The organism is Veillonella sp. ZSJB6 (assembly GCF_051549505.1).
Lineage (GTDB): Bacteria > Bacillota > Negativicutes > Veillonellales > Veillonellaceae > Veillonella.
In genome coordinates this window covers 345066-402736 of the sequence record NZ_JBPUGE010000002.1, presented here as the reverse complement: position 1 = coordinate 402736, position 57671 = coordinate 345066, and the positions used below count along the sequence as shown (strand labels likewise).

Annotated in this window: 47 protein-coding genes and 1 tRNA gene (2 of these 48 cut by a window edge); 40 read left to right on the top strand and 8 right to left on the bottom strand. The window is 41.0% G+C overall.

From position 1 onward, the window contains the following. Window positions 1-83: the start of a MalY/PatB family protein gene (locus ACSV5T_RS04495; protein WP_438320379.1), read on the bottom strand. 1111 nt of this gene lie to the left of the window's left edge; the window shows 83 of its 1194 coding nt (coding positions 1-83); it begins with the start codon at window positions 81-83; the stop codon falls past the left edge of the window. Window positions 84-536: 453 nt separating this feature from the next. Here ACSV5T_RS04495 and ACSV5T_RS04490 point away from each other — a divergent pair, with 453 nt between their 5' ends. Continuing rightward, window positions 537-1889, top strand: a complete 1353-nt coding sequence (locus ACSV5T_RS04490; RefSeq protein WP_295868039.1) for an NAD(P)-dependent oxidoreductase — start codon at window positions 537-539, stop codon at window positions 1887-1889. 351 nt (window positions 1890-2240) lie between these two features. Continuing rightward, on the top strand, window positions 2241-2516 hold the full coding sequence (locus ACSV5T_RS04485) for a helix-turn-helix domain-containing protein (protein WP_105089889.1): 276 nt from the start codon (window positions 2241-2243) through the stop codon (window positions 2514-2516). On the opposite strand, the gene ACSV5T_RS04480 is transcribed toward ACSV5T_RS04485, so the two are convergent. Next, window positions 2494-3171, bottom strand: coding sequence for a lactate utilization protein (locus ACSV5T_RS04480; protein WP_295868045.1), 678 nt, complete (start codon window positions 3169-3171; stop codon window positions 2494-2496). The two genes, ACSV5T_RS04485 and ACSV5T_RS04480, sit on opposite strands and share 23 nt — an antisense overlap. 277 nt (window positions 3172-3448) lie before the next feature. Here ACSV5T_RS04480 and pta point away from each other — a divergent pair, with 277 nt between their 5' ends. The 7 genes from pta to ACSV5T_RS04445 all read left to right on the top strand — a co-directional run bounded on the left by pta (window position 3449) and on the right by ACSV5T_RS04445 (window position 10127). Further along, on the top strand, window positions 3449-4447 hold the full coding sequence (gene pta / locus ACSV5T_RS04475) for a phosphate acetyltransferase (RefSeq protein ID WP_438320378.1): 999 nt from the start codon (window positions 3449-3451) through the stop codon (window positions 4445-4447). 206 nt (window positions 4448-4653) lie between these two features. Then, on the top strand, window positions 4654-5448 hold the full coding sequence (locus tag ACSV5T_RS04470; protein WP_295868050.1) for a hypothetical protein: 795 nt from the start codon (window positions 4654-4656) through the stop codon (window positions 5446-5448). 32 nt (window positions 5449-5480) lie between these two features. Beyond that, a complete protein-coding gene (locus ACSV5T_RS04465; RefSeq protein WP_438320377.1) occupies window positions 5481-6023 on the top strand; it encodes a glutathione peroxidase in 543 nt (180 codons plus the stop codon). A 261-nt stretch (window positions 6024-6284) separates the two neighbouring features. Continuing rightward, entirely contained in the window at window positions 6285-6641 is a 357-nt protein-coding gene (locus ACSV5T_RS04460) for a winged helix-turn-helix transcriptional regulator (RefSeq protein ID WP_295232501.1), read from the top strand. A 134-nt stretch (window positions 6642-6775) separates the two neighbouring features. Beyond that, entirely contained in the window at window positions 6776-7477 is a 702-nt protein-coding gene (locus ACSV5T_RS04455) for an MBL fold metallo-hydrolase (RefSeq protein WP_438320376.1), read from the top strand. Between the two features lie 104 nt (window positions 7478-7581). Next, window positions 7582-8817, top strand: coding sequence for a DUF445 family protein (locus ACSV5T_RS04450; protein ID WP_438320375.1), 1236 nt, complete (start codon window positions 7582-7584; stop codon window positions 8815-8817). Beyond that, window positions 8814-10127, top strand: a complete 1314-nt coding sequence (locus ACSV5T_RS04445) for a DUF445 domain-containing protein (RefSeq protein ID WP_438320374.1) — start codon at window positions 8814-8816, stop codon at window positions 10125-10127. Before ACSV5T_RS04450 ends, ACSV5T_RS04445 begins: the two co-directional genes overlap by 4 nt. A gap of 66 nt (window positions 10128-10193) precedes the next feature. Here ACSV5T_RS04445 and ACSV5T_RS04440 read toward each other — a convergent pair whose 3' ends face one another. Next, complete coding sequence (locus tag ACSV5T_RS04440; protein WP_438320373.1) at window positions 10194-11609, bottom strand: ATP-binding protein; 1416 nt, start codon at window positions 11607-11609, stop codon at window positions 10194-10196. Beyond that, window positions 11587-12261, bottom strand: a complete 675-nt coding sequence (locus ACSV5T_RS04435; protein ID WP_005385087.1) for a response regulator transcription factor — start codon at window positions 12259-12261, stop codon at window positions 11587-11589. Before ACSV5T_RS04435 ends, ACSV5T_RS04440 begins: the two co-directional genes overlap by 23 nt. An 885-nt stretch (window positions 12262-13146) precedes the next feature. Between ACSV5T_RS04435 and ACSV5T_RS04430 the strand changes: the two genes are divergently transcribed. The 25 genes from ACSV5T_RS04430 to ACSV5T_RS04310 all read left to right on the top strand — a co-directional run bounded on the left by ACSV5T_RS04430 (window position 13147) and on the right by ACSV5T_RS04310 (window position 43281). Continuing rightward, a complete protein-coding gene (locus ACSV5T_RS04430; RefSeq protein WP_438320372.1) occupies window positions 13147-14865 on the top strand; it encodes an FAD-binding protein in 1719 nt (572 codons plus the stop codon). A gap of 1 nt (window position 14866) precedes the next feature. Beyond that, entirely contained in the window at window positions 14867-15829 is a 963-nt protein-coding gene (locus ACSV5T_RS04425; protein ID WP_005385096.1) for a succinate dehydrogenase/fumarate reductase iron-sulfur subunit, read from the top strand. Further along, window positions 15829-16704, top strand: coding sequence for a CoB--CoM heterodisulfide reductase iron-sulfur subunit B family protein (locus ACSV5T_RS04420; RefSeq protein WP_005385098.1), 876 nt, complete (start codon window positions 15829-15831; stop codon window positions 16702-16704). Before ACSV5T_RS04425 ends, ACSV5T_RS04420 begins: the two co-directional genes overlap by 1 nt. 368 nt (window positions 16705-17072) lie before the next feature. Beyond that, window positions 17073-17819 (top strand): hypothetical protein, encoded by a 747-nt coding sequence (locus ACSV5T_RS04415; protein WP_227721527.1) that lies wholly within the window; start codon window positions 17073-17075, stop codon window positions 17817-17819. A 337-nt stretch (window positions 17820-18156) separates the two neighbouring features. Then, window positions 18157-18363 (top strand): DUF1659 domain-containing protein, encoded by a 207-nt coding sequence (locus ACSV5T_RS04410; RefSeq protein ID WP_009352393.1) that lies wholly within the window; start codon window positions 18157-18159, stop codon window positions 18361-18363. A gap of 235 nt (window positions 18364-18598) precedes the next feature. Beyond that, window positions 18599-18820: a DUF2922 domain-containing protein gene (locus tag ACSV5T_RS04405; RefSeq protein WP_009352278.1), complete on the top strand. Its 222-nt coding sequence runs from the start codon at window positions 18599-18601 to the stop codon at window positions 18818-18820. Between the two features lie 161 nt (window positions 18821-18981). Further along, window positions 18982-19569 (top strand): DedA family protein, encoded by a 588-nt coding sequence (locus tag ACSV5T_RS04400; protein WP_295868435.1) that lies wholly within the window; start codon window positions 18982-18984, stop codon window positions 19567-19569. Window positions 19570-19579: 10 nt separating this feature from the next. After that, window positions 19580-21211, top strand: coding sequence for an ArnT family glycosyltransferase (locus ACSV5T_RS04395; RefSeq protein WP_438320371.1), 1632 nt, complete (start codon window positions 19580-19582; stop codon window positions 21209-21211). 446 nt (window positions 21212-21657) lie between these two features. Further along, window positions 21658-22611 carry an ABC transporter substrate-binding protein gene (locus ACSV5T_RS04390; protein WP_438320370.1) on the top strand — a complete coding sequence of 318 codons (954 nt, stop codon included), beginning with the start codon at window positions 21658-21660 and terminating at the stop codon, window positions 22609-22611. Between the two features lie 10 nt (window positions 22612-22621). Then, window positions 22622-23374: an ABC transporter permease gene (locus ACSV5T_RS04385; RefSeq protein WP_325192539.1), complete on the top strand. Its 753-nt coding sequence runs from the start codon at window positions 22622-22624 to the stop codon at window positions 23372-23374. A gap of 11 nt (window positions 23375-23385) precedes the next feature. After that, window positions 23386-24159, top strand: coding sequence for an ABC transporter ATP-binding protein (locus tag ACSV5T_RS04380; RefSeq protein ID WP_105089874.1), 774 nt, complete (start codon window positions 23386-23388; stop codon window positions 24157-24159). 464 nt (window positions 24160-24623) lie between these two features. After that, window positions 24624-25415: a uracil-DNA glycosylase gene (locus tag ACSV5T_RS04375; RefSeq protein WP_438320369.1), complete on the top strand. Its 792-nt coding sequence runs from the start codon at window positions 24624-24626 to the stop codon at window positions 25413-25415. A 55-nt stretch (window positions 25416-25470) separates the two neighbouring features. Further along, a complete protein-coding gene (locus ACSV5T_RS04370; protein ID WP_438320368.1) occupies window positions 25471-26550 on the top strand; it encodes a DUF805 domain-containing protein in 1080 nt (359 codons plus the stop codon). Window positions 26551-26902: 352 nt separating this feature from the next. Next, on the top strand, window positions 26903-29077 hold the full coding sequence (locus tag ACSV5T_RS04365; protein ID WP_438320367.1) for a ribonuclease J: 2175 nt from the start codon (window positions 26903-26905) through the stop codon (window positions 29075-29077). A gap of 196 nt (window positions 29078-29273) precedes the next feature. Further along, the gene (locus tag ACSV5T_RS04360) at window positions 29274-30233 is read left to right on the top strand and encodes a DUF2232 domain-containing protein (protein ID WP_295782298.1); all 960 of its coding nucleotides are present in this window, start codon (window positions 29274-29276) and stop codon (window positions 30231-30233) included. A 16-nt stretch (window positions 30234-30249) separates the two neighbouring features. Next, on the top strand, window positions 30250-32277 hold the full coding sequence (locus tag ACSV5T_RS04355; RefSeq protein WP_438320366.1) for a DHH family phosphoesterase: 2028 nt from the start codon (window positions 30250-30252) through the stop codon (window positions 32275-32277). Continuing rightward, window positions 32274-32720 carry a 50S ribosomal protein L9 gene (rplI, locus tag ACSV5T_RS04350; RefSeq protein WP_105089868.1) on the top strand — a complete coding sequence of 149 codons (447 nt, stop codon included), beginning with the start codon at window positions 32274-32276 and terminating at the stop codon, window positions 32718-32720. The genes ACSV5T_RS04355 and rplI overlap by 4 nt, the downstream gene beginning before the upstream one ends. A gap of 69 nt (window positions 32721-32789) precedes the next feature. After that, window positions 32790-34148, top strand: a complete 1359-nt coding sequence (dnaB, locus tag ACSV5T_RS04345; protein ID WP_438320385.1) for a replicative DNA helicase — start codon at window positions 32790-32792, stop codon at window positions 34146-34148. Window positions 34149-34581: 433 nt separating this feature from the next. Next, complete coding sequence (locus ACSV5T_RS04340) at window positions 34582-35865, top strand: DinB/UmuC family translesion DNA polymerase (RefSeq protein WP_438320365.1); 1284 nt, start codon at window positions 34582-34584, stop codon at window positions 35863-35865. Between the two features lie 4 nt (window positions 35866-35869). Further along, window positions 35870-36202 carry a YolD-like family protein gene (locus ACSV5T_RS04335; RefSeq protein ID WP_039969300.1) on the top strand — a complete coding sequence of 111 codons (333 nt, stop codon included), beginning with the start codon at window positions 35870-35872 and terminating at the stop codon, window positions 36200-36202. Between the two features lie 280 nt (window positions 36203-36482). Continuing rightward, on the top strand, window positions 36483-38015 hold the full coding sequence (locus tag ACSV5T_RS04330) for an ABC transporter permease/substrate-binding protein (protein WP_438320364.1): 1533 nt from the start codon (window positions 36483-36485) through the stop codon (window positions 38013-38015). Between the two features lie 270 nt (window positions 38016-38285). Further along, window positions 38286-40418 carry a heavy metal translocating P-type ATPase gene (locus tag ACSV5T_RS04325; RefSeq protein ID WP_438320363.1) on the top strand — a complete coding sequence of 711 codons (2133 nt, stop codon included), beginning with the start codon at window positions 38286-38288 and terminating at the stop codon, window positions 40416-40418. A gap of 302 nt (window positions 40419-40720) precedes the next feature. Continuing rightward, on the top strand, window positions 40721-41674 hold the full coding sequence (locus ACSV5T_RS04320) for a magnesium transporter CorA family protein (RefSeq protein WP_295991500.1): 954 nt from the start codon (window positions 40721-40723) through the stop codon (window positions 41672-41674). Between the two features lie 161 nt (window positions 41675-41835). After that, window positions 41836-41924 (top strand) — tRNA-Ser (locus tag ACSV5T_RS04315). Between the two features lie 133 nt (window positions 41925-42057). Continuing rightward, entirely contained in the window at window positions 42058-43281 is a 1224-nt protein-coding gene (locus ACSV5T_RS04310) for an MFS transporter (protein WP_438320362.1), read from the top strand. A 138-nt stretch (window positions 43282-43419) separates the two neighbouring features. On the opposite strand, the gene ACSV5T_RS04305 is transcribed toward ACSV5T_RS04310, so the two are convergent. Continuing rightward, complete coding sequence (locus ACSV5T_RS04305) at window positions 43420-44217, bottom strand: hypothetical protein (protein WP_438320361.1); 798 nt, start codon at window positions 44215-44217, stop codon at window positions 43420-43422. Window positions 44218-44360: 143 nt separating this feature from the next. Here ACSV5T_RS04305 and ACSV5T_RS04300 point away from each other — a divergent pair, with 143 nt between their 5' ends. Beyond that, window positions 44361-44912 carry an SGNH/GDSL hydrolase family protein gene (locus ACSV5T_RS04300; RefSeq protein ID WP_316110083.1) on the top strand — a complete coding sequence of 184 codons (552 nt, stop codon included), beginning with the start codon at window positions 44361-44363 and terminating at the stop codon, window positions 44910-44912. 151 nt (window positions 44913-45063) lie between these two features. On the opposite strand, the gene ACSV5T_RS04295 is transcribed toward ACSV5T_RS04300, so the two are convergent. Further along, on the bottom strand, window positions 45064-46041 hold the full coding sequence (locus ACSV5T_RS04295) for a hypothetical protein (protein WP_105093665.1): 978 nt from the start codon (window positions 46039-46041) through the stop codon (window positions 45064-45066). A gap of 333 nt (window positions 46042-46374) precedes the next feature. Here ACSV5T_RS04295 and ACSV5T_RS04290 point away from each other — a divergent pair, with 333 nt between their 5' ends. Continuing rightward, the gene (locus ACSV5T_RS04290; protein WP_438320360.1) at window positions 46375-49851 is read left to right on the top strand and encodes a PD-(D/E)XK nuclease family protein; all 3477 of its coding nucleotides are present in this window, start codon (window positions 46375-46377) and stop codon (window positions 49849-49851) included. Then, window positions 49841-53731 carry a helicase-exonuclease AddAB subunit AddA gene (gene addA, locus ACSV5T_RS04285; RefSeq protein ID WP_438320359.1) on the top strand — a complete coding sequence of 1297 codons (3891 nt, stop codon included), beginning with the start codon at window positions 49841-49843 and terminating at the stop codon, window positions 53729-53731. Before ACSV5T_RS04290 ends, addA begins: the two co-directional genes overlap by 11 nt. A 167-nt stretch (window positions 53732-53898) precedes the next feature. On the opposite strand, the gene ACSV5T_RS04280 is transcribed toward addA, so the two are convergent. Continuing rightward, entirely contained in the window at window positions 53899-54840 is a 942-nt protein-coding gene (locus ACSV5T_RS04280; RefSeq protein WP_156719570.1) for a diacylglycerol/lipid kinase family protein, read from the bottom strand. Between the two features lie 216 nt (window positions 54841-55056). On the opposite strand from ACSV5T_RS04280, the gene ACSV5T_RS04275 reads away from it, so the two are divergent. Beyond that, window positions 55057-55764 (top strand): GntR family transcriptional regulator, encoded by a 708-nt coding sequence (locus tag ACSV5T_RS04275; protein WP_119209183.1) that lies wholly within the window; start codon window positions 55057-55059, stop codon window positions 55762-55764. Window positions 55765-55849: 85 nt separating this feature from the next. Here ACSV5T_RS04275 and ACSV5T_RS04270 read toward each other — a convergent pair whose 3' ends face one another. After that, a complete protein-coding gene (locus ACSV5T_RS04270; RefSeq protein ID WP_438320358.1) occupies window positions 55850-56239 on the bottom strand; it encodes a helix-turn-helix domain-containing protein in 390 nt (129 codons plus the stop codon). A 152-nt stretch (window positions 56240-56391) separates the two neighbouring features. On the opposite strand from ACSV5T_RS04270, the gene crcB reads away from it, so the two are divergent. Further along, window positions 56392-56772 carry a fluoride efflux transporter CrcB gene (gene crcB, locus ACSV5T_RS04265; RefSeq protein ID WP_295782247.1) on the top strand — a complete coding sequence of 127 codons (381 nt, stop codon included), beginning with the start codon at window positions 56392-56394 and terminating at the stop codon, window positions 56770-56772. A 177-nt stretch (window positions 56773-56949) separates the two neighbouring features. Then, on the top strand, window positions 56950-57671 hold the 5' portion of the coding sequence (locus ACSV5T_RS04260; RefSeq protein WP_213467318.1) for a molybdopterin-binding protein. It continues 259 nt past the right edge of the window; only the first 722 of its 981 coding nucleotides appear in the window; the start codon lies at window positions 56950-56952; its stop codon lies off the right edge, out of view.

Below are 57671 nucleotides of genomic sequence, written 5' to 3'. Positions count from 1 at the left end.
TTTAAATGCTCGCCATCCCATTTGCGGGAATGAGAACCGCGGCGATCGATATAGTATGTTTTAGTAAAGTCTACTGTGTTCATAGTGAACCTCTTACATTCTGCTAGATTCATAAGAAATCTTGTGTAATTATATATATCAGTTCGGTGTCATCAACATCTATGAGTGTATGTTAATGTGGTGCAAATCAATTATTCTGTCTATTATCAGTATACATGCATGGATATATATGTAAATATACACTTAAGAATTGCTGTTACCTTACCATTCGTTTCTATGCAATCCTTGCATGAATAGGGGCTATATTCGTATACAAAAGGTGCTTTATTTGCTTGACTGTTGGGACTTTCACAATTTAGAATATACTATAGAATAGTGTGTGTCTGACCAGTGACCACACGTCTATCGAATGGTTACAAAAGATAAATCTTAGCAGCATGTGGCGACATCCCTATGTGAGAGGGCTCATCGGATTGTTCAGGTACATGCAACGCTGTATAAGTATAGTACTGGATCCTTGTTAGGAGGCATGTGCCATGAGTAACGAATTAAAACCACTACATTTTGATGCGGATTATACAATGGAGGAAGCGCTCGCTGAGGCGAAACGTTGTTTAAATTGTCCAAAACCATTGTGCCGTATGGGTTGCCCTATTGAAAACGAAATTCCTCGTTTCATCCAAGCTATCGCGAACGGTAACTTCGGCTTAGCCAACGATATCTTGGCAGAACGTACAAACTTGCCATCCATCTGTGGCCGCGTATGTCCGCGCGAAAACCAATGCGAAGGTAACTGTATCATGAACAAGGCGAAAAAACCGCCTATTAACATCGGTAAATTGGAACGTTTTGCTGCAGATTTTGAAAGCATCAATGAACTTCGCAAACCTAAGAAAATTAAACAAGATCTTGGTAAGGTTGCCGTTGTAGGTTCTGGCCCTGCGGGCTTGTCTGTAGCTGGCGATATCGCTAAGCTTGGTTATGATGTAACTGTATTTGAAGGTCAATCTGAACCAGGTGGCGTACTTTTATTTGGTATTCCTGAATTCCGTTTGTCTAAATCCGTTGTACGTCGTGAAATCGCACGTCTTGAAGGTTTAGGCGTTAAATTCGTATGTAACACATTTATCGGTCAAGATAAAACATTGGACGAACTCTTCGCTGAAGGTTTTGACTCCATCTTTATCGGTACTGGTACACATATTCCTCAAGAAGTACGCATGGAAAACGATGAAGTGCATGGCGTATTCCAAGCTATGTACTTATTGACTAATGTACAGCTTGTAGAAAATGGCGAGCTTGATGAAGCTCAAATTCCTGTTAAAAAAGGGGACCGCGTAATTATCATTGGTGGTGGTAACGTAGCGATGGATGCGGCTCGTACATGCGTACGCTTAGGTTGTGAATCTGTTACTGTAGCATACCGTCGTAGCCAAGAACAAATGCCAGCATTGTTGTCTGAATACGAAGAAGCTCGTGCTGAAGGCGTTCAATTCCAATGGTTCGCTTCTCCAGTAGGCGTAGAAGGTAAAGACAAGGTAGAAGGCTTCAAATATGAAGTGATGGCTCTTAACGAAGATGGCGCAGGCATCCACGGTACTGGTAAGTTCCAAGTTATGCCTGTAGATAAAATCATCATCGCTGCTGGTCATAAACCAAATGCTCGTCTTATCGGCGAAGGTAATAACCTAAAAGTAGACGAAAAAGGCTACATCATTACATCTGAAGATCCATATGGCATGACTAACCGTGATGGCGTGTTCGCTGGCGGTGACGTTGTACATAAACCGGCTACTGTAGTATTGGCGATGCGCGAAGCTAAAAAAGCTGTGGATGGCATGGTTAAATACATGGAAATCAAAAAAGCTCAAGAAAGTGCTAACCAATAATCCTATAGCGGATAATGATATAAGCTAGTAACATTACTATTCAAGTGTATTCATAATGAATGGATAATGTATAGAAACTATACAAATCTAGATATTATCTATGCTGATTGGTGTAATATAGTACATGTTTAGTACTAATTATCTCTATATATACAAAAATTACACGAATTGTTGAAAACATACAGAACATAATATGTATAGAAAAAAGCCTTACTAGAACTAATTGATACATTAGTTTTTAGTAAGGCTTTTGTGTTATTACTTTTCAACTGCTACTAGTCAGTCAACCTACGATATGGGTATAGTAAAGGCATAACCATGTGTTGAGTGTGAAAGTAGATAGAGGTTGCTATGAATCCTATTCTATGTTGTCGTGATATACAGGTTCGACAAGAGGTTCACAAACTAGGCGTATTAATTTTACTATGGCGTAGACAATTGGGCATGACGCAGTATCAGTTGGCTGATAAGTCTGGTTTAGCCCAATCTTATATTAGTGATCTTGAAAGTGGTGCTATCGATCCGCGATGGTCCACTATTTATAGAGTTGTATCTGGATTAGGGCAGATGAGCGTACAAGATTTTCTAAATGGGCCACAAACCATTAGAACCCTAAGGATTCATTGATGATAATGATCTCCATAGTTTGCATGTTGCGCATCTTTTTGTAGTAAATTGTTAAAGCATTACAAATACGATCCGGAGAACCACAGTCATAACATTTTTCTTCTAATTTGGCACAAGGATTGAGGGAGCTTTTCTTATTCTTCTTGCTGTTTAGCGGTGCTGCTACATTTCGTGCTCGATAAATAGCAGATGCTAAGTCAGGGGTAATCTTGTTAGTGCCAAGCACAAAGAACACCTCTTGGGAACCAAATAGAGACGCTGCCACACGATTGCCTGTGCCGTCGATATTGACCATCTCCCCTGTTTGGGATAATGCATTTACAGAGGTGAGAAATACATCGCGGCCCATGGTGCGTAATGCAGTGTCCCGGAAGCTTTCACCAGGGAGAGGACGTTGAATATCTGTTATGTCGTCGTTGACCTTGGATAAAGCATCATGAACCTTGAGCTCTAATAAGGTGCGGGAATCGCCGATAGCCACTCGTTTATTTTGAATGCGAGATTGTAAATAATTAACAGCCTCAGTGCCTGTTTCAAAATAATGAACTACGAAATTATTGTGCTCTAAAGCTTTAATCGTTTTCTCTATATCTATGGGAGCATCATTGATTTGGGGATTGATAACTGCGTTGATTGTCGTTTCTGTATTGGCCATGAGTCCTCCAAAAGTAGTTGTCTTAATTAGAACGTTAAAATTTGTGTCCTTACTGTTATTAAGCGGTTCATTACTATAATTGTAACGTTTTACATGGGGAGTATTCAACTCGCTGTTAATTGTAACGTTATGAGATTAACTTTTACCATTATCAAAATGATAGTATAAAAATTAGAATAATAGGCTTAGAAAATAAATTTTACTTTTACCTATAGGTTGAATTTGCTATAATAATAGTATTGATATGGCATAAGCCAATGTTAAGGAGGCAAAAATCGTGGATTTAATTCAAAAGTTAAAAGACCAAGTAAAACCATTAGGTAAAAAAATTGTGTTGCCAGAATACAAAGATGAACGCGTATTGAAAGCAACTGAAATCATTTTGAAAGAAGGTTTCGTAACACCTGTACTTGTTGGTAACCCTGCAGAAATCGCTGAAGCTGCTAAAGCTGTTGGCGTATCCATCGAAGGTGCTGAAATTATCGATTCAGCTAACTATAATCGTTACCAAGAAATGGTTGATACATTCGTAGAATTGCGCGCTAAAAAAGGCATGACTCCTGAAAAAGCTGACGCAACTATGAAAGGTGACTGCTTATTCTTCGGCGCTATGCTCGTTCGTCTTGGCGCAGTAGATGGCATGGTTGCTGGTTCCGGTTGCCCAACTGCAAACGTATTGCGCGCTGCACTACAAGTTGTAGGTACTAAACCAGGTCTTAAAACTGTATCTTCTTCCATGTTCATGTTCACAAGCAAAAAAGAATATGGTGACGACGGTATGCTCGTATTCTCCGACTGCGGCGTATTGCCTAACCCAACTAGCGAACAATTGGCTGATATCGCAGAATCCACTGTAGAAAAAGCTCGCAAAGTTGTTGGCATGGCTGACCCTCGCGTATCCATGTTGTCCTTCTCCACAAAAGGTTCTGCTTCCACTCCAGAAGTAGACAAAGTGGTTGAAGCTGTTAACATCTTGAAAGAACGCAACGTTGACTTCAAATTCGACGGCGAATTGCAATTGGACGCTTCCATCGTTCCTTCCGTAGCAGAAAAGAAAGCTCCTGGCTCCAACGTAGCTGGTAAAGCTAATATCTTGATCTTCCCTGATCTTCAAGCTGCTAACATTGGTTACAAATTGGTACAACGCTTCTCCGGCGCTGATGCTCTTGGCCCATTGATTCAAGGCTTGGCTAAACCAGTTCATGACCTTTCTCGTGGTTGCTCTGCTCAAGACGTTGTAGACGTTGCAGCTATCGCTGCTGTTGAAAGCATCTAATTTTAACTACAACTTCATTTGAAACATTTCAATGAAATAGAAAAAGCTGATTCTTCGGAATCAGCTTTTTTGTTTGTATAAATCTATATAGAAGGTGTATGATTAGGTTAAATAAAGTTGATTAATGTACTTAATCAATGTATTACGTAAATGCACTTGATACATACAAGTATCATTGTGTTTGGAGTCGTGAAAAGGAGAGGGCTATGATTTCTGTATTCGACAAAAATCCTGTTGTTTTTGAAAGTAATGATCGTACGTTAACAATTAGTTACAATGGTGTACTCTGTAAAGATGCAAATGGTACTGTTACGACTGATATTGATTTTGATGACGTAAATGAGCTATATCTTACAAGATATTTAAATTCAAATAGTAACTATTCGATTATATTTAGAGACCATAATTGGAAAAACATAGAAGGTCAAGATTTAGACACTGACCGTAAAGGTTCTAATGCTGGTCATAATATTCGTGAAACAAAAGCAATCATTGCTGCCTTTGCTCGCCATAAATTGACAGCAGACTTCCCTGCAAATTTAGATACCCTTCAATTGCCACTTGATTACTCCTACATAGGAAAACGAGAAATTACCATTAAAAATGGTGTTATCTCAAATGGTAAGGTAGATATCCCTATTAATGAAATTCGCCGCGTAGTATGTGCCTCTAATGGTACGATTAGCAAATTGTTAGTCTATAAGGAAGAAAAACCTAGCTCCTTCTTCAAAAAGATTTTCGACAAATGTGATATGAAAATCACGTTGAATGCCATTACCTTGCCATTATTAGAAGCCATCGTAACGCGCAATACAGGTCATGGTATCGATTTCAGTCGTGGTAATGGCTTTGATCAAAAGGATTCCAACTATATTATCATTCGTTACCTTGACTCTGGATTCTTCCTAGAAAAAGACGGTACAGCACCTACAGAATGGCAAAAAACTGCGGCTGAGACTACAGCTAAATTTAATTACGATATAAAAACATTATTAATATAATATTAGTTTTATTGTGAAAGTTAGGAGTTACTATGTCTGTATATCAATTTTCTCTGCCTAATACGTCTGGTGAATTGCAATCGCTACAAAATTTTGAAGGCAAAGTTCTTATTGTTGTTAATACGGCAAGTAAGTGTGGATTTACTCACCAATATGAGGGGTTAGAGGCTCTTTATAAGAAATACAACGAACAAGGTTTAGAAATTATTGCGGTCCCTTCCAACCAGTTTGGCGAGGAAGAGCCTGGTTCTAATACCGAAATTCAATCCTTTTGCAAGGTAAATTATGGGGTTACTTTTACTGTGATGGGTAAATCTGATGTGCGTAATGAAAGTGCCTTGGATTTATTCAAATATATGATTAAAGAGCAACCATTTAAAGGGTTCCCGCCTAGTGATAAGACAGAAATGCTTACAGACTATCTCAATGGCATTGATCCTAACTATCTAAAGGACGATGAGGTAAAGTGGAACTTTACTAAGTTTGTTATAGATCGTAAAGGTAATGTGGTAGGGCGCTTTGAGCCTGTTGTAAAACCGATGGAAATGGAATCTTTTATTAAAACATTATTATGATTTTGGCAGACGACTAAATTTTAGGGAATAAGTGACATTGATTTATAATATCTCTTGCTTCTTAAAAGTGTTCGTTTAGTAGCGTACTTAGTATGGTAAAGAAAAGAACCGCTAGTTTTGTAACTAGCGGTTCTTTTGTGTATATAGTAATATTAGCGAACATAAATATTTGTACCCTAAAAAAAGATACCATAAAATGCTTGAAATAGTAAAAATATGTGATAACATTTGAATTATATTAGAGCGAAAAGGAGAATCACCATGGCAGAGCAACTCGTAAATGTTCATGATTTAGTGGGCCGCTGTCCCTATGCAACGAGCCAAAAGTTATTAGCCGGCAAATGGTCTTTATTGATCATGCACGAATTATCTGAAGGTCCTGTGCGCTTCCGTGAGTTAGAGCGCCGCTTATATCCAATTACGCAAGCCACTCTTACGAGAGCTCTGCGACAAATGGAGGATGACGGTTTAGTTCATCGTGAAGTATATGGTACTATTCCACCTAAGGTAGAATATAGCCTTACCGAAGTGGGGGCAGAGTTTAAAGCGGTTCTCGCATCTCTTGAAAAATGGGGGAACCAATATATCGACTATATGAAAGCCGCTGGCCGCATTTAAGAAGCGACAGCGGCATTTCTGCCCTTATATATGATATAAATAGCCATTTGTTTGTGCCATGTATTAAGAAAAATATGGTATAATAAACAATACGAATGATATAAATTCTCAATAAATGAGAGGTATTGATAATAATGTTGAATGTTACTTTTTTAGCGCATAGCGGCTTTCTTGTAGACGACGGTAAGCGTTGCTATGTGTTTGATTATTATAAAGATCCTAATAATATTGTTTGGCAATTAGCAAAGCGTGGTCGTGAGCTTTGGTTCTTTGTAAGCCATGTTCATGCAGATCATTTTAATCCATCCATTACAGAGTTTGATGGCCCTCAAACGCGCTACATTTGCCATCAAGATGTGCCCTTAGACGGCAAGGTAAAGAAATGCATTACCATGCGTCCAGGTCATGATGCTACATTAGATGATGTAGGCATTCATATGTATGGTAGTACCGATGAAGGCGGTTCTTTCTACGTAAAGACAAATACTGCTAACATCGATTCTGATTCTATCTTCCACGCCGGTGACCTCAATTGGTGGCATTGGCTTGGTGACACGCCAGAGAATAATGCTGATGCAAAGCGCATGGCGTGGCGTGAGTTCAAAGAATTGGACGGGTTATCTGTCGATGTAGCGATGTTCCCTGTTGATAATCGTTTGGAAGACGCTATGGAGTGGGGCGCCATTGAGTTTTTACGCCGCGTAGAGGTGAAAAAAGCCTTTATTCCGATGCATCTTAATGGCCCACTATGGACACCATCTGTGTATTTTAAATCTCTCTTTGGGGATGTCCCTGTATGGGAACCTCAAAAAGAAGGCGATGAATGCACATTCTAAATATACTTTCATAAGTTGTAGTATGTGAAAGTTCGTGGCCTATATGGTCACTACGTTATATGGGGAGAGTCTGTATACGTAATTTAGTAAGTTAGGATCAAGTGATGATGAAAACTAAACCAGTGGCAACCACCCTATTGGTTGTCATGGCTATTATATTTTTAATTGCATATCCACAACGACAGGATACGTTCTGGGCGTTTATCATGCATGTATCTGGGGCGGCTATGATTGGTGGCTTGGCGGACTGGTATGCGGTAACAGCACTCTTTACGAAGCCTTTGGGAATTCCTTTTAAGACGGCTATTTTGCCGCGCAGCAAGGAGCGGCTCATTCAAATGGGGCGCACTATGCTCAGTGAAGAGTTATTGCGTGTGCCACAGATGTATTATGCCATCAAAAAGGAACGCGTCATGGTCCGTATTATTGAATATGGTATGAGCGATGTAGGACAAGGTCAAATTCGGGATATCTTGTATGGCGTAGGTAATCAGGTTTTATCTCATATGGATATAGAGCCAATGCGCCAAGAAATCAACAAGGCTATTTATAAAGGTGTTACCAACTGGAAGGCGACACCCCTCGTTATCTTGTTTGGCCGTTGTATGTTAGAGCGCCATACGGCGAGTATTTTCTGGCTTTACTTTAACCGTACTTGTCAGCGTGTCATTGCGTCGAATCAGGTATATCCGTACTTGTACCGCGTTATGCTAGACATTATGAAAACCTATACGAAGGATTCTTTCTTCCGTGAATTAGCCATTGCCTTTGGCGGTGATGGACTTTCACCAGAACGATTGGTAGAAACGGTACAGAAAAAGGCGGTTCAATTCCTAAAGGATAACGAGTCTATCGATTCGGATTTAGGTCGTTATGTATGGGGCCAAGCTATTCGTTTCTTCAATAATTTAGAAACTAATGCAGAGTGGCAAGCATTCATTGAAGAGCACAAAGATCAATGGATTAAAATGGTTCTTGAAGAATGGGAAGGCAAGCTCATCGACGGTGATACTGTGGACTGGAAACGCCTCATGGACATTGTTATCGGCCGCTTTAATGTGCTCGGTACAGAAATCTTGTTGAACCCAGATAAGCAAGCGCCCTTTGAACGGTTCTTCTTGCTTCGTAGCATTCCGTGGTTACAAAAATTGAATCCTCTCATCGATAAGGTGGTAGGACAGGAATTATCTCGCTATTCACCTGCGGAAATCACTCAAATTGTACGTGGTAAGATGTACTATGACCTTCAAATGGTTCGTATTAATGGTTCCCTCGTAGGGGCTGTTTTAGGGGGTATATTCTACGGTTTATACCTTTTGGTAGAGGGGGTGCTCAAATGATTCGCTATTTGAAATCCCTCACTTTACGGCAACGTGCTAATGGTATTCTTGGTTTGACTGCCGTATTGTACTGTTTTGTTTTCATAGGTCAATTTTTCTATGGCCGTGAAAGCTGGTATCAGCCTCTTTATTGGGCTGTGCAGTCCGCACTTATCGGTAGTGTGGCAGACTGGTTTGCAGTAACTGCTTTATTCCGTAAGCCACTAGGCTTCCCATATCATACAGCATTAATTCCTCGTAATAAGGATCGTCTCATCAACGGTGTTATCAAGCTCGTTGAGACAAAGATGCTTACTAAGGAACGGTGTAAAGTATTGTTGAGCAATGTTCAATTTGTACCATTGTTTGAAAAATTCCTGTTATCTCCAGAAGGTCAAAGGGCAGCGCGCCTAGTGATCCATCAAGGGTTACATCTATTATGGAAATCTCAAACGACTGAGGAATGGGCTCAATGGGGGGCAAAACGCATTCGTGGATTGCTTCAAAAACATTCTTTAGTACCTGTTTTGAAGCACGTTTTACTCGACTTATGTGAACATAATCGCTACGAAGGCATGGTTGTACAGGTGTTGGACGTAGTTCAAGAACGTATCAACCATCCGGCTATGGTGACATGGCTTACAGCAGTTGTAGCAGAAGAGGCTCATAAGAAAAAGAGAAAAGGGTTCTGGTCTGATTTCCTCATCTCCATGTCTGAAGCGACTGATGTGGTGAACTACCATGAGTTGGCACAGGCTATCGTTCAAGAAGCCTATGCTATGCTTGAGAATTGGAAGCGACCAAATAGTCCTGAACGGACTGCATGGCTTCGTCAATGGGTTGATCCGATTCGCAATATTGAAGATAATCGCGAAGTTTGTAATGCCCTCGATGAAGCGTGGGAACGGTGGATTCGCGAACAAGACTGGGAATCTGTCATTGAAAACCATTTATGCCCGTATGTAGAGGAATTATTACTCGTAGGGGATGAAAATGGGGAAACACCAGCTCAAGTATTAGTTAATATCGCCCTTGAATTGTGGACCGTATACGGTCAATCTGAAGATTTAAGAAACCGTATAGAAGATACATTGCACAATATTGGTGTATATGTGCTTGAACAAGGCTATGACCTCATTGAAACTATCATACGCCAAGTTCTGGGTGGCTTAAGCACAGAGAAGTTTATTTACTTTATCGAATCTAAGGTAGAGGATGACCTCAGTTGGATTCGTATTAATGGGGCCATTGTTGGTGCTATAGCAGGTCTTGTTGTGTGGACTTTCCTAGAATATGTGTATATGCCATTGTGGCAACAATTTATAGGCTAAACAATTAAACGCTAAATGATACAAAAACGCTAGCAACGAGAATTTCTCGTTGCTAGCGTTTTTTGTTTATTCTTCAGTTTTGTTGTACGGTAATCGTACTGTAAATGTAGTTTTAACTTGTGGTTCACTGGTGGCAGTAACTGTGCCGTGGTGCAAGTTAATAACCTTATTTACAAAGTATAGACCAAGGCCAATGCCATGGTTGGATTTTTTATTTCGAGATTGTTCTGTTTGATACATGCGATCCCAAATATGCTCAAGGTTTTCTGGCTCGATACCGATGCCGTTATCTGTTACCGTAATAACAAGTTCACCACCGGCAAGCTTGGCTGAAATGTCGATGGTGGAATTCGTAAACTTGATGGCATTGTCCACCAAGTTCGTAATGGCACGACGTAAGGACACTTCATGAGCCACGATACTCATATGCGGTTGAATATTGGATGTGATAGAAATCTTTTTTTCTGTATTTTCTGCAACAAGTCGTGTATAGTCATGAACCATATTGGTTAACATCAACGATACATCTACAGGTGCTAAGTTGAGTTCGTGAGCGTTCTCTAGGCGCGCTACATCGAGCAATTGACTTACGAGGTTAGTCATAAACTTGGCTTGTTCTAAGATATGTGTTAAGCCTTCTCGCAAATCGTCCTCTGTACGGCCGTATTTTAAAGCGAATTCACTTTCTGCTTTAATAACAGCAATTGGTGTACGCAACTCATGAGATACGTCAGAACTAAACTGTTTCTCCCGATTAGAGGAGTCTTCCAGACCTGAAATCATGCGGTTGAATGTGGTGGTAAGCTCGTAGATTTCATCTCGCGCTGTGCGGGATGGAATATCAATACGGCGGCTCAAGTCATTGTTCTTGCCGATAACCTTAGCTGTTTTCGTCAAGGTTCGGACCGGCTTGAGGCCTTTTTTGATGAATAGATAACCACCTAGTGATGAAATCAACAAGAAGATAACATCACCTAATAATAAACTATATAATAGGTTTTCTGTCTTTTTAGAGGCTGTTTTTACCTTTGTAACAGCACGCAAAATACCACGATAGTTTGGTTCGTTAACCGGCGTATCGTAGTAATAGAATGTGTCGTCACCAACAGCAATTTCTCCAACCTGTCCTAAGGAGAGGACTGTTTGATTCGGGAAGCCGTCTGGTAAGGCGCCTTTAATAATATAGCCGTCTTGGGTAGAAACAAAGAAGAATGTATTATCTTGGTACGGTTTAAATTTGCGAATATCCGTAGCCATGATCATTGCTTGCTGCTGTAAGCGCTCCCGCACTTCTTTGTTGTCGGATTCGTGCGTGTAGGCATAAATCCAGGCAGAGGCAACCATCAAAATGATGAGCAAAAAGATGGTATACCAAGACATAATTTTAAAAGTGAGGGGCAGCCGATTAAATAAATCGGTAGCTGCCCCAGACATGGTGTCTAGATCTCGGTGAGGATCATTAGTTTTCGGTTTTGAGGACATACCCTACTCCACGAACTGTTTGAATGAGTTTTACATTCTCATCAGTATCGATCTTTTTACGTAAATCTTTGATGTATACATCGATAAGATTAGAGTAGCTTTCATAGTCGTATTCCCAAACATGGTCAAGAATTTGTTGACGGGATAATACGATGTTTTCGTTACTTGCTAAATAGAATAAGAGGTCGAACTCTTTGGCAGTCAATGTGATTGTTTCACCATCGCGTTTAACAGTACGTTGAGGCACATTGATTGTAAGCGGACCTACGTGGATATCGTTTTGTGCATGACGTGCATTACGACGAGCCAATGCATAAATACGAGCTGTTAATTCTTCAAGATCGAAAGGTTTTACAAGGTAATCGTCAGCGCCTGTGTTGAGGCCTGTAACTTTATCTTGTAAGGAATCTTTTGCAGTTAAAAGCAATACAGGTGTTGTATTGCCGTCGTTGCGCATTTGTGCAAGAGCGCTAATGCCGTCAAGGACTGGCATCATGATATCCATAACGATAACGTCATAGCTAGATGTATTTACATAATCGATAGCTTGTTGACCATTGAAGCATGTATCAACTGTCATATTCTCTGCACGCAAATATTTGGCCGTAATGCCATTCAGCATTTCTTCGTCTTCTACAAGTAAAATTTTCATTCTCTGTTCTCCTTATGTATGAGTTAAAAATATAGCTCTCCAACTACATTAATATAGTCATTATATATATATGCTTTCATTTTGGTGAAAGCCACAACACCATATAGAGTTGACTATATATATAATATTATATAACTTATTTATCTATTATCATACCTTATACAACAGGAATGAGCAAAAGATGAATGTATATGCGAGTTTATAAGCCTGTTCTTCATGTTTTGAGAGCTTAAAAACGAAGAAAACTTGAAACTTAATGAATTCTGCTAATGAATGAAGATGAACTATATCGAAGATTGCCGTATGCGCATAGATGGACAGGATTTTGCCAATTTTGGCGAGTGTGAAAGAAATCACTAAAAAAACTTATGATAATAATTATCAGAGAGTTAAATACCAATAATAGCCGTAGAAATTTGATGATTTTCGATGATTAAAATCTAGGTAGTTTTAGTAGGAATTTAACGGATATTAATTATTATGAACAGTTTGGTAATCTTATAAAGTCAGTATTAATAAGACTTGTTAAGGGTCTAGCGGAAATAAAAATATACAAAAATTTCGGAACCGAATTACTTTCGTAATATCCTTAACTTCCTGTATGAAATATTCATAAATCTATTTTAAATGTTCATATGTAAACAAGAAAAACACTAAGTGAAATAAATTATCAGTTAGATTAATCGAAATTAATTATGCATAATAGGGTTTAGACATCATACAAAATGCTCTCTATAATTATATGTAAAGCTATAAGAAAAGTCGCATAAGTATGGGGCTTTTCTTGAAAGAAAAATGATTAGGTTATCAAAAATTTTTATAAGTTTTTGAAATGAGATAGTCTAACAAGTTTTCTTATTAATAGGTAGTTATGAGGAGGTCATTATGGAACAGTTTGATGTTCTAGTAGTAGGTAGCGGTGGCGCTGGTCAACGCGCGGCTCTTGAAGTTGGTCGTCGCAAAGGCTTAAATGTAGCTCTTATTACTAAAATTTTCCCAACTCGCTCTGCAACAGCAATGGCGCAAGGCGGTGTAAATGCATGTTTGAACAACGTTGCAGCTGAAGACACAATCGAAACACATACTTTCGACACAGTAAAAGGTTCTGACTATCTTGGCGACCAAGATGCGATCGAATTCTTCTGCTCTCGTTGTCCAGAAGGCGTACTTGAAATGGACCACATGGGTGCTCCATTCTCCCGTACTCAAGAAAACAAAATTGCGCAACGTAACTTCGGTGGTCAATCCTATCCACGTACTTGCTACTCTGCGGATAAAACTGGTCACGTTATTTTGCACACAACTTACGAACAATGCTTGAAAGAAGGCGTACACTTCTTACAAGAATGGTACCTTTTAGATCTTGTTAAATCTGCAGAAGGTCACGTTGGTGGCGCTGTAGTTTGGAACATGAAAGAAGGTCGCGTAGAACAAATTAAAGCTAAAGCTATTATCTTGTCTACTGGTGGTGCAGGCCGTATCTTCTGGACTCGTACTACTAACCCATTCCTTTCCACAGGCGATGGTATGGCAGCAGCGTTCCGCGCTGGTAATGCATTGAAAGATATGGAAATGATTCAATTCCATCCAACTGGTCTTGGTCGTACTGGTATCTTGATGTCCGAAGCGGTTCGTGGTGAAGGTGGTTACCTTCTTAACGCTGAAGGCGAACGTTTCATGAAAAAATATGCGCCTAACAAAATGGAATTAGCATCCCGTGACGTTGTAGCGAAAGCAATCGAAGATGAAATCGCTGCAGGTCGTGGTTTCGGTTCTGGTCTTAACGCATACGTAGTAGCTGACCTTCGTCACTTAGGACCTGAAGTTATCATCGAAAAACTTCATGGTATCCGTGACTTGGCTATGTGCTTCGAACATTGCGATCCATTGACTCAACCAGTACCTATTCGTCCTACATGTCACTATACAATGGGCGGTATCGACGTAGTAGATTACAAAACTTGTGCATGTGAATTGCCTGGTTTGTTCTCCTCCGGCGAAGCTTCTTGTATCTCCATCCATGGTGCTAACCGTTTAGGTGGTAACTCCTTGGCAGACGGCGTAGTATTCGGTAAAGTATCCGGTGCTGGTGCAGCTGACTATGCTGAAACACATGAACAAGTTAACGTAGATGCAGAATTAGCTGCAGCTGCTAAACACTGGGAAGAAAAATTCACTGAAGTAACAACTCGTGAAGGTGGCCGTCCAGTAGTTGAAATCCGCGATGCATTGGCTGATGCAATGTGGAACAAAGTAGGTATCTTCCGTAATGAAGAAGGTATTACTGAAGCATTAAAAGAAATCGATCAATTGATCGAAGATTACAAAACTTGTTATGTAGGTGACCCTGAACGTACTTACAACATGGCATTCGTTAACTATTGTGAAATCGGTTCCATGTTAACAGTAGCTAAAGCTATTGCTATGGGCGCTTTACACCGTCGTGAATCTCGTGGTGCTCATATCCGTGAAGACCATCCAAAACGTAATGATGAAAGATACTTAAAACACTCTTTGATCAAATTGGGTGCTAACGGCGAGTACGAATTGACTGAACGCGACGTAGTGTTCACTAAATACGAACCACAAGAAAGGAAGTACTAAGATGAGACAAATCACCTACCATATTCACCGTTACCAACAAGGTCGCGCGTTTGTACAGACTTTCAAATTCGACTATGAAGCTGACCGTACAATTCTTTGGGGCCTTCAAAAAATTAAAGATACTCAAGATCCAACTTTAACATTCTTGGCAGCTTGCCGTTCCGCAGTTTGCGGCGCTTGCTCCATTCGTGTAAATGGCGAAGCAATGCTTGGTTGCGAAGCTAAAATCGACGAATTAACAGAACGTTATGGTACTGATGAATTGACAATTGCACCTATTGGCAACTTCCGCGTTATCCGTGACTTAGTTGTTGACTGGGAAGCAAAAGTTGATCGTTTGAAAACAGTTGCTCCTTGGATCTTCCTTAAAGCAGAATTCAACGAAGGTGACAAAATCGTTCGCCAAACTCCAGCTGACTTCAAAAAATTCGTTGCTGGTACAGAATGTATCCTTTGTGGTTGCTGCGCATCTGAATGTAACAAATTGACTGCACGTCAAGATGATTTCTTAGAACCATATGTATTCACAAAAGCTAACCGTTTCGTATTGGATAGCCGTGATGATGCACCTATGGCTCACATTCAACCTGCATTCGACAACGGTCTTTGGAAATGTGTTCACTGCATGAACTGTATCTCCCGTTGCCCTAAACACTTAAAACCTGCTCAAGATATTTCCAACTTGCGTAAAGAAGCTACAAAAGCTGGTCTTACTAACAGCAAAGGCGTTCGCCATGCAGTTGCTTTCAAAGACGATCTCTACAAAACTGGTCGCTTGAAAGAAGTTTCTATGAGCTTGAAATCTGATGGTGTTGTTGATTCCGCTAAACAAGCATTCTATGCTTTACGTTTGTGGAAACACAGCAAAATCAATCCATTCGAACTTGTAGTACCTCAAAAACCTGTAAATGGTATTGATGGTGTTCGCAGACTTATGAAAGCAGCTGAGGAGGTAAGCAAATAATGAAATACGCATTTTTCCCAGGTTGCGTTCTTGAAAGCGCTGCCAAAGAAGACTACTTAGCAACAGTTGCTGTAGCTAAAAAATTAGGCATCGAGTTGGAAGAGCTTGACGGCTGGACTTGCTGCGGCGCGTCCCACGTTCAAGACATCGCTCCAGAAATTACACTTGCTACAAATGCTCGTAACATTGCATTGGCAGAAGAAAAAGGTTTGAACCTTTTAACTGTATGTAACACTTGTACTTTGATGCTTCGTGAAGCTAAAAACGAGCTTGATAACAACGAAAAAGAAAAGAACGAAGTTAACAAAAAATTAGCTCAAATCGGTAAACAATACCGCGGTACAACTGATATCACTCATTTCTTATGGGTATTGATCCGCGATTACGGTTTGGATAAATTGAAAGCTAAAGTTGTTAAACCTTTAACTGGTTTACGTGTAGCTGAATACTATGGTTGCCATATTCTTCGTCCTCAAACTGAATTGGGCTTCGAAGATTATCAAATGCCTACATCCTTAGCAGATTTGATCTCTGCTATCGGTGCTACACCAATCGACTTCTCCCGTAAACTTGATTGCTGCGGTTTCCATGCTGTATACCCTGCACATGATTCCGTAATGCAAATGACTGGCTCCATCAACAAAGATGCAGCTACAGAAGGCGCAGATTGCGTAGTAACTCCTTGCCCACTTTGCCAAATGCAACTTGATATGTTCCAAAAAGAAGCAAAAGAAGTTGTTGGCGGTGGCAAAGATATGCCAATCTTGCACATGTCCCAATTAGTGGGTCTTGCTCTTGGCATTTCCCCTGAAGAAATGGGCATGCCTAAACGTCACTTAACTGATACTGCAGCAGTGACTAAATTCGTTGGTTAATTCGTTTGATTTAGACATGACCTCAGTTGGTCCTCGTACTGTCTTAAATCTAAACCTATTATCATAATTACCAGAAGAACCCCCTAGCTTAGGCTAGGGGGTTTTTCTTTTGATATCAGGTCATAATTGTAGTATAATAAAAACATTAATTGTATACACTTATATGAGTAACAACTAATGTGTTGTTACTTTTAATTAATTATAGAGATATATAATCTATTTGAATAAGAATGGATATGAACAAATATGAGGCTATGTGTAATGAGTGCACTTACTTAGCCTAGATGGAGAGTTTTGTATTCAATAATTTAGATTCTGTATAAATGGGAGTATTAGTGTTGTAGAGTGTTATACAAGGGGAGGCCATAATGAATGATATGTTATTAGAATATATCGATCGCATGATTGATCAAGAGAAAGACCATCGTGTTTTTCCTGTAGAGTTTAACGATAAAACCTATTATGTAAAGCAAGATATCAGTAATCGCCGCTCTAGTTGGATTAAACCATCTCCTAGAGCTGCCTTTGATTATGAGTTCTATAAAATATCCTTTATAAATACACAGCTACCTGTAGCGCCTGTAATTGCTGGATTTAGAGAGCATTATTTCGTTACAGAAGGGTCTGGTAAAACATTAACCTATTATAGCGAATTGCCGGCTCAACATCCTGATGATGATAGCTTACAAGATATGGTGACTCATATCTTCTATATCTTTGGTAAAACATTGGGACAACTCCATGACTATGGTTTATCTCATGGGCGCCCTGCCATGAGAGATATTACCTATGATCCTGATACAGATAAGATTACTTTGTTAGATTGGGAAAATGGCCGTCGTTGGCCTGAATTAACAGCGCAAGGTTGGGATTTGCTGATCTTCGTTCACAGCTACTTGCGTGAAGATAATTTGCCGATTTCTTACCTATATGCCATGATGAATGGTTATAGCTCTGCTCGTACGGCTCGAGATACTGTATTACATGTGAAAGATGTTTTACGTAAACACGAATGTCTCTTTAAATTCTGTCGTATGTTAAATCCATTACACTTTGTGGATACAGAAGCAGCCGTTAAAGCCTATGACTTTATGTTGGCATTGAAAACCGAATAGTGTTGAATTTAAGTGTTTTAACATACTGGTACTATTGCTAATGGTCCTTTATAGTGTTTATAGACCTTTACTGTTCCTAGTTATATATAGCTAGGAACAGTAAAGGTCTTTTTATATTTATAAGAACCTTATTGTTTTAATACTGCTAGAAGTTTAATGAAATCTATATAGTTACTTTTGAAGTTATATAGTTGGTATAAGAAGTATATAGTTACTTCCATAAGTACAGAGTTAGAGCCGTAGTTCCCAAACTTTCACAATGATTACCGTAATTACTCTAGAGGGGGTTGTCGAGAGGGGCCCTCAGGAATATAAGAGGGTGAAAGGAGGTGATACGATGGCTAACATTAAACGCACAAAATTGGTATTGCGCTTTAACATCGGCACCGAAGATGCGCCGAAGTACAAAGACGTAACCTATACTCGTGTTGCAGAAGAAGCGTCCGACGATAATGTGAAAACCGTTGGTAATGCGCTGGCAGCCTTGTATGACCACAGCTTGTCCGACGTGGTCCGCGTCAATGAAGTATCCTTAGGACATTAATCACAATGATTAATTACTTTTGTAGGTGATCCAAACACATCCTTATTGCTGATTTTATATACCTATAAATAGTCGTAACAGGGTATAGAAATCGCAAGTCCACACATTCCCATCCTTATTGATATGAATCGTAGATAGACATATTTGATCTTAGAGGAACTATATAATTCCAACGATTGCCTCGTTCTATCTAGATTTGAGAACTTGTTTATGAAACGTGAAAGGAGGCGCCCACATGGCGGAAAAACGCGTTGTATATCTTACATTTTCTACGGTCGGTGGTAAAAGCACATCAGTCACAATTAGTGCTCCTCGTGCTGGAATTACTTTACAAGATGCTAAAACAGCGGCTAACGCGCTAGTAGCTAACAAAGTAATCCTTGGTTCTGGTGATGCAGAACTAGCTGCATTTACTACGGCTCGTGAAGTAACAACTCAAACTACTGAATTGCAATAATCGCATACAGTTAAATAGTAAAAAGGCTTTCCCCTGTGGTGAGGGCCTTTTTATTATGGTAAAATATAAGGTATACCGAATAGGTATGATAACAATGAAAATACTATGTGCAAAATTTTGTGCATATGGAACCCATATGGGGATTTAAAAGGGGTAAAACAGTGGAATATATTATTTCGTTTATGGAAACGTATGGCTATGCAGCCATGTTTATTGCAATGGTTTTGGAAAATGCTAATATTCCTATTCCTAGTGAAATCGTCTTAGGTTTTGCAGGGTATCTGATTGCTCAAGGCATATTTGATCTACATACGACTATGGTTGTAGGTATTTTAGCAGGGATTGTGGGCTCTATTTTATCCTACTGGATGGGTGAGTACGGCGGACGTCCACTCCTTTTGAAATACGGTAAATACATATTCTTTAATGAACATAAATTTGAGCTAGCTGAAAAGATGTTTAATAAATACGGTGGCGCTGCGGTATTCTTTGGCCGTTTGTTGCCAGGTGTTCGTACATTCATTTCCTTCCCAGCTGGGATGGCTCGTTATCCTATGTGGCATTTTGTCATTTGGACAGTACTCGGTACGATTCCTTGGACAATCCTTCTTGTTTACTTAGGCAAAGTGCTTGGTGAAAACTGGAAGGATCTAATCCAATACAATCATGAGTTCTTGATTATTATGATTGTTGTATTTGTTATTATAGCTGCTGTGTTGGGCTTTAAATACTATCGCAATCGCCGATAAGGAGGCCCTTATGAAACTTTCACGATTAACGCCAGTCGTATTTATTGTATGGCTCGTTTTTTATCTATTTGGCAATAATATGTTGCCTGTTACCGATCCTGTGGAATCTAACTATGCGTTAACTGCTAAAGAAATGGTTCTCTCCGGAGATTGGTTGTCGCCTCAAATTTACGGCACCTATTGGTACGATAAGCCGATTATGATTTATTGGCTCATTGCCCTTGGATTTAAAATCTTTGGTATTGCCGATTGGGTGGTTCGTTTACCAAGTGCTATCTTTGGCGCTTTGTCAGTGGCAACAATGTATCAATCGATGTGCACTATGAGCGGCAAGTGGGCCCTCGGCTTAATTGGGGCCGCTGTACTTGGTACATCCCTTATGTTCTGGACCGTAGCTCATGGCGTTATTACGGACATGGTACTGCTATATACGACGATCATGGTTATGATCTATTCCTATAAGGGGATGGTGGAACAGAAACCACATGCTATGATTGTGGCCTATATCTTTGCGGCCCTTGGGGTGCTCACAAAGGGGCCCGTTGCACTTGTTTTGCCGGGCATGATTTTGCTCGTCTTTGCCGGTATCAATCGCTCTTGGTCGATGGTGAAAGCTATCTTTGACTGGCGAGGCATCCTTGCCTTTTGTGTAGTCTGCTTGCCGTGGTATGTGTATATGTACAGCGTTCACGGTCAAGACTTCATCAATGGCTTCTTAGGGCTACACAATGTAACACGGGCCACACAATCTGAACACCCTGAAGATAATGTGTGGTGGTATTATATCGCCATCTTCCTAGGTGCTTCTCTGCCGTGGACCGGTGCCGTTATTTATGGTATTATCGATGGCTTTAAACAACGACATACCGGTTTTATCTATAATATGACTTGGGGCGTAGGCATTCTTTTATTCTATACCTTAATGGCTACAAAATATCCTTTATATACATTCGTCAGCTTAGTTCCATTTAGTGCTATTGGTGCTATGGGCGTTATGAAGATTATACGTAAAGGTAAATCGAGAGCTATAAAATGGGTTATTATGGGGCCTACATTACTCTTATGGATCGCTTACGTTGCGGGCTCATTCTTCGCACCGTGGGGCTTCTATTTCTTGCTCTATGTTGTGGTGGCTGTAGCCGTATTCCTTTTATTCCACGCATGGTATACGAAAAAAGGGTATCGCCTTGTTAGTATTATTGTCCTAGGTACTATGGTTATTTCCTCCATCGTTGTTGTGGAAGGTTTAGAACCATTTGTAAAACAGCGTAGTAATATTGATGTAGTGCCTGTTGTAGACTCTTATGATGGTGATATCTATTACTACAACGGGTATAGTACAGCTGCTGTATACTATACAGGTCATAAGATTATTAAGATTAACGGTGATGAAAGTCGCTGGGACGATCGAGATAAATTGAAAAAGCGCAGTGCTGAATGGTCCAAGAAATATCTTATGGAACAAGTTAACGAAGAGGAGTTTAACAAGATTATCGCGTCTGGTAAACCTGTAATGTTAATCGTTCCAAAAGGAGAGATTAAGCACTTCCGTCAATCTTCTATTTATTCAAATGTATCTGAATCTAGCGAAGCAGGTACATCCGAGGTATATGTATTAAATAAAAAGTCTTTCTTCAAGTAAATATATACATATGCGATATCAGTAAATATATAGAGTATAACTAAATATATAGAGTATAACTAAATATATATGAAATAACTTAATACAATGTGTGAATAACGCGCATATAGAAACAGGTAGTATCTGATGGATACTACCTGTTTTGTATTTCGTGAGTATCTTTTGTTTGTTTTGCTAGTAGCTACTAGCTATTAGCTATTAGCTAGTATGCTTATTGTTATATGTGTAGTAGACTGCCTATATTGATACTTTTCGCACCTAAATAATAATACCTATAATATTACTGTGTTTTATTGACAGAATTAATACATATTGTTATAGTAGGGTATAAATAAAGTTTGAAAACGAGGTGTTCTAAAACCATATTTCATCTAGGTTTTAGAAATGTGCGAGAAATGACATGTGTCAAAAACGCCCCTTGTTATGAGGTAGAAAGAGGGGAAGTTATGAAGAAGACTTGGTATCTAATCATTGCAGCGGTTCTCTTGGTTATCGGTGGTATAGCATATGGCTATCATGAGCACCATAAACCAAAGACGGCCCAAGAATTAAAAACTGTACGGGTAGCTTATTTACCAATTACCCATGCGTTGCCGGTATTCGCTACAAAAGAATTAGAAACAGCAGATGGTCCTGTTCATGTTGAGCTAGTTAAATATGGATCTTGGCCAGAGCTGATGGATGCATTAAATACAGGTAAGGTAGATGCTGCATCGGTACTCGTTGAGCTAGGCGTGAAGGCTCGTGAACAAGGCATTGATGTTCGTGCTGCTGCACTGGGTCATACAGAGGGTAATATTATTATCGTAAATAAGGATATTAACTCTGTCCAAGACTTAAAAGGTAAATCCTTTGCCATCCCTCATAAACAATCCACTCAAAAAATCCTGGTAGACCTCATGCTTGAACGTGCTGGTCTTACAGAAAAAGATGTACAAGTCGTAGAAATGAGCCCTCCTGAAATGCCATCTGCTTTAGCGGTAGGCCAAATCGCAGGCTATAGCGTGGCTGAACCATTTGGTTCTCTAGCGTTGGAAATGGGCAATGGTAAGGTCTTTGAAGATCCTGACCACCTCTGGCATGACAATATTTGCTGTGCCCTTGTGTTTAATGGTAAATTCGTCGATGAACACCACGATTTAGCGAAAGCTTTCACAAAGGCTTATCTCGATGCCGGTACATATTTAGATGAGCATCCAGAGGCACAAAAGGAGATTTCCTTAAAATACATGAAGTTCAAGGATCCTGTTATTGAACGTTCCTTGCAAGTGATTGGATTTAAAGATTTAGCTCTTACAGAGGACCGGTATAATGCGCTCGTGCATCACATGACACATATTGATTTAATCAAAAACGTGCCGGCCTATTCAGAGTTTGTAGATCAAACATTGTTACCATAGGAGGGGGACCATGAAGAAATATACATATGTGCCGGGCGCATTTATTGCAGCGTGGCTGATTTGGGAATTAATCGTTCGCCTCGGCGGATTTAACGAAGCGTTATTACCAACGCCATATAAGGTGTTGCTTGGCTTTGGAGAACTCATTGGAGATGGCGTTCTCTTTAAGGACATTGCAGATAGTTTAGTACGCTTCTTTATCGGCTATATCATTTCTGTTGTAGCTGGTGTCTTCCTCGGCTTAATCTTGGGCTGGTACAAGGGGATTTGGAACTACATCAATCCTATCGTTCAAGTTATTCGACCAATTTCTCCGGTGGCTTGGTTGCCATTTATCGTTCTATTCTTCGGTATCGGTCAAGCACCGGCTATCGTTATCATCTTTATCGCAGCATTCTTCCCGGTACTATTGTCCACCGTGTCTGCTATTCAAAATATTGACCCTGTGTACATCAAGGTAGCGCGCAACTTTGGCATTAAACAGCCTGAACTGTTATTTAAAATCGTGTTGCCTGCCGTATTCCCTGGCATCGCATCTGGTCTTCACATTGCCCTTGGTACGGCGTGGATTTTCCTTGTAACAGGCGAAATGGTAGGCTCCCAAACAGGTCTTGGCTTCCTCATCATCGATATGAGAAATAACTTGCGTAACGACCTATTGATGGTAGCCATCTTGACCATCGGTTTCGTTGGGCTTTTACTCGATTGGGGCGTATCCCTCATCGAAAAATGGATTTACAAACGTTGGGGTATTGAGAAATAGGAGGTGGCCTCATGGGTTACATTTCGGTGCGCAATGCACACAAGGAATTTATGAAAGATGGGGAACCACTCACCATTCTTGAAGATATTAATTTAGATATTGAAAAAGGCGAGTTTATTTGCCTCTTAGGTCCTTCTGGTTCTGGTAAAAGTACGCTATTAAATGCTATGGCAGGCTTTGAGCTCGTTACATCTGGTTCTATTACTATCGACGGCGAAGAGGTGAAAGCCCCTCAGCTCAGATATGTAACAGTATTCCAAAACTATGGCTTGTTGCCATGGCGTACAGTAGAAAGCAATATTGAGCTTGGCCTTGAAAGTAAAAAGGTACCTAAAGAGGAACGTCCTGCTATTATCGATAAATACGTTAAGATGGTAGGTCTCGACCATGCCCGTAATCGCTATCCTGCAGAACTATCTGGGGGCATGCAACAACGTGTATCCATCGCTCGTGCACTAGCTGTTGATCCAGATATTATCTTCATGGACGAACCATTAGGCGCACTTGATGCACTAACACGTATCAACTTGCAAGACGAAATTTCTCGTATCTGCCGTGAAGAAGGCAAGACGGTTGTATTCGTTACCCACGACATTGAAGAAGCCGTAGTTCTAGCGGACCGCGTTGTAGTACTAGCAGCAAACCCAGGTCGAGTACAAACTATTATCCCTGTAAACATCATCGATAGAACCGACCGTACATCGCCGAACTTTGTTAATATACGGAACCACATCTTCGAACAATTCCAATTGGCAAAAGAAGACAAAATCGAGTTCTATATTTAGTTTTATATATCAGTTATATACATCTCAAAATAAACACTCAAGAACTTTTCTGCTTGGGTGTTTTATAATGGACAAAATTCTAAAATAATGTATACTATAAGTAGCTGAAGGATTGTAAGAATTCACTGTTAGCACAAAAAAACTCCCTCAAGAACCGCGAAATACTTGAGGGAGTTTTTTATTGCTTATGGTCGTCTAAGCTAACGGGGTTAATCACCATGAAATTTCCTATCTAACCACTTGCAAATGAGATAGCTGGTCACATTTACCACGATAGGAACTAGAAGGATTATAAGAATATCTTTCACTGGTGCACCTCCTTTCTGTACCTGTTTCCCCAGAACGGAGTGGTGACATCTTGATTGTAGTACATATAACTATATATTTCTTATGCAATTCGTGTAATTATCATGTATAGTAGATATATATCGGTAATAACATATGAAATTTAAACTGGAGGCTGTATGTCTTTATTTGAGTTAGAGAAGAGCATGTCTTTTGATGAATATATAGAGTCCTTTGATGCAGAGAGAGTAGAGAAGGTGCGCGGTTTTGTAGATTGGCTTGCTCAGTATCAAGGTAGTCTCGTTCATAATCCTTGGGGAGAGGTAAATCCTGATTTAGAGATCGTTACAGATGGTTTTGATGCGGCCCAAGTGCGTCGAGATAATTTGGTAGCCTATTTATTGCCTCGTTTAGGTCGAGCTAAGGTTTTTGTAGTGGCTGAGGCTGTAGGGTATCAAGGGGGACGCTTCACAGGTATTGCTATTACTTGTGAGAGAATGCTATTAGATAAGCACAAAACCATTCGTGCGAAGGATGTCACGTTTATTCGATTGGAACGGACTAGTTCTCCTACTAGTTCTTTATTGAAAGGAACACAGCAGAAGGATGGCTTTAATGAACCTACTGATACGGTGGTGTGGAGTGCTATCGTAGAAAAAGGTATCGCCCCCTATGATACATTGTTGTGGAATATATTCCCGTTTCATCCACATAAGGATGGAAATCCATTGACGAACCGCACGCCTACGGAGAGAGAACAACAATTAGGTTGGGAGTACACAAAACGCTTGTTAGAGTTACATCTAGAGTTAGGCGGTGTAGAACCTCTTATACTTGCAGTAGGGCAAAAATCTGCTGATACAATGGGCAAATTTGGCCTAGTTGCCATTGGCTTACGCCATCCTGCAAACGGCGGGGCTAATCTCTATCGACAAGGGTTCGCTGAGGCGGTAGATACATATTTAAAATAACAAACGATTGAGAGGTTTAAAGTAATAAACGATTGAGAGTTTTGGAGAGAAGTTTATGAAACGTTATTGTGATGCTTGCCGTCATTATTGTGATGAGGCAGCTATGTTTTGTCCTACTTGCGGACAGTATACGGTGGCAACAGAGGTGGAGCGCATTGCACCAGAAGGTGATGTGATTTATCCGTTGTCTCATTATCAGCTAAGCTATAAGGATACATTCCTCCATGTGATGGGCACGAAGTTCATGGATACTGATGGTCGCGCTTCTCGTAGGGAGTTTTTCCAGTTTCTATTATTGTGGCATATTGCTATTATTGGCTTGTTAGCGGTATTTTATGGTTTGACAGCCATATTGCATACAGGACCGTATCTAATCGGATTGGCAGGTCTTATCGTTGCTATACTTAGTTTAGTTTCTTTGATGCCTTTGATTGCGCTATCTGTACGACGTCTCCATGATACGGGTAAAAGTAGTGCTACATTGTTGCTGTTTCTCATTCCCTTTGTAGGGCCACTGATCGTATTAGGCTTATTATGCTTAAAAGGTCAGCCTCAAGACAATCAATATGGTAATGCGTTGCAGCATCTTGTTATAGACAAGCGATTGGCATCTATTATGAAAGTATCTCCTACGAGCAGTGCTCTTACAACACGCGTTCTTGTAGGTATACTTGTGGTTGTAATTTGTGTATTTGGTGTATCTTTACGTTCGATGGGCCCAGCTAATGAAGTATTCCCTGACGGATGGCTTACAAACGCTATCGTTGGTGAAGGTAGTGCGGAAGCGGCACGAGCTTCTGTACAAAATTATTTTGATGCCGTAAATAACAAGGATTATGATAAGGCTTTCACCTATATCATGAGCCAAGCTAGTACAAATCCAGTGGAGAAGCAAAAATGGCTAGAGTCCATGAAACAGGCTCCAAAGGTGGATGTAGTGTCCCTAGGTGTTACACGAGTGAGTCGCACAGGGGATTTGAAACGAATTGTCTTTGATGCAAATCTACAAACTACAAAGGTTGGCGCCGGTGTTGTAGAATCCACGCCGATGAAGCGCTATATTTCTGTCATTGAAGAGAATGGTGCTTGGCGTATAGAAGGCTTTTACAAAACTATGCCAGACGATGACAAATAGAATATGATATATCGAAATAGCGTTAACATGGGGGCTACCCTCTTTTGTTAACGCTATTTTTATGTTACAATAGACATAACGTATGAAAGCGAGGCTTTCATCAAAATCGATCGGATTATATTGCAAAACTCATTAGATTGGAACGAAGAGAACGTACCCGTCGCGGCTGACATGTCTAATGATGGCAATATACTCATTTGCTATGGCAAATGGTCACAACAACACTAGGAACGGCAAAAATTGATAGCGCATTTTTGCGCCCATTTGACGAGACGCTAGTATTTTAGCGCCTTTTTCTTTGTGTGGCCTCCATAGCATAGATCAATTCAAGTGATAGGTGAGAAAAGAAACTATGTTAAATAAAATAATGAACAAAATTTTAGGAGGAACTGTGAATACAACAGATAATCAGGTTACTGCACAAGTGAAAGCAGAACCAACAGTAGCGAAAACTGCTACTCGTACAGCTGCGTCTGAAGGCGAACATAAACAAACTCGCCGCCGCACTAATACACGTCGTCCTGCTGGCGAAGGTCGTACTCGTCAATACGCGACTGGTGAAGGTGAAGGCACAACACGCCAACGCCGTACAAATACTCGTACAAATGCAAATGGTGGTCGCACTAATACGACACGCCGTACAAATACCCGTCGCAATGCTGAGCAAGGTGAAGGTCAAGAACGTACAGAACGTAAACCTCGCCAAACTCGTGCACCACGTGGTGAACGTAGTGAAAATACACGCAATACGAGAACTAATAATGGTCGCAATGGTCAAAACCGTAATAACAACCGTCCAAATAATCGTTCCACAAACCGCAATAATCAAGAGGCTCCTGTGGAATTAGTAGGTCGTACACCAAATGGCGCTAACAAGGGTAAATTCCAAATTATTCCGTTAGGCGGCCTTGGCGAAATCGGTAAAAATATGACCATCTTCCAATATGAAGATGAAATCATCGTTCTTGATGCGGGCCTTGCATTCCCTAGCGAAGATATGCTTGGCGTAGATATCGTTATTCCTGACATGAGCTATATCATCGAGAATAAGGACCGCGTAAAAGCAGTCGTTATCACGCATGGTCACGAGGACCATATCGGTTCCTTGGCGTACCTTATGAAGGAAATCAATTGCCCAGTATATGCAACAAACCTTGTTTGTGGTTTGATTGAAGGCAAATTCAAAGAGCATAAAGTATCTCCAAAATGTCTTCGTACTATTGCAGCAGGCGATGAAGTGCAAATTGGTCAAGTTAAGGTTGGCTTTATCCAAACAAACCACTCCATTCCTGACTCCTGCGCTGTGTACTTTGATACACCAATCGGTACTGTACTTCACACAGGGGACTTTAAAATCGACCAAACCCCAGTTGATGGCCGTTTGATGGATATGCACAAATTTGCTGAGCTCGGCAATAAAGGCGTATTAGCGTTGATGTCCGACTCTACAAACGTAGAAAAACCAGGTACTACAGGCTCTGAAAGCTCCGTAGGTCCTGCTATTAAACAAGCTGTAGGCGAAGCGAAAGGCCGCGTTGTATTGGCTACATTCGCATCTAACGTATCCCGTATTCAACAAGCTATTGATGCGGCAGTTATGTTCAACCGTAAGGTTGTTGTTATGGGCCGCAGCATGGTAAATGTTACAGAAATCGCTCAAGAACGCGGTTACTTGAACATTCCACCAAATACAATCATCGACGTAGATGTAATGCACAACTACACGGATGATCAAATCATGATCTTAACAACAGGTTCTCAAGGCGAACCAATGGCAGGCTTGTCCCGCATGGCTACTAGCAATCACCGTACTGTAGAATTGGCACCGAATGATACTGTTATCATCTCTGCTACACCAATTCCTGGTAACGAAGGTGCTGTAGGTAGAACTATTGATAACTTGCTTCGCCTAGGTTGTCACGTAGTATACGGTAAAGATCGTGGTATCCACGTATCTGGTCATGCGAGCCAAGAAGAGCTTAAAACAATGCTTAACCTTGTTCGTCCAGAATACTTCATCCCAGTTCATGGTGAGTACCGCATGTTGCGCCGTCATGGTGAACTTGGTGTAGCTATGGGCGTAGATCCTAAGAAAGTCCTTATCGGCGACAATGGTCAAATCTTTGAATTCGATAAAGATGGTGGTCGCAAAGCCGGTCGTGTACAAGCTGGCGCTATCTTCGTAGATGGCCTTGGCGTTGGTGACGTAGGTAACATCGTTATCCGCGACCGTCAACAATTGGCTCAAGAAGGTATGGTTATCGTTGTCATGGCGATGGACAAAGCTTCTGGTACAATCGTAGCTGGTCCAGACCTCGTATCTCGTGGCTTCGTATACGTACGTGATGCAGAAGAACTTATGATTGCTGCAGAACACCGTGTAGACCAAGTCCTTGAAGAATGCGAAATGCAACGCATCAAAGATTGGACTACTATTAAGCAAAACGTACGTGACGCGTTGGGTAAATTCTTCTATGATAAAACTCGCCGTCGTCCTATGATTTTGCCGATTATTCAAGACGTATAATCAAATACAATATATGAAAGTACCGCACCTCATGGTGTGGTACTTTTAACATGTTAAAAGGAACCTTTTAAATCTACCATAAATAGCGGTGCTATCGCATTTATCTACTATATGGGGTATTTGAAGTTACCTTTTTAAACTGTTATAATTAAAAGATACCAATTAATCTATCTTCTTTTATTTAGAATGGAGATTTATGAAACAAACAAATACAAGAGCGATGGTAGAAACAGCATTTGTATCGGCCATCGTTGTTATGTTAACTATAGTAGGTTCTACGGTTCCGATCCTCAGTTTGTTAGCAACCTTGGTTGCGCCAGCTGGGATTGCAATCATTGGTATCCGTTGGGGCAGCCGATATAGTTGTGCTGCATCAGTGGTAGCATTCGTTCTTGTTTCCCTTTTAGTAGGCCCATTAATGGCAATGGCGACCATCTTGGCATATTCCTTGCCTAGTATTTTCCTCGGTGAAGCTTTCAGAGCCAATTGGTCCTTTGGTAAGCTCATCGTTATACCAGCCATTGCACTTACGTTGACGAGCCTCATCGGGATTCTCGTGTCTGCAGGACTTACATCCTTTGATTTATCTCAGATTAATCATATGATTGATGTAGATCTTAAAAATGCTATTATTGAGTCTGTGAAACAGCAACCTATGACACAAGAGCAAATGAATGAGTATATTAACCGCTTAGATTTTGCTTTTGATCAAGCAAAGCGTATGCTGTTAGCGTACTGGTTTGCTGCCAATGTAATCGTAACCTATATTTCAGCTAAGCTTGTATGCTATATTGGCCGTCGTACAAATAGTGTTATGCGTACATTGCCAACGATGGATACATGGCGCATGCCGATTTGGGGTGCTGGTGTATTAGCGGTAGGTATTATCCTTGCTTATGGCGGACAGTATCTAGGCTATGCTAATGGCATTCTTTCAGACGTAGGCCTCAATATTGCTTTATTTGGTGGCATGATATGTGGTCTAAATGGCATTACATGTTTGCTATCCATTATGAAGTCTTATAACTTGGCAGGCATCTTTAAGTTTGCTATTATAGGCTTTTTGTATGTGATGAGTCCTATGGCACTCGTTATATATGGTATTTTAGATATGTTTTTAGATATGCGAGTACGTTTCCAAAAACGTAGCTTGTAATAGAAAGGAGGCCGTTATGAAATCCTTTCAACGAAAATGGGAAGGTTTAGAAGTTACCATTATTACCGTTATCGTATTGTTGTTATTGTTGCTGGCCTATTTGAACTGGGCTGTTGCAGTTTTAGCATTAATTATCGTAGTAGCGGCATATTTGGTTAACTACAATATCCTTCATAACCGGCGTCGTTTAGCAAGAGAACAGTTTGGGGCGATGATGAAAAACGTCACACAAGCTTCTAACTTTGCTTTACAAAACTTACCAATGGGCATTGTCCTTGTTAATAAACAAGGTACCTTGATATGGAATAATAGTGTCTTTGCAGATTGGGTTACAGTAGATTGGAATAAGATCCAAAAAATGTCTGCTCTATTGCCCGGTTTCCGTATCGATAAAATCTGGGGCAAATCCGGATTTATGACGGAAAAATATGATGAAAGATATTTCCAAATCATTTATAAATTCATCGATCCTCGCGATACGCGACCAGATATTCATAGTGAAGATGAATTGGCCGAACATGCGGTCATGGCACTGTACTTTAAGGATATTACGTCCCTTGAAAAGGCCCGCATTAAAGCTGAAGAAAATCAGCCTGTATGGGGCATGATTCAAATCGATAATCTCGAAGAATTGACAAAAGGTCTTAGTGACCGCGAGTATACTAGTGTTTGGGCAGATATTAACAATATCATTATGGATGAAATTGACCGTTATGAAGGCTTTATTCGTAACTTCCAAGATGATATGTATACCTTTGCTATTTCTCGTGGCGCTCTTCATGAGATGGAGGAAAACGGCTTTAAAGTGCTTGAACGCATTCGTAAATTGCCGTCCCCTCGTCAGGTGCCAGCTACGATTTCTGTGGGGATTAGCGAGAATGTAGGCACTGTAAAAGAGGTTTCTAGCCGTGCTCGCGCTGCATTAGATATTGCATTAGGTCGCGGTGGTGACCAAGTGTGTATTATGGATGGTGAAAGCACCCGCTTCTTCGGCGGCAATACAGCTGGCGTTGAAAAGAATACGCGCGTTCGTGCTCGTGTAGTATCGCAAGCTTTACATGAGCTTATGCTTGATTCTGATAAAATCCTTGTAATGGGCCACAAACGTGAAGACTACGATGCATTAGGTGGTATTATCGGTGTTGTAGCCATTGCGCGGACTTTGGGGAAAGAATTGCGCATCGTGCTTTCAAAAGAAACGAGCGCCATCGATAAAATGGTGACTGTTCTTAAAGAAGATGAGTTCTGGAAAGAACATATTATCACTGTCGATGCAGCAAAAGCGTGGGTAGATGCCAATACGCTCACTATCGTATGTGATACGCATCGTCAAGAAATGGTAGCCGCTCAAGAGGCGCTTGAAATTTCTGAACGACGCATCGTTATCGACCATCACCGTCGTGCAGCGGACTTTGTAGAAAATCCATTGCTTACGTACTTGGAACCAACTGCATCATCTACATCTGAGCTCGTAACAGAGCTTGTACAATATGCAGGTGGTGGCGTAAAACTTTCAAAAGCTGAAGCTACAGGCATTTATGCGGGTATCGTTCTTGATACGAAGAACTTTGTTCAACAAACTGGTGCTCGTACCTTTGAAGCGGCTGCATTCTTGCGCCGTGCAGGGGCGGATATTGAAAAGGTTAAACAATTGTTTATTGAAACCTTCGATTCTGTTCAATTGCGTGCTAAAATGGTATTTGAAGCCAGTCGAACTGAAGGGATTGCTATTTCCGTAGCACCTGAAGGTTTGAAGGATATGATGGCATTAGCTGCACAAAGTGCGGACATGCTCATCAGTAATGAAGATATTGAAGCAGCCTTTGTGCTTTACTCCTTGAATGACGGCGGTATCGGCGTTAGTGCTCGATCCAAAGGCAAGGTAAACGTACAGGTTGTAATGGAAGCCTTGGGTGGCGGTGGTCATAGAACTGTGGCTGGTGCCCAATTACAAGGTATGACGATAGAGGAAGCGAAGAAGGCTATTTTAGAGCATGCTCTTGAAGCCCTTCATTCCGCTGAGAAAGAGGAGGAAGAACAATGAAAGTAGTATTGTTAGAAGACGTTAAAAAGGTTGGTAAAAAAGGCGAAATCGTTGAAGTTAGCGACGCATATGGCCGTAATGTATTAATCAAAAAAGGTCTTGGCCTTGAAGGTACAGCAACTAACGTAAATAATGCGAAACAAAAACAAGAATCCATTGCTCACCACAAAGTTGTAGCGAATGACGAAGCTAAAATCTTGGCTGCTCAATTGGCTAAGGTTGAAGTAACTGTAAAAGTTCGCATGGGTGAAGAAGGTCGTGTATTTGGTTCCGTTACTGCAAAAGACATTTCCGATGCAGCTAAAGCGCAATACAAAGTAGATATCGATAAAAAGAAAATCGAAATCAAAGAACCGTTGAAAACATTAGGCGTACATGACGTACTCGTTCGTGTTCATCCTGAGATTACAAGTACTATCAAGGTTAACGTAGTAGCTGAATAATAGTGTTCACCATGCTCTTTGAGTATGGTGAATTCTTTTATCCATAGTGGTTTTGTAAAGGGGATTATCATGGATGTACGCATTCCACCGCATAATTTAGATGCGGAAAAGGCCGTTTTGGGGGCTTTATTAACGAATGGATCCAACTCGGGTGCTGTTGTTGATACCGTAACGAGTATTCTAAAATCTGAAGACTTTTACCGTGATGCGCATCGTATTATTTATGATGCCATCTTAGAAATTGTGCATGCTAATAAGACGGCGGACTTCATCACTGTTGGTGAAGAGTTAGATCGTCGTAAGCGCCTCGATGCGGTAGGTGGTCTTGCTTATATTACATCTCTCGCCAATGAATCTGTGTCCTACAATGTAGAGGAACATGCGAAAATCATCAGCGAGAAAGCTCAGTTACGCCGCCTCATCGATGCAGGGAATAAAATCGTAGGCATGACGTATGCTGGTGAAGATGAGCCAACGGCTATTCTTAACAAGGCAGAGCAAATGGTACTAGACGTAAGTGGTCAAACACAGTCTGAATCTTCTTTTGCGCCTATTGGTGAGGTAGTATTATCTAACTTAGATAAGTTAAACGCATTGCAACAGCATGATGGTGCTATTACAGGCGTTCCAACAGGCTTTAAGGATGTGGACCATGTCTTCAATGGTCTGCAAAAATCTGACCTCATTCTCGTAGCGGCTCGTCCTGCAATGGGGAAAACGGCTTTCACCTTGAACATTGCTCAAAATGTAACGATGTTATACGACAAGACGGTAGCTTTCTTCTCCCTAGAAATGGGCAAGGAACAGCTCGTTGGTCGTATCCTCTCCTCCGTGGCAGGTGTAAGCTCTGAAAAGTTGCGCCGTGCGAACATGGATCCTGCTGACTGGGAAAAGGTTATCGCTGCAGCGGATCGCATGAGTAAATCCAAGCTCTTTATCGATGATACGCCGGGCCTTACCGTACAAGATATGCGTTCTAAACTGCGTCGCCTTAAGGTAGAACATGGTCTCGATCTCGTTATCGTCGACTATATTCAGTTGATGCAAGGCCGCAACGGTGGCAAGGGCAGCGAGAACCGTCAACAAGAGGTATCTGAAATCTCTCGTAACCTCAAATTGATCGCCCGTGAGTTCAACGTTCCGCTCATCGCCTTATCTCAGTTGTCTCGTAGTGTTGAAAGTAGACCAGATAAACGGCCAGTACTTTCTGACCTTCGTGAATCTGGTTCCCTTGAACAAGATGCGGATATCGTTATCTTCTTGTACCGCGATAAATATTACGATGAAAACTCCGAAAAAGGGGACAATGCAGAAGTCCTCATTCGTAAACACCGTAATGGTTCCGTCGGCACTGTGGAACTCCAATTCATTGGAGAATTAACACAATTTAGAGACGTGGAATTCCGAGATATGGGGCCGGAACGATAATGAAAACTATCGTGGGGGGGTCTATATTGATGGGGCCCCGTGACATAGCTACATTTTAATTAAAAAGAAAGGACTATACTTCTTTGCTCCTCGTGACCTGATGTCGCTGCATAAGTATAGTCCTTTCTTTTTATCACTGTAGATATGAAGGTGTCCCATCAATATAGTGGCACTCGATAGTTTTCGTTGTATTGTTTGGAGAAATGGAAATAGAAGTTTTGGGTTAGATTATACACGTACTTAAGAGTACCTACTATTAGATTTGATGTCTAATAGTAGGTACTCTTTTTATTTTTTATGTTCAAAATTTACTGATATAATAACAAACATATGTTTGAAAATACTCAGTATTTTTGTTATACTAATCATAGAAATTATTCTTCTTGTGATTCTTGTAAAATCTAGTGATTTAGCGGTTTAAGGAGGTGTTTGTATGGGTTCAGCTGATACGGATCGAATGTATATGTGCATTGATTTGAAGAGTTTTTACGCGTCTGTGGAGTGCGCCGATTTGGGGCTGGATCCGTTTACGACGCCTTTGGTGGTGGCTGATGGGTCTCGTGGCAAAGGGGCTATTACATTGGCTATTTCACCGGCCTTAAAAAAGTTAGGTATTAAGAATCGCAGTCGTCTTTTTGAGATTCCTCCACATATTGAATATTTAACGGTGAAGCCTCATATGAAGCGGTATATGCAAGCATCAGCTGAGATTTATGGGACCTTGCTCAAGTATGTGGCACCGGAGGATGTGCATGTGTACTCTATCGATGAGTATTTCATTGATATCACCCCCTACTTGCCACTTTACAAGAAAACGCCTCGTGAGCTAGCGCAGATGTTACTTGATGCAGTGCTCAAGGCGACTAACATTTATGCTACTGTTGGGATTGGAACGAATTTATTTCTCGCCAAAATTGCCCTCGATATCCTCGCAAAACATGCACCTGATTTTATAGGGTATCTTGATGAAAGCCTCTTTAAAGAGAAAATTTGGTATCATCAGCCGTTGACCGATATATGGCAGATTGGGAAGGGCATAGCCAATCGTTTGCACAAGTATGGAGCCTATGATTTACATGGAATTACTATGGTTCCTGAAGCAAAGCTATATAAGGAGTTTGGCGTTAATGCAGAGCTTATTATCGATCATGCTTGGGGTCGTGAGCCGTGTACGATTGCAGATATCCATGCATATCGTCCTATTAAGCACTCTATCTCGCATAGTCAAATTTTATTGCGCAATTATTCTTATGAAGAGACCTATGTGCCTATGCGTGAAATGGTAGAGTCCTTGGTATTAGAGCTGTTACAAATTAAAGGGGTTACGAACCATATTCACGTTCACATCGGTTATGCGGACGATATGGTGCGCTCCACAGGGGGCTCTAAAAAGCTTAAACAGTATACAGATTCATTGCAAACATTAACGACAGCGGTGATTAAATTATATGAACAACATTGTCATAAAAATGAGCCTATACGGCGTCTGGGCGTGAGCTTTGAGGACTTGGTCAATCGCTCTGCTATTCCTCAGGAAGTAGATTTATTTAGCTCCCTTGCGACAGACGAAGAAGAAAAGGAGCGGCAAGTCCATGAGGCGATGTTATCTATTAAGGAACAGTTTGGTAAGAACTCCATTTTGCGTGCCTCTAGCTTGCAAGAGGAAGGAACTATGCGCTTTAGAAATACCTTGGTAGGTGGTCATAATGGAGAATAAATTAATGAAGCATCGTATGTCTCGTTTACAACGGGCAAAACAATTTATGCCCTTTGCGGCATTAAAGGGCTTTGAAGCTTTATTATCAGCTGTAGCACGGCCGAAGGAGAGTCGAGTAGAGCTATCGGAGGATCAAATCGAAGAAGTAAATAAAGCCTTGCAGCTTTTACGCTGTGGAGATTGGGTGCGTGTGGTTTATTATGACAAGCACAAATATACAGAAATCATCGGTCCTGTAGATGTGATTAATAAGCGCTTACAAATACTAGTTGTACAGGGGGTTGAGATTTCATTTAGAGATATTAAGGCTATTAACCTGTATGATATGGATATCTAAGCAATTATGTTTATATATATATCTTAGCTAGGTTATCTGATATAGATACCTAAGTACTTATGTTGAAATATGGCTTATGTTTAGAGTTATTTGATATGCCTGACTAAGTAATTACTTTTAGGTATGTCTTGTAACTAGAGTTAGGAGGGAATTAAGTATACAATGGTATTATGGACTATGATTTAATCGTATTCTAATGGAGTGTTTTATAGGGTGCGATTTGCCGTAAGACGCATATACAATCGCTTTTATTACGTACAAGAGAAAGGCGGTGTATGTAATGCATGAAGTAATATCATTATTAATTAATCGCTCAGATTTTTTTCTCCAGTTGTTATGGGAACATATAGAGATTTCCTTATCGGCGTCGATTATCGCTATTATTATAGGGGGATTATTGGGTGTTCTTATACATGAGTACAAGCGGTTATCAGGGCCAGTTATGTTGGCCGTTAATTTTCTGTATACCATCCCTTCCATATCGATGCTAGGTCTCCTATTATATGTGTCGGGGGTTGGCAATACGACGGCTGTTATCGCACTAGTCATCTATGCACTACTGCCGATGGTGCGCAATACTTTTACCGGTCTCAATCAGATTAAATCGGATATGCGCGAAGCGGGCATAGCATTAGGCCTTACGAGGCTTCAACGGTTGTGGAATATAGAGATTCCTTTGGCGATGCCCACGATTATGGCAGGTATACGGACTATGCTCGTTATGACTATTGCCTTGACAGGGATAGCGTCCTTTATTGGCGCAGGTGGTCTAGGCGTAGCGATTTATCGAGGAATCACTACGAATCAAAGTGCACTGACTATTGCAGGCAGCTTGTTGATTGCACTCTTAGCGATTGTCGTGGATGCGCTCTTCTCTCTTGGTGAAAGGGTGACGCGCATTAGTCCTAACATGAAACGGTATACGATTATATTCCTTTCTACCATGACCTTAATTGCAATGGCTGTTGGTGGTTGGTCTCTCTATTGTCGTCATGTGAAAGCTGATGTTATCCATATTGCGACAAAGCCTATGACAGAGCAGCTCATTTTAGGTAATGTGTTAAAAGAATTAATCGAGCATAAGACCAATCTCACTGTAGAGGTTACAGAAGGAGTAGGTGGTGGTACGTCCAATATTCAGCCGGCTATGCGTACAGGTCAGTTTGATATATATCCTGAATATACGGGGACCGCATGGTCTGCTGTATTGAAACGCACTGATGCTTATGATGAAAGTCTATTTAATGAGCTTTCACAAGCATACAAAGAGGAATACAATTTCGAATGGGTCGGTATGTACGGATTTAATAATACCTATGGCATCGGGGTGCGTAATGAACTGGCGCAGACCTATGGGCTAAAAAGCTATTCTGATCTTGCTCGCATAGCACCATCTTTAACATTAGGCGGTGAATATGATTTCTTTGGTCGTGAAGATGGCTATGCAGGGTTACAACGCGTATATAACATGAGATTTAAAGCGACTAAAGATATGGATATCGGTCTTAAGTATGCGGCTATTAGTCGTGGTGATGTAGATGTAATGCCTATATTTACTACAGATGGTCAGCTCAGTGTGGCGCCGATTACGGTGTTACAAGATGATAAGCATCTATATCCATCCTACATGGCTGGCAATGTGGTGCGTAGTGAAATATTAATCGCACATCCTGAATTGCGGACTGTATTAGAAAGTTTGAATCATACAATTACAGATCAAGAGATGGCAAAGATGAATTACGCCGTTGAAACAGAGCATCAGTTACCAGCTGATGTAGCACATAAATTCCTGGTAGAACATAAATTGATATAAGGTGAAGGTCGTTAGATATAAAGCGAATAAAATCTGAAATAAAGGTATTAAATTTGATATAAGGTGAATGTAATTTTGTATTGACTTTTACTCTCACTCGATATAAAATAAACATATGAACAGATATTCATATAAAGTATCTAAAAAGAAAAGTTTAAGAGGATATCTAAAAAGATATGTCATAAGATATGTCTAATAAGTATTAGAAAAATATTACCTATTAATTTACAATACAGGATAGAAGCTTTAACTATTATCAAAGGAGATATCATGGAAGAAACATTGTTGTTGAAGGATTTGAACTGTGCGAACTGCGCAGCAAAAATTGAAGATCGCATCCGCAAAATGGATGGTATTGAATCTGCTAATTTCACAGTAGCAACACATCAATTGCGTTTAACTGGTGCTTGGGAAGACCGTGAAGCATTAAAACGCGATATTCAAGATATTTGTGACTCCATCGAAGAGGGCGTAACCGTAGCCGATTACGAGCGTAAATCTAAAGCGGCTATGGATGACCATGGTCATGATCACGACCACGGCAGTGAGGCAGTAACAATTGCAGTTATCGTAGCAGGCTTGTTATTTATGGCCTACGAAGCATTGACTACAGTTGTTCCGTCCATCGGTTTACCAGAGTCTATCGAAACTCCAATTTACTATATTGCCTATATTCTTCTTGCGTTCCCAGTATTGCGTATCGCAGGTCGTAATATTTTAAAAGGCCAAGTATTTGATGAAAACTTCTTGATGTCTATCGCTACATTGGGCGCTATTGCAATCGATGCATTGCCTGAAGCAGTAGGCGTTATCTTGTTCTACCGTATCGGTGAGTTCTTTGAACATAAAGCGACAGATCGCAGCCGTACAGAAATCATGAACGCTGTCGATATGCGTCCTCAAGAGGTGCGGGTTGTAGATACAGACTGCGGTGGTGAAATCGTAGTTATGGCTCCTGAAAAGGTTGAGGTAGGCTGGACTATCGAAGTTCGTCCTGGCGATTTAATTCCTCTTGACGGTACAGTTCTTGAAGGTGAAACTCGCGTTAATACAGCTCCTGTAACTGGTGAGCCTGTACCAGTTCGCGCTGTACCTGGCACTCAACTCATGTCTGGTTGCATCAACGAATCTGGTCGCATTACGATGCGTGTTGATAAGGTTCTTGAAGAATCCATGGTTACTAAAATCCTTGATGCTGTTGAAAATGCCGCATCTTCCAAACCTAAAATCGACCGCTTCATTACGCGTTTTGCTCGTGTTTACACTCCAATCGTTGTAGCCCTTTCCTTAGCGGTTGCTATCATCCCGTCCCTTATTACAGGTGAATGGCATAAATGGATCTACACAGCTTTAACATTCCTCGTTATTTCTTGCCCATGTGCATTGGTGCTTAGCGTACCACTCGCATTCTTCTCTGGTATTGGTAACGCATCTAAACACGGTATCTTACTTAAAGGTGGCCGCGTTATTGAAGCGTTGGCAGGTGTGAAAGCAGTAGCTCTTGATAAAACTGGTACCATCACATCCGGTGAATTTAAAGTTCACAACGTAGAAACTGTTGGGTCCCATGTAAGCTCCAGCCAATTATTATCTATGGCTGCAGCAATTGAAGCTGTATCTACTCATCCAATTGCAACAAGCATCGTGTCTGAAGCAAAAAATCAAGGCCTTACAGTGGAACCTTCCGATTTCGTTCAAGAATTAGCTGGCGAAGGTATGGTAGGTATGGCAGATGGTCAACAAGTACTTGTTGGTAACCGTCGTCTTATGGAACGTTATAACGTTCAAGGCTATCCAACAGAAGCTGCTGAATATGGTACAGAAGTACTTGTGGCAGAAGGTAATACATACCTTGGTCGTATCATCATCGCCGATGAAGCTCGTCCAGACTCTGCAGCGGCTATTGCTGATCTTAATGGTCAAGATATTAAAACAGTTATGCTTACCGGTGATGCGGAAGCAAGTGCAAATTACATCGCTAAAGAAACTGGCGTAAGTGCTGTACGTGCTCAGTTATTGCCTCAAGATAAATTGTCCGTTGTACAAGATATTCGCTCTGAATATGGTCCCACTATGTTCGTAGGCGACGGCATCAACGATGCTCCAGTACTTGCAGGTGCTGATGTTGGTGGTGCGATGGGTAGCGGTGCTGATGCGGCTATTGAAGCGGCCGACGTTGTGTTCATGCGTCCTTCCTTAACTGCTATCGCACATATCCTTGACTTGGCTAAAGCGACATTGCGCGTAGCATGGCAAAACGTTGTATTCGCTATTGCTGTAAAAATCCTTATCATGGCACTTGGCCTTATGGGCTACGCATCCATGTGGTGGGCAGTATTCGGTGATACTGGCGTATCCATCCTTTGTATCTTAAACTCTATTCGCATCTTGCGTCGTAATTAGTAAAAGTAGAGTTTATAGAGCCAGAGAGAAATAAAACAAATTACATTCTTCTGATCTGAAAGATTAGGACTACTATAAATAACCTCTAGATTAGTAACTGACTAACTTAGAGGTTATTTTATTGTGTGAATTAAACATTTACGATACTTTTATTCTATACATTTGTACATTATAAATAGACATAAAACTGTATATGTATGTTCTAGATACACAAAACTTTCACAATTGAATTGAATAATAGCTATAAAATAGTATATAATTTATTAGATGATTACTATAAGTTCGTTGGAAGGAGGGATAGCATGATTACGGTGTATAAACACATAGAAGAAGAGTTAGTTTCCGATAGCACTGTATCAGATGCCACAAAAGGTTCTTGGGTAAATTTGGTGAACCCAGACCCCGATGAGTTATCCCTTATCAATATTTTGACGGAAATCCCAACGGACGTTTTAAAGACCGCTCTCGATATGGAAGAACGTTCTCACGTGGAGTTAGAGGATAATTACATCTTTATCGTTATCAATATTCCGGTTATCCGCGGTAACGATATGTATGATACAGTACCGCTTGGTATTTTCTTGACGCCAGACTTCTTTATCACTATCTGCTTAGAAGAGTCTGAAGTGTTGTATCCATTCATTTCTAATCAGATTTCTACGTTCTATACATACAAAAAGACGCGTTTCTTGTTCCAAATCTTGTATCGCACAGCGACGATGTTCTTGCGTTACTTGCAACAAATCAACCGTCGTACAGACGACATCGAAGTTCAATTGCGTCATACTACAAAGAATAAAGACTTCTTCCAATTGTTGGAATTACAGAAATCCATGACATACTTTACCTCTGCATTGCGCACGAATGGTACCGTTATGGAGCGTCTATTGCGCTTGCGTGGTCATAGCTCCTATAAACATCTTCTCAAGATGTATGAAGAGGATGAGGACTTACTAGAGGACGTTATCATCGAGAATAAACAGGCCATTGAGATGGTTGAAATGTACTCTAATATCTTGATGAACATGATGAACGCCTTTACATCCATCATTTCTAATAACCTTAACTTGGTTATGAAAATGTTGGCAACCCTAACGATTGCCATGGCGGTTCCAACCATTGTATTTAGCTTGTGGGGGACAAACGTGCCATTGCCATTCCAAGAGGATCCAAATGGATTCTATGAGGTTATAGGTGTTGCATTAGTATTCTCTATTATTGCCATTATCGGTATGTGGAAAAAAGACTTGTTCTAATGTTGATTATTAGCTGAATACTCAATTTAATAGTAAGTAGTTGAAACATTACTTTAACAACAAATACACATGAAAAAGCTGGCTTATGGCCAGCTTTTTTTCTTGTCCTATATTACGTTGTTGCTTATTATTGGGCCAATCTGATATAATAATACCGTTATGGAGAGGTGTCCGAGTGGTTTAAGGAGCTGGTCTTGAAAACCAGTGACTCCGCAAGGGGCCGTGGGTTCGAATCCCACCCTCTCCGCCACAATTTAGAAAGCCCTTTAGGTTATGCCTAGAGGGCTTTTTATTGTATTTTGTTAATCTTTGAAGTTTGTAAAATACCCTGTATTTATAGTATGATTACTTTATATGTTTTTATTCTGTAGAAAGGAGCTCGTATGAATCGACTTAGTTTCTCACGAACTCAGATTTTAATCCTTGTCAGCGTATGGCTAACATTTTTGATTAGCTTTGTTATGCGCTTATCTTGGGCGTCCTTGATGCCTATTGTTAATGAAGCTTTGAGTTTCACACCACAAATGGGCACGGCCTATTTATCTGCCTTTTATATGGGCTATGCCATCATGGTATTGCCAGGTGGTATCTTGGCGGATCGCATTGGTTACCGTTATACCATTTTGTTTAGCTTGCTTGCGATGGCTGTTATTACAGCCTTGATGAGTACCATCGATAATTACACCTATGGCTGGGTATTGCGCTTCTTATTAGGTATTGTATCTGGTCCTGTACAAGCATCTTGTTTAAGTGCTATTGGGGACTACTTTGGTCCTAATCAACGTGGTGCAGCCGTGGGTATCTTCATGTCCTGCACATCCCTTGGATTGACTACTGTAAACCTTTATGCACCATATGTGGCAACTAATTATGGTTGGCAAAATGCATTTCTTTTAACAGCAGTATTACCAATCCTTGTTTTCATTCTTAGCTACTTTACGGTTCGTAAGCCAAGTGCTGAGATTTTAGCTCAACGAGAAGCAGAGGTGAGTGCTACATCTGCTCATATAGGGGAAAAGACTTCTTTAAAGGAAAACTTGTTACATGTTTTGAAGAATCGCAACATTTGTTGTCTTGCCTTTGCAGGCTTCTTTGCTACCGGTGCTACCTGGGCGGTGGCGCAATGGTCAAACTTGTACATGGTTAAACAGCTCGGCGTTAATGCCATCTATGCAGGTCATGTAATGTCTGCCTTTGGTTTAGCCGCGCTTATTGCGAAACCGACTATCGGTATTTTGTCCGATATATTACCGATTAAGAAGAACCATTTGGTGGCGCTTGTTATGTTCTTATTTGCACCAGCATTAATCCTCTTTGCGAGCACCACAAATCCAGATATGCTCTTTATAACAGGTCCAATTCTTGGTATTGGTGCTTTCATGCATAGTGCTTTAACAAATGCTCTCGTAATTCAATCCGCAGCACCTCATTTACGCGGTACAACTGCAGGCTTCGTAAACTTGTTTAATCAGATCGGCGTTATGTTGGCACCTATGATTTTAGGTAGCATGTTAACAGCTACAGGCAGTTATCAATCTGCATTGATGACCCTTGCCATTGCACCAGTTATCGGTGCTATTGCATTGTTCTTTGTACGTCTTAAATAATGTGAAAGCATCATACAATAGGTTTCTCTGATTGTATGGAAACAAATAAAATATGAAACAAAAGAGACTGAATTAGATCTCCTAAATAGGGGACAGTTCAGTCTCTTTTTATACGTTACGAGTAACTATATTTTTTGATTATGGTTTTTGCGGTGCATGATAATCAGGTTGCGGTCTCCAATCACTCATAGGTGTATTTGGATCAGGCATGTCCTGATTTTGAATGTCGAGAATCCAATCACTAGGTCGAGGCCCTTGAGGCGGTGGTGGTGGAACGGGTCCATATATACCTAATTTAGAAGGAAATAACCGTGGTTGATTAGATGTATAAGGAGATTCTAATTGGTTTAGCGGTTTATAGACACCTTCTGGTGGTTGAACTCCAAATAATGGCCTACCTTCTGTTGGAGCGGGTGTACTTAATGGTTTATATGGACGAGGTGGTACGTATGGGTTCTTAGATGTATAGGTAATACGCTCTAATTCCAATGCATTATGTAAAATAAATTGACCTATTTCAGCTACAGGAGAACCCTTTGTAGCGACGTGAGCACCTGTAGATAGAACAGAACGCTGATTGTTAGCAGTTCCTATAGGTGCGCCATTTACTTGGTAGAATTTCGCCGGTGCTACATGCCAATCCATGAGGTAAATATCTTTAGATGTGTTACCACGATGGTATGTATAATTAGTTGAATAATCAGCAATAATATTCTGCTTTTTATAGAGACTAATTGTACGAGCGTGAAGCGTACTATATGTAGGACCTGACTGTGCTAGGCTAAGTGTACTTAAGTCGATATACACAGTCTCCGAAGGGCTATTATAAGCAACTTGGTATTGAGTAGGCTTGTTCTCTAATTCATATTGTGAAATCGCACTAGCTGATTGTAATGTTGCTAATGCTAGTATTAAAAAGGGATATAGTTTTCTCATCTTTGACCTCTCTTATGTGGAATTAGTATACCATAGTCAAACATGTAATTCTATAAAAAATGCATATAAAAATCCATAGTATGTATATTGTATATAATTGTCATTTTGTTATATGATTAATGCATAGTACAGGAGGTCTAGATATGGAAATTATCTGTTTTGGCGATAGCATTACCCGCGGTTATGATGTGCCTTATGGCCAAGGTTGGGTTGAAATTTGTGATGCATCTATAGAGGGTGTACATTTTACAAATTATGGTGAAGACGGATGCTCCGTTCAGGGCATGATTTATAACATTGAAAAATGGCTACCTACCGCTGTAGTTGATTCCACGCGTCATATCTTCTTAATGTGTGGTACTAATGATATTTTGCAAGGTCGAGATAGTACATATGTGTTCAAGACCTTGGTGAAAGCTATTGAACTAGCGAGCACAAAGGGGAAGGTTATTATTGGTTTAGAAACACAAATCGATAGTGATATGGATGGACTCGACATTGTGGTGAGAGAGGTCAATGAACAACTAAAAGCCTATGCTGCAGAGCATGATTTGAAGGTTATAGACTTTTATACATCATTATACGAAGCGGATCAAATCGGCCAAATTGTCTTTGCCGGTGAAGTACATCCTAATGCAAGAGGCTATCGTTTGATGGCGTATAAAGCGTTAGAAGTATTTACAAGATTATCGTAAAAAATAAATATAAGAATTCAATTGGTAAGATGCATAAAAAAGCCCCGAATGAGATATCTCATTCGGGGCTTTGGTGATTTATATAGTCTTTATGTGTGAAGGCTTGTAGCTTTCACCATTATATTTAATTCGTAACGAATTGTAGTTTGAATTAGCGAGTACGTGCGTTAGATACGCGAGCGGATTGTGCAATTGCGTATGCAGTACCTTTAACTAAATCGTAAGTATCAGCAGTGTTGCCAGATACTGTTACAGCTGCTACAGTGTCGTCAGTTACTGCGAACAATGCAGTTGCGTAAGGGTGTTGTGCACCATTTGGAACTGTTACAGCACCAGATTTAACAACGATGTAACGGTTGCCGTTGTTGAATACGTCGTAATGAGCAGCTTGTTTTACACCATCATAGCTTTCATTGTAAGCGAACAATGCAGCTACTTCACCGCCTGCTACTTGACCAGTTTGTTGCATGGAACGCAATTTAGCAGCTGCTACAGCTGTTGGTTGAGTCATGTTAACAGTGATACGCAAGGAGTTGTTGTTTACAACTGCTTCAGTGATTACGTTTGTAGAGAATACATTTGCAACGCCGTCGCCAGCACGGTTGTAGGAGCTAGCAGTTTTCACTTGGTAGCCGTTAGTGTATGCAGGCAAGTCGTAAGTGTAAGATTTGCCGTTCAACAACAAGTCGAATGCGTTTAATTGGTTAGTTTTATAACGGGAAACATATGCACTGCCGTTACCATTAGCTGTTACGGAAGTTACAGTTTCTTGGTATACAGGTTGGCTGTTAGTAGCGATAGGGTCCATGATTTGAAGACCTACAGCTGTTGTTTCAGGTGCTACGAAGATTGGATCGCCTAATTCTTTAGATACAGGCATTTGTTGAGCCATGTCACCTGCTGTGTAAGGTACCGCTGGTAATGGTTTGTAACCAGGGCGTGGTGCACTTGTTACGTAGCCAGATTGGTAAGCTGGTGTAGCCGCTTGAGGTGCTGCGTAAGTATATTGCTCTGCTGCAGCGCGTTCGTAAGCACGTGCATTAGCATCAACAGATGCTGCGAAAGCAGAGAAAGACATAGTTGTAGCTGCAAATACTGCGAAAGCAGCTGCTAAATGTTTTTTGTTCATAATAGTTCACTCCTAAATACATGATTTTTACAAATAACACAAATACTAATCTGTATTATATATGAAATTCTGTTAATTGTAAATAAAATATAAAATATTTTCTTAATTATAAACAAATTTAATCTAATGAGTCAAATATTGTACAATTTGCCTTTAATTACCCCATAATTAGGCACAGAATATCATATTACTATATAATAATACGTAGTATAGTAATATATTATATCGAAAAATTTAGTTTAAATCTATACCTAAGGAAAAGAAATTTAAAAATAAGATGAAGTTTATGATTTCTATAAATTGAGATGGTGAAAGTTTCACTAGGGAGGTCTCATGAGTATTAGCGTCTATTATGGACGAGCAGGATCTGGTAAGACACGTGCCGTATATGAACGGATACGTCAAGTTATGACCGATTGTCCAGGGGAACCTATAATCTTACTCGTTCCTGAACCAGCTACGTATCGAGTAGAACGGGAGCTTGCTGAGTTTATGCCTGAAAAAGGCTTTACCACAGTTCGTGTTGTGGGCTTTGGTCGTTTGGGGTACCAAGTATATCAATCCATAGGCTCTAAGGGGGCCGGTCAATCAAGCTTATCTAGCTTTGGCCGGTCTATGTTGTTGCGCCTTGTTATGAAACGAAAACAAAAGGAACTAGGCCTCTTAGAACAGGCTACAAAACGTCCTGAGTTTTCTTCTGTATTGCAACAACTCTTTTCTGAGTTTCGTGCATTCCGCGTAGGTCCTAATGACCTAGAACGTGGGGCGGATTCAGTAAAAAATAAAGTATTACAAAAGAAATTGCGCGAACTTGCTATCTGTATGGCTGCCTATGAAGAGGAAATCAGCCGTCATGGGGAGCGTGACATCGATCCTATTATGGAAATCGTCGAGGCCTTGCCTCAATCTCCATTGATGGAGAATAGCCATGTCTTTATTGATGGCTTCCATTGGTTTACGCCTACTCACTACGAGTTGATTTATACCTTATTTGATTTGGCGAAGGAAGCAGTTATAACTATCGACTTACCGATGGCTCCGAAGGCGTTAAATCTCGCTCGTCGAGGGGAACATCTCTTTAGTCGTCCTTTGGAGATTTATGATACCCTAGTGGCTCGTTATGGTTCTAGTATTAATTGGGTTGGCTTTGATGGAAAACGAGGCCCTCAGATTGTACAAGAATTAGAATCTAATTACTTTACTAGCCCTAGCAAGCAAAACTCTACAGATAGTACGATACCGCTCATTAGAGGCTACAACAGAGAACGGGAAGCTGACGCTGTGGCTCGCCGTATTTTAGCCTATGTAGAGTCCTCTCCAGAGGCTCGTTACCGCGATGTATGCATCATGCTCCGCGAGTCCGAAACGTACGGAGATACCTTAGAAAAGGTCTTTACTCGCTACGGTATTCCGCACTTTATCGACCGTCAACGACCTATGAAAAATCATCCGTTGGGGGAATTGTTGACGGCTCTCTTTGATATTGTGCGCCATAGCTATAGCCGAGATAGCATGTTCCTCTTGCTGAAAACGGACTTGATGCCTCTTACTCGTGAGGCCGTAGATGAATTAGAGAACTATGTGCTCGAGTTTGGCATCGACCATTATAAATGGGAACGTGAAAGCTGGCCGTACTTACGAGGCTTCCATGAAGGCCAAAATGAAGAAAACCAGCCTGATGCACCGCGTAGAGCCCGTGTTAATCAAGCAAGACAAACCATTATGGACATATTATCTCCGTGGTTTGACTTTGCTGCCAATACAGATGGACATACAGGGGCAGAATGGGGCGAACAGCTTTATGGTTTATTAGAAACCTTGCAAGTGCCACAGCGCCTCTATGAATGGGCAAAGGACGCAGAAACTGTAGGCGATCAAGAGTCCAAAGCCAGCCATGAACAGATGTACAATGCGGTTATTTCTTTCATAGACGAAATCTCTATGGTCATGAAGGATGAAGTATTGACCTTAGATGAGATGATGCTACTCCTCGAAGAAGGCTTGAGCGACGTAAATTATTCCATGATTCCACCGTCCTTGGACCATGTGGTGATTACTACTATCGAACGTGGTTATAGCCAATGGTGGCCTCAGGTTTTCATCATGGGCCTCAATCAAGGTGTTTTCCCACAAAGCATGGGCGATGAAGGTCTTATTAAGGATAAGGAACGTCAAGAATTGGCCGATGCAGGCATTACCTTGGCTGAAGGGGCTTTGCCGAAGGCTTTCAACGAGAATTTCCTACTATACCTAGCTATGACGCGGGCATCTGATTCGTTGACCTTATCCTATGCAAGTTCTGGTGAAGATGGGACCGGTCTTGAGCCATCCCTAGTAGTGAAGCGATTAGAGTCCCTTGGATACGTAGGTAAGGCTATAGATATTCCCCTATCCATTGAGCCTGATACAGAGGCTGACTATGTGTGGCGTCCGCTTCAAAGTTTGTCCTTATTATCTGAGCGTTGGGGTGCTCTCTTTAGTGGCCATGAGGTCAATCCATTATGGTGGGGCCTCTATAACTGGGCTTGTGAAAGCGATACTTACCGCCCTCGTTTAGGTGAGGTGTCTCGTGGTATTCGAGATAATAACGATGTACCGGTCATTACAAAGGATTTAGTGAATGGATTGTTCTTATCTAAAGGCTACATGTCTGGTTCTGTGACGCGTTTAGAGCGATACCAACAATGTCCGTTCAAGTTCTATGCTCAATATGGTTTGAAGCTAGAGCCACGTCGTGTGCGTTCTTTTGGTGCTCCTGAAATTGGTACATTCTTACATGCTAATTTAGAGCGTTTAGGTAATTATCTACTAGAAAATAATAAACAATGGCGTGATCTCAATGAAGAGGAACAACAAAACTTGTGCCGTACTTTAGCGGAAGAAATTTTACAAGAAAACCACAATGGCGAGGAAACGAGCGATGCCTACCAAAAGGCAATCGAGCAACGTGTACAACGAACATTACATGTGACGGTAGACCGCCTTGTAGAGTGGTCTAAGCGCAGTGATTTTGATACGAAATACTTGGAGCAAGATTTTGGTCGTCAAGGTGGTTGGGATCCAATTCGCGTTCCTCTCGGAGATGACCGTTATTTGCGCCTTATTGGTCAAATTGACCGCATCGATGAATATACTCGAGATGGTCAAACCTATGGCATGGTTATCGATTACAAATCGGGTGGCGCACATGTGACGGCACAAGATGTGTACTATGGACTTAAACTACAACTCATGACATATTTATTGGCCTTAGAATCCGCTTATGGTAACAATCAAGGACAATCTATGGCTCCTGCGGCTGTGGTGTATTCCTATGTGAAGAATCCTAAAATCCCTGCTGGTACGCCTCTATCCTATGAGGATGCAGTAGCTTTAGCTAAGGAAAGCGACGCATGGCATAATAGTGGCTACTTCTCCGATGATATCGAGTTATTGACGCATATAGACAATAAGTTCTTATCCTACGGTTCTAAACGAGGTCCATATGTACCGATTGCTACGAAAAAGGATCAAACGATTTCTAGCAGAGATTTACATAAGGTTAAGAACACCGGCGAGTTTGATGTAATGTGCCGTTATACCAACCACGTCATGGCTGACATCGGTCGCAACATCGGGGATGGTCAATTCCCAATTCAGCCGTACCAGTTAAATAAGAATAGACCTTGTACATACTGTGATTACAACACTGTATGCCGTTTTGACTCTAGCCGTAATCGATACAATTACTTATCTAGATTGTCCGAAGATGATGCACTAGAACGGATGAAAGAGGTTCTAAACGAAGGAGGTGAAAACCATGGGTGTTAAATGGACGCCAGAGCAGGAGTCTGCCATTATAGCGCCTAAGGATTCGTCCTTAGATAATCAAACCTTGCTGGTAGCGGCAGCAGCCGGTTCAGGTAAAACAGCTGTTCTCGTAGAGCGCATCATTACGCGTCTTAAAGATATGGATAATCCTTTATCCGTGCAAGAGCTCATGGTTGTAACCTTTACAAAGGCGGCGGCACAAGAGATGAGTGCTCGTATTGGGCTTGCCTTGGCAAAAGCCATGGAGTCTACTGATGATGAGGCTATGCAGCAGCGTCTTGAACGACAGCTTAATCTCTTACCATCTGCTCATATTTCTACATTGCACTCCTTCTGCCAATGGGTAATTCGTTCTTATTTCTATAAGCTCGATATTAACCCGACGGCTCGCATTGGTAACGAAGCAGAAATGGCACTCTTACAACAAGAGGTATTAGCCGATTTATTGACTAAATCCTATGAAGAGGGCCTTTATAATATCTATGAATTGGCGGACTTTTTCAGCGATGATAAATCTGATGCAGGCTTAACGGCAAAGATTATGTTTTTGTATAACTACGCTATGTCCCTTGCTAATCCTGATGGATGGCTACGTAAAGCATTAGCACCTTATAAAGAGGCAATGGAAATAAACCCAAGCGATACGCTATGGGGCCAATATATGTGGGATCAACATATAGCTGTTATAGACCGCATTCGTGAGCGCTTAGAGCGGATGGAACAAATCTTGCTAGATCCAGTGGGGCCTCATAAATGGCAAAACATATATGATAACCAATTGGCTGCACTAGGCATGCTTTCAAATGCTCAAACCTGGGATGATATGGGCGAAGCGTGTAAGCATATAGACACCTTTATTAAAGATCAGTTCCGCATGGGTTCAAAAGAGGCTCAATCCTATGACCCTATATTAGTAGCTGAGTTTAAATCCTTAGGTGCTCAAAATAAGGATGACCTAAAAGCCATGCAAGCAGCAGTGTTTACCGTGCCAGAAGCTACCTTGCAAGAGCAGTTCAAGGCCCAATATCCAATTATTGAAGGTCTTGTGGAGCTCACCATTGCGTTCCATAAGGCGTATCGGGACATGAAGCAAGAGCAAGGCATCATGGACTTTAGTGACTTGGAGCATTTATGTTTAGCCCTTCTTGTTGAACCTGGTACAGAAGATGATCCTCAGCCGTCTGACGTGGCAAAGGAGTTGCAAGATACTTTCAAAGAAATCATGGTCGACGAATACCAAGATACGAACGGCGTGCAAGAGACGATTATCAACTTGATTTCTCGCGTCGATAACCGGTTCTACGTAGGGGACGTGAAGCAAGCGATTTATAGCTTCCGTATGGCTGACAGTTCTCTGTTTATGGAGAAATACAATACCTACGGCGACACTGATGCGGTAGAACGCCGTATCGACCTAGCAAAGAATTTCCGATCTCACGAAAATATTTTGGCCGCTACGAACTTCTTGTTCTATCAAATCATGACGGAAGAGGCGGCGGAGCTCAATTATACTGAGGCAGAATCCCTCATTCCTGGCCGTATCGTAGAGGATGCGCCTGAGGATTGGGTTGGAGGAGATGTGGAATTGCAGCTCCTCGATGTGAGTAAGGATACCCTCAGTGCTAGTGAAAGCGATGAAGATGAAGGGGATGACCCTGAAAACAACGAGCGTGAGCTAGATTTCATCATTCAAAAGATTAAGGAAATCCACGGTGCTAAGAAGAAGGTGCAAAATCCAGATGGTACATTCCGTCAAATCGAGTGGCGTGACTTTGCTATTTTGCGCAGATCCTTGGCTGGTTGGGGTACTCGTGCTGTAGAGGCCATGCGTCAAGCGGGTATCCCTGCGGTGGTAAACGAACGAGATGGCTACTTTGAAGCACAAGAAATTCAGCTCTTACTAGCGTTGTTATCTATCATAGATAATCCGGAACAAGACTTGCCGATGGCAGCAGTGTTGCACTCTGGTCTCGTAGGTCTTGATGCAAACGAACTAGGTGCACTGCGCCTATCTGGAGAGGGTTCTCTGTGGTCTCTCATGCCAGCCTATGCTGAAGAGGCTCAAGATGAACGCTTATTAGCTTTTATTGACCATATGGAGCGTTGGCGTACCTTGTCGCGCCGTCACGGTGTAACCGATTTACTATGGGATATTTACGAATCTCAAGACTATGTAAACTATGTAGGTGCCATGCCAAATGGTCTCGTGCGCCGCGCGAATGTGCTCGCCTTATACGACCGAGCTAAGGGCTATGAGGCATCTGGCTTCCGTGGACTCTTTAGATTTTTGCGCTTTGTGGAAAGCTTGCGCGATAGTAACCAAGATATGCCCCTTGCCAATGTGGTAAGCGAAGCGGACAATGTAGTGCGCCTCATGACCATCCACAAGAGTAAGGGCCTTGAGTTCCCTGTGGTATTCTTATCTGGCGTTCAAAAACGGTTCAATATGATGGATCTTCGTTCAGAACTCCTCATCGATAAAAATGCAGGACTTGGTCTTAAAGGGTACTTCCCAGATATTCGGGTATCCTTCCCAACTATGCCGTGGTTCTACGTGAAAGACGTCAAAGAAGCAGCCCTCAAAGCAGAGGAACAGCGTATTCTCTATGTGGCGTTAACACGGGCACGAGATAAGCTGTTCATGACGGGCTTTGTAAAGGGCTTTAAAAAGTCTAGTGGAGGGTTGAATACATTAGGTGAACTCATTAAGAATTCTGCCTCTGTAGAGGGTCGACAACTACCTACGGATATTATCACTCAAGCTAATACGTATCTAGAATGGTTAATTATGGGCTTTGCTCGTCATTTGGACGGTGGTAATCCATTGCGCGTAGCCATTGAGTACGAAGGACCGACCTATTTTGACTTACCAGATAAAAAATGTCGCATCAAGGTCGAAGTCCACGATGGTTCTCTCTACGGTGATCTCGATTATAAAGCAGATATCGATGAAACTACCATCAATAAGGTACGCGAGTTGAAAGCAGTTAATGCTGTAGAATTGCCACAGGAAATCGAAGACCGATTCAACTATACCTATCCATACAGCGATGCTACGCGACGCACGGCTAAGATTTCCGTCAGTGAATTGAAACGACGATTCCAAGAACGGGAACTTGAAGCAGGCACTATTGATACCCTAAACGAACCAATTGTAACGGTAGATACAGAGGCTAAACGAGCCGTTTCAGATACAATCTTAGGTCAAGCTATTAAGCTAGATCCAAAATCATCTGCAAATGTTGAGGCGAAGAATACCAATGCTGCTGGTTTACCAATTATGGAGGCTTCAGATGTAACTGTTTCATCCGACGAATTGGCGAATTCCGTATTCGGCCGCAAGCCGCAAGCACTGCAGTCCGAAGAGGATGTGTTGACAGGGGCTCAATGGGGTACCTTGATGCATGAGGCCATGCAATGGCTTCCTCTTGCGCAGTATACTCAAGCTTCTTTAACGAAAGAGCTTGATGCACTCGTAACGAAAGGGACTTTCACAGAGGAAGAACGAAATCTATTAAGCGATACAAGTCTATATAAATTCTTTAGTTCTGACCTTGGGAAGCGTCTTATCAATGCGAAGCGCATAGAACGTGAAATGCCGTTTAGTATGCTTTTTGAAGGGAAACGCGTATATGATACCTTAGAGGACGGCGAAAATCTATTCCTCCAAGGTATTATCGATACTGCCTTTGAAGAAGATGGTGAGTGGGTTCTTGTAGATTACAAGACGGACCGCGTCAAATCTGGGGAAGACCTCATCAAGCGTTATAAAATACAAATGGATCTCTATAAAGAGGCCTTGCAGCGATTGACAGGGATGCCTGTGAAAGCATGTTATATCTATAGCTTCCGTTTGCATGATGCTATCAGCATAGACTAGCCTTGTAAGTCTATGCTTAACTTAGTGCTATGCATGAGAAATATGCAGGGACTAGGTAGGTATTTCCTATAAGGTAATGAACATAAAAAGCTCTCTATTCTTGAATAGAGAGCTTTTGTGTTATAGATTGTTATATAGTTTTGTCCTGTAGATTTCTCTACAATTTATTAAATATGTGGTAGTATAGGCAAATTCAAAGCCTTTTTCTTTTTGTGTTTTGCTGGGGCAAATACTTTTAGAACCCGTGGCAATACTTCGATATCTACTGGCATGGATGGGCCTTGGTCGCCATCCATATTAGTAGGTAAATCACCGATATTAGATAATAACTCAATATGAGCCTTTTTCACGGTTAGTGTTGTTGTATAACGGGAGTTGTAGATGGCACCACTAATGATAAGCGGCAATACGCTTAGTATATCGAGGATGAAGTATTCCTTGAATATTATGATGCGCATATAACCATCATCTACAGATGCTTCCGGCATGAAGCGTTCAAAGCTAGATACTACATTGGTGAGCAATGCAAGAACGAGTGGGGATTTACAGATAAAATCGTCATTCTCTGTTTTGATGCGGTATGTGTAGTCCTTTGTTGTAAATAAGGCTTGCCCTGCGCGTAAGAAGTAGGCTAGAGGGCCTAAGATGCTCTTTTCCTTTGGGGTAACCTCTTCGATTACCTTTGGAATAACACCGGCTGCGATATTATTGCAGAAATATCTGTCGTTACAACGACCGATATCAATGGTACGTGTTTGGTTGATATCAATACGTTTGATCGCCTGTGTTGGATTCTGATGAATACCAAGGGCACGAGACATATCGTTTACAGTACCAACAGGAATGAAACCAAAGGTAGATTTAAAGCCACCTTGGGCAATACCGTTAACGGTTTCATTTACGGTGCCGTCACCGCCCATGCAGAATACAGCATCGAATCCGCGTTCGCAAGCATCCTTTGCGAAACGTGTAGCATCGCCTTCACCAGTAGTGAATTTGACCTCAATCGTTTCAAACAAGGTGCTCAATTTCCATTGTAAATCGAGGGCATAGCGACGTGCCGCACCGCCACCTGATACAGGATTTATGATAACTAAACAACGGCTCATGGTACAACTTCCTTACTTTCAAAAATGAGATATAGCTATTATCTATCGTTAAATTGACAGTCTTAGATGTGAGCTCTATAATTATACTATATGTACTAAATCACATATAACATATTTATTCAAAATACAAAATATATCGTACAATATATTATACTCATTTTAGCCGTTCTTTGAAAGTACGAATGAGTTGAGGGGATATAAGATTAGGGGATATTAATGGGACGACAAGATTCTAAAGATAAATACAAATTGTCCGCTGTGGACTCCATTGAAAGATTACCGCTTAGTGAACAAGTTTATTTAACATTAAAAACAGCTATCTTAACAGGCGAATTGATGCCACAAGAAAAGCTTAACGAAGTAAAAATTGCAGAACAATTGCAAGTAAGTGCTACACCTGTTCGCGAAGCATTCCGTAAATTGGCTAAAGATAATCTCGTAGTTATTGTTCCTTGGAAGGGTGTTACTGTAAAGGCGGATACTCCTGAAGAGATTATTGCATTGTATCAAGTGCGTGAAGTAATGGAAGGTCTTGGGGCGCGACTTTGTGCCCGTCATGCGACTGATGAACAAATTAAAGAGTTGCGTGAAATTTGTAAAGAAATGCATCAAATTGAAGAAGCTACAGAACGCGTTGAAGTAAACAGTCGTTTCCATACTATGATTGCGCATTATTCTGGTAATGAACGCGTTGTAGAATACCTAGCGAGCTTCCGTGAACGCGTTAACCGCGATATGTACATTAGCTCCTTTAACGCAGTGCGTACCCATGATTGCGACGATGAACATGATCATATCGTAGATGCTATTGAGCGTCATGATGAAGTGGCAGCAGAAACTGCTATGCGTCAGCACATTAACAATGCATTTATCTTCAAAAAAGCAAATGCAGAAGTGCAACACAAAAAACTTAATGAAGTATAATGTCTTTTGTTGGGCATGCTATATGAGAGGCTCCGCCGTTGGCGGGGCTTTTTCTGTAGGATCGATTTTAGAGTATTTGATTAATTTAACTTAGTTTTGGCTCGGCTTTAGCTGGTGTACTGTTCCTCGTATGATTTAGAAACTCTAATCGTTTGTAGTGTGATGAAAGATGCGCATTACAGCTTTTATAATCTACGATGCGCAGCCTTACGAGTTGAGCTACGTCAATTTGGAATGCTTCAGCGATTTTAAACAAAATCTCTAAGGACATGCCAGATATGCCCGTGCCACACTCTAGCTTGCTCAAATAACTGCGGCTAATGCCAACCTGATGTGCTAGCTCATATTGAGACATATTTAGAGACATGCGAATATGGGCAATTTTATGGCCTAAACAAACATACTGATGCTGTAAAACCGGATCTTCGTAGGTGTTGATCCGTAGCTCAGTTAGTGGTGTCGATGCAGATTTCATAGGGATTCCTTCCTTTTCCCTACTCTCTAAATATAGTATACTGAGACTGTTGGTGATTGACTAATATAGAAAACTAGATAATTATCGGATATTTCAGATAATTACACGAACTGTGAAAATCGTAGGATGGTACTGTTAATAGAGGAGGCAATATGGAAAAATATATCGCAGTTGCCCTCGGTGGAGCCGTTGGCGCTTTATGCCGTATGGCTCTCGGTGAATGGGTTATGACAAAGGTGAGTTCCTTTCCGTATGGAACGGTTGTAGTAAACCTCATCGGTTGCCTCATTATTGGACTCGTATTAGGGCTATATATGCAAAAGCCAGATTTGCCACAGTGGGCGAGATTTTTCCTCGTTGTAGGTGGACTAGGCGCATTTACAACTTTCTCTACCTTTGCTTTTGAAATGCTACAACTAATGATGTCTGAGTCCTATGTACAAGCTTTATTCTATGGGTTTGTACAAGTTGTAGGGGGCTTAATCCTTTGCTGGATTGGTGTATTACTTGCGCGTATACTCTGTGCGATCTGATCTTGGCCAATAAGGTGACTTGAGTTACAGCATAAATACGTCTATTTTTATATGATTATTTGGTAAGATACATAGAATTGTTAGAATATACATTGTATAGAATTCAGAATTTAAAGTTTGAAGAAAATTTTGAGTATAATACATTACATAGAATTCTAGATTATAAAGGGAGATATTATGAAATCCATTAGAACACAAGATGCCGTGGGGCATGCATTAATACATGATTTAGTACGCATTGTCATAGGAGAGGTGAAAGATACACCATTCCGTCGTGGCCATGTGATTACGGAAGAGGATATTCCGAAATTACTAGACCTTGGTAAAGAGCATATCTTTGTGATGGAGCCTGAGGATGAAGGATTCTTGCACGAAGAGGACGTGGCACGTGCTTTGTACAATATGGCAGGTGGCGAAAATATGCACGATGGACCTATGGCGCAAGGTAAAATCGAAGCTATTGCGGACGTAGACGGTCTCTTTAAAGTTGATGTAGAGCGCTTACATGCTATTAATAGCATTGGCGAGCTTACTATCGTAACGAGATTTAATAATACACCGGTGAAAGTAGGCGATAAATTAGCGGGCATGCGTTGTATTCCATTGTTATTAGAGGAACAACAAGTGGAGGATGCAAAGAAAATTGCTAATGGCAAGCCTTTACTTAATGTAAAACCATTCGTACGCAAAACAATGGGCATTGTTACTACAGGTTCCGAAGTATTTGAAGGCCGTATTAAAGATGCTTTCACCCCAATCATTGAGGAACGTTGTGCAGAGTTTGGTGTAAATAAAGTAGCCCATGAAATCGTAACGGATAATACAGACGATATTGTGGCGGCTATCGACAAGGTAAAAGCAGCTGGTGCTGATATTATTTTTTGTACCGGCGGTATGAG

What these genes read in the sequence shown, in the direction of transcription:
- ACSV5T_RS04465 (WP_438320377.1), top strand. Translation starts at nt 5,481, where the DNA reads ATGTCTGTATATCAATTTTCTCTGCCTAATACGTCTGGTGAATTGCAA.
- ACSV5T_RS04380 (WP_105089874.1), top strand. Translation starts at nt 23,386, where the DNA reads ATGGGTTACATTTCGGTGCGCAATGCACACAAGGAATTTATGAAAGAT.
- ACSV5T_RS04330 (WP_438320364.1), top strand. Translation starts at nt 36,483, where the DNA reads ATGCATGAAGTAATATCATTATTAATTAATCGCTCAGATTTTTTTCTC.
- ACSV5T_RS04425 (WP_005385096.1), top strand. Translation starts at nt 14,867, where the DNA reads ATGAGACAAATCACCTACCATATTCACCGTTACCAACAAGGTCGCGCG.
- ACSV5T_RS04415 (WP_227721527.1), top strand. Translation starts at nt 17,073, where the DNA reads ATGAATGATATGTTATTAGAATATATCGATCGCATGATTGATCAAGAG.
- rplI (WP_105089868.1), top strand. Translation starts at nt 32,274, where the DNA reads ATGAAAGTAGTATTGTTAGAAGACGTTAAAAAGGTTGGTAAAAAAGGC.
- ACSV5T_RS04420 (WP_005385098.1), top strand. Translation starts at nt 15,829, where the DNA reads ATGAAATACGCATTTTTCCCAGGTTGCGTTCTTGAAAGCGCTGCCAAA.
- ACSV5T_RS04280 (WP_156719570.1), bottom strand. Translation starts at nt 54,840, where the DNA reads ATGAGCCGTTGTTTAGTTATCATAAATCCTGTATCAGGTGGCGGTGCG.
- ACSV5T_RS04370 (WP_438320368.1), top strand. Translation starts at nt 25,471, where the DNA reads ATGAAACGTTATTGTGATGCTTGCCGTCATTATTGTGATGAGGCAGCT.
- ACSV5T_RS04300 (WP_316110083.1), top strand. Translation starts at nt 44,361, where the DNA reads ATGGAAATTATCTGTTTTGGCGATAGCATTACCCGCGGTTATGATGTG.
- ACSV5T_RS04405 (WP_009352278.1), top strand. Translation starts at nt 18,599, where the DNA reads ATGGCGGAAAAACGCGTTGTATATCTTACATTTTCTACGGTCGGTGGT.
- ACSV5T_RS04390 (WP_438320370.1), top strand. Translation starts at nt 21,658, where the DNA reads ATGAAGAAGACTTGGTATCTAATCATTGCAGCGGTTCTCTTGGTTATC.
- ACSV5T_RS04325 (WP_438320363.1), top strand. Translation starts at nt 38,286, where the DNA reads ATGGAAGAAACATTGTTGTTGAAGGATTTGAACTGTGCGAACTGCGCA.
- dnaB (WP_438320385.1), top strand. Translation starts at nt 32,790, where the DNA reads ATGGATGTACGCATTCCACCGCATAATTTAGATGCGGAAAAGGCCGTT.
- ACSV5T_RS04385 (WP_325192539.1), top strand. Translation starts at nt 22,622, where the DNA reads ATGAAGAAATATACATATGTGCCGGGCGCATTTATTGCAGCGTGGCTG.
- ACSV5T_RS04430 (WP_438320372.1), top strand. Translation starts at nt 13,147, where the DNA reads ATGGAACAGTTTGATGTTCTAGTAGTAGGTAGCGGTGGCGCTGGTCAA.
- ACSV5T_RS04305 (WP_438320361.1), bottom strand. Translation starts at nt 44,217, where the DNA reads ATGAGAAAACTATATCCCTTTTTAATACTAGCATTAGCAACATTACAA.
- ACSV5T_RS04320 (WP_295991500.1), top strand. Translation starts at nt 40,721, where the DNA reads ATGATTACGGTGTATAAACACATAGAAGAAGAGTTAGTTTCCGATAGC.
- ACSV5T_RS04360 (WP_295782298.1), top strand. Translation starts at nt 29,274, where the DNA reads ATGAAACAAACAAATACAAGAGCGATGGTAGAAACAGCATTTGTATCG.
- ACSV5T_RS04270 (WP_438320358.1), bottom strand. Translation starts at nt 56,239, where the DNA reads ATGAAATCTGCATCGACACCACTAACTGAGCTACGGATCAACACCTAC.
- ACSV5T_RS04340 (WP_438320365.1), top strand. Translation starts at nt 34,582, where the DNA reads ATGGGTTCAGCTGATACGGATCGAATGTATATGTGCATTGATTTGAAG.
- ACSV5T_RS04335 (WP_039969300.1), top strand. Translation starts at nt 35,870, where the DNA reads ATGAAGCATCGTATGTCTCGTTTACAACGGGCAAAACAATTTATGCCC.
- ACSV5T_RS04435 (WP_005385087.1), bottom strand. Translation starts at nt 12,261, where the DNA reads ATGAAAATTTTACTTGTAGAAGACGAAGAAATGCTGAATGGCATTACG.
- addA (WP_438320359.1), top strand. Translation starts at nt 49,841, where the DNA reads ATGGGTGTTAAATGGACGCCAGAGCAGGAGTCTGCCATTATAGCGCCT.
- ACSV5T_RS04460 (WP_295232501.1), top strand. Translation starts at nt 6,285, where the DNA reads ATGGCAGAGCAACTCGTAAATGTTCATGATTTAGTGGGCCGCTGTCCC.
- ACSV5T_RS04445 (WP_438320374.1), top strand. Translation starts at nt 8,814, where the DNA reads ATGATTCGCTATTTGAAATCCCTCACTTTACGGCAACGTGCTAATGGT.
- ACSV5T_RS04410 (WP_009352393.1), top strand. Translation starts at nt 18,157, where the DNA reads ATGGCTAACATTAAACGCACAAAATTGGTATTGCGCTTTAACATCGGC.
- ACSV5T_RS04375 (WP_438320369.1), top strand. Translation starts at nt 24,624, where the DNA reads ATGTCTTTATTTGAGTTAGAGAAGAGCATGTCTTTTGATGAATATATA.
- ACSV5T_RS04355 (WP_438320366.1), top strand. Translation starts at nt 30,250, where the DNA reads ATGAAATCCTTTCAACGAAAATGGGAAGGTTTAGAAGTTACCATTATT.
- ACSV5T_RS04310 (WP_438320362.1), top strand. Translation starts at nt 42,058, where the DNA reads ATGAATCGACTTAGTTTCTCACGAACTCAGATTTTAATCCTTGTCAGC.
- ACSV5T_RS04365 (WP_438320367.1), top strand. Translation starts at nt 26,903, where the DNA reads ATGTTAAATAAAATAATGAACAAAATTTTAGGAGGAACTGTGAATACA.
- ACSV5T_RS04290 (WP_438320360.1), top strand. Translation starts at nt 46,375, where the DNA reads ATGAGTATTAGCGTCTATTATGGACGAGCAGGATCTGGTAAGACACGT.
- ACSV5T_RS04275 (WP_119209183.1), top strand. Translation starts at nt 55,057, where the DNA reads ATGGGACGACAAGATTCTAAAGATAAATACAAATTGTCCGCTGTGGAC.
- ACSV5T_RS04490 (WP_295868039.1), top strand. Translation starts at nt 537, where the DNA reads ATGAGTAACGAATTAAAACCACTACATTTTGATGCGGATTATACAATG.
- ACSV5T_RS04485 (WP_105089889.1), top strand. Translation starts at nt 2,241, where the DNA reads ATGAATCCTATTCTATGTTGTCGTGATATACAGGTTCGACAAGAGGTT.
- ACSV5T_RS04470 (WP_295868050.1), top strand. Translation starts at nt 4,654, where the DNA reads ATGATTTCTGTATTCGACAAAAATCCTGTTGTTTTTGAAAGTAATGAT.
- ACSV5T_RS04440 (WP_438320373.1), bottom strand. Translation starts at nt 11,609, where the DNA reads ATGTCCTCAAAACCGAAAACTAATGATCCTCACCGAGATCTAGACACC.
- ACSV5T_RS04455 (WP_438320376.1), top strand. Translation starts at nt 6,776, where the DNA reads ATGTTGAATGTTACTTTTTTAGCGCATAGCGGCTTTCTTGTAGACGAC.
- crcB (WP_295782247.1), top strand. Translation starts at nt 56,392, where the DNA reads ATGGAAAAATATATCGCAGTTGCCCTCGGTGGAGCCGTTGGCGCTTTA.
- ACSV5T_RS04450 (WP_438320375.1), top strand. Translation starts at nt 7,582, where the DNA reads ATGATGAAAACTAAACCAGTGGCAACCACCCTATTGGTTGTCATGGCT.
- ACSV5T_RS04395 (WP_438320371.1), top strand. Translation starts at nt 19,580, where the DNA reads ATGAAACTTTCACGATTAACGCCAGTCGTATTTATTGTATGGCTCGTT.
- ACSV5T_RS04295 (WP_105093665.1), bottom strand. Translation starts at nt 46,041, where the DNA reads ATGAACAAAAAACATTTAGCAGCTGCTTTCGCAGTATTTGCAGCTACA.
- ACSV5T_RS04480 (WP_295868045.1), bottom strand. Translation starts at nt 3,171, where the DNA reads ATGGCCAATACAGAAACGACAATCAACGCAGTTATCAATCCCCAAATC.